31 protein-coding genes and 16 pseudogenes (2 of these 47 cut by a window edge) are annotated in these 57,671 nt (G+C 61.5%); 20 read left to right on the top strand and 27 right to left on the bottom strand.

Annotation, left to right across the window (positions count from 1 at the left end; translation table 11 throughout):
* Positions 1 to 67 carry the 3' portion of a hypothetical protein gene (locus NLM33_RS47250; RefSeq protein WP_254106397.1) on the top strand. Its footprint begins 923 nt before the window's first position, so 67 of the gene's 990 nt are visible here — the last part of the coding sequence; the start codon falls outside the window, past its left edge; its stop codon occupies positions 65 to 67.
* A 359-nt stretch (positions 68 to 426) separates the two neighbouring features.
* Here NLM33_RS47250 and NLM33_RS47245 read toward each other — a convergent pair whose 3' ends face one another.
* The 5 genes from NLM33_RS47245 to NLM33_RS47225 form a co-directional block, all read right to left on the bottom strand.
* Positions 427 to 1,269: an ABC transporter permease gene (locus NLM33_RS47245; protein WP_254106395.1), complete on the bottom strand. Its 843-nt coding sequence runs from the start codon at positions 1,267 to 1,269 to the stop codon at positions 427 to 429.
* Positions 1,270 to 1,284: 15 nt separating this feature from the next.
* Positions 1,285 to 2,211 (bottom strand): ABC transporter permease, encoded by a 927-nt coding sequence (locus NLM33_RS47240; protein WP_254106393.1) that lies wholly within the window; start codon positions 2,209 to 2,211, stop codon positions 1,285 to 1,287.
* A complete protein-coding gene (locus NLM33_RS47235; RefSeq protein ID WP_254106392.1) occupies positions 2,211 to 3,278 on the bottom strand; it encodes an ABC transporter ATP-binding protein in 1,068 nt (355 codons plus the stop codon). The genes NLM33_RS47240 and NLM33_RS47235 overlap by 1 nt, the downstream gene beginning before the upstream one ends.
* A gap of 67 nt (positions 3,279 to 3,345) precedes the next feature.
* A complete protein-coding gene (locus NLM33_RS47230; RefSeq protein WP_254106390.1) occupies positions 3,346 to 4,527 on the bottom strand; it encodes an extracellular solute-binding protein in 1,182 nt (393 codons plus the stop codon).
* Between the two features lie 70 nt (positions 4,528 to 4,597).
* Entirely contained in the window at positions 4,598 to 5,323 is a 726-nt protein-coding gene (locus NLM33_RS47225) for a GntR family transcriptional regulator (protein ID WP_254106388.1), read from the bottom strand.
* Between the two features lie 648 nt (positions 5,324 to 5,971).
* Between NLM33_RS47225 and NLM33_RS47220 the strand changes: the two genes are divergently transcribed.
* Positions 5,972 to 6,559: a ParA family protein gene (locus tag NLM33_RS47220; RefSeq protein WP_254106387.1), complete on the top strand. Its 588-nt coding sequence runs from the start codon at positions 5,972 to 5,974 to the stop codon at positions 6,557 to 6,559.
* A 97-nt stretch (positions 6,560 to 6,656) separates the two neighbouring features.
* Here NLM33_RS47220 and NLM33_RS47215 read toward each other — a convergent pair.
* The 7 genes and pseudogenes from NLM33_RS47215 to NLM33_RS47185 all read right to left on the bottom strand — a co-directional run.
* Positions 6,657 to 6,997 (bottom strand): annotated as a pseudogene (locus tag NLM33_RS47215) (transposase); the annotation flags it as partial.
* A 206-nt stretch (positions 6,998 to 7,203) separates the two neighbouring features.
* Positions 7,204 to 8,628, bottom strand: coding sequence for a UvrD-helicase domain-containing protein (locus NLM33_RS47210; protein WP_254106386.1), 1,425 nt, complete (start codon positions 8,626 to 8,628; stop codon positions 7,204 to 7,206).
* Complete coding sequence (locus NLM33_RS47205; RefSeq protein WP_254106385.1) at positions 8,618 to 10,333, bottom strand: ATP-dependent endonuclease; 1,716 nt, start codon at positions 10,331 to 10,333, stop codon at positions 8,618 to 8,620. Before NLM33_RS47205 ends, NLM33_RS47210 begins: the two co-directional genes overlap by 11 nt.
* 322 nt (positions 10,334 to 10,655) lie before the next feature.
* Complete coding sequence (locus NLM33_RS47200; RefSeq protein ID WP_254106383.1) at positions 10,656 to 12,806, bottom strand: S8 family peptidase; 2,151 nt, start codon at positions 12,804 to 12,806, stop codon at positions 10,656 to 10,658.
* A 30-nt stretch (positions 12,807 to 12,836) separates the two neighbouring features.
* Positions 12,837 to 13,832 (bottom strand): AAA family ATPase, encoded by a 996-nt coding sequence (locus NLM33_RS47195; protein ID WP_254106569.1) that lies wholly within the window; start codon positions 13,830 to 13,832, stop codon positions 12,837 to 12,839.
* A 281-nt stretch (positions 13,833 to 14,113) separates the two neighbouring features.
* The gene (locus NLM33_RS47190) at positions 14,114 to 14,794 is read right to left on the bottom strand and encodes a site-specific integrase (RefSeq protein WP_254106375.1); all 681 of its coding nucleotides are present in this window, start codon (positions 14,792 to 14,794) and stop codon (positions 14,114 to 14,116) included.
* A gap of 593 nt (positions 14,795 to 15,387) precedes the next feature.
* On the bottom strand, positions 15,388 to 15,612 hold the full coding sequence (locus NLM33_RS47185; protein WP_254106373.1) for a hypothetical protein: 225 nt from the start codon (positions 15,610 to 15,612) through the stop codon (positions 15,388 to 15,390).
* 1,011 nt (positions 15,613 to 16,623) lie between these two features.
* Here NLM33_RS47185 and NLM33_RS47180 point away from each other — a divergent pair.
* Both NLM33_RS47180 and NLM33_RS47175 read left to right on the top strand, forming a co-directional pair.
* The gene (locus tag NLM33_RS47180; RefSeq protein ID WP_254106371.1) at positions 16,624 to 17,211 is read left to right on the top strand and encodes an N-acetyltransferase; all 588 of its coding nucleotides are present in this window, start codon (positions 16,624 to 16,626) and stop codon (positions 17,209 to 17,211) included.
* Between the two features lie 128 nt (positions 17,212 to 17,339).
* A pseudogene (locus NLM33_RS47175) lies at positions 17,340 to 17,474 on the top strand (IS256 family transposase); the annotation flags it as partial.
* 354 nt (positions 17,475 to 17,828) lie between these two features.
* Here NLM33_RS47175 and NLM33_RS47170 read toward each other — a convergent pair.
* From NLM33_RS47170 to NLM33_RS50105, 4 genes and pseudogenes are all read right to left on the bottom strand, one after another.
* Positions 17,829 to 19,397, bottom strand: coding sequence for an IS66 family transposase (locus NLM33_RS47170; protein ID WP_254106368.1), 1,569 nt, complete (start codon positions 19,395 to 19,397; stop codon positions 17,829 to 17,831).
* Positions 19,398 to 19,450: 53 nt separating this feature from the next.
* Positions 19,451 to 19,804, bottom strand: coding sequence for an IS66 family insertion sequence element accessory protein TnpB (tnpB, locus tag NLM33_RS47165; RefSeq protein ID WP_254106366.1), 354 nt, complete (start codon positions 19,802 to 19,804; stop codon positions 19,451 to 19,453).
* Complete coding sequence (locus tag NLM33_RS47160) at positions 19,785 to 20,258, bottom strand: transposase (RefSeq protein ID WP_254106365.1); 474 nt, start codon at positions 20,256 to 20,258, stop codon at positions 19,785 to 19,787. Before NLM33_RS47160 ends, tnpB (NLM33_RS47165) begins: the two co-directional genes overlap by 20 nt.
* Positions 20,259 to 20,331: 73 nt before the next feature.
* Positions 20,332 to 20,434, bottom strand: a pseudogene (locus tag NLM33_RS50105) (oleate hydratase); the annotation flags it as partial.
* 50 nt (positions 20,435 to 20,484) lie between these two features.
* On the opposite strand from NLM33_RS50105, the gene NLM33_RS47155 reads away from it, so the two are divergent.
* The 6 genes and pseudogenes from NLM33_RS47155 to ltrA (NLM33_RS47130) all read left to right on the top strand — a co-directional run bounded on the left by NLM33_RS47155 (position 20,485) and on the right by ltrA (NLM33_RS47130) (position 26,959).
* Complete coding sequence (locus NLM33_RS47155) at positions 20,485 to 20,826, top strand: hypothetical protein (protein ID WP_254106364.1); 342 nt, start codon at positions 20,485 to 20,487, stop codon at positions 20,824 to 20,826.
* Positions 20,827 to 21,093: 267 nt separating this feature from the next.
* The gene (gene htpG / locus NLM33_RS47150; protein ID WP_254106363.1) at positions 21,094 to 22,968 is read left to right on the top strand and encodes a molecular chaperone HtpG; all 1,875 of its coding nucleotides are present in this window, start codon (positions 21,094 to 21,096) and stop codon (positions 22,966 to 22,968) included.
* A 311-nt stretch (positions 22,969 to 23,279) separates the two neighbouring features.
* A pseudogene (locus NLM33_RS47145) lies at positions 23,280 to 23,444 on the top strand (IS5/IS1182 family transposase); the annotation flags it as partial.
* A 73-nt stretch (positions 23,445 to 23,517) separates the two neighbouring features.
* Positions 23,518 to 23,697: pseudogene (locus NLM33_RS47140) on the top strand (IS110 family transposase); the annotation flags it as partial.
* A gap of 125 nt (positions 23,698 to 23,822) precedes the next feature.
* Positions 23,823 to 24,858, top strand: a pseudogene (locus tag NLM33_RS47135) (IS110 family transposase).
* Between the two features lie 625 nt (positions 24,859 to 25,483).
* Entirely contained in the window at positions 25,484 to 26,959 is a 1,476-nt protein-coding gene (ltrA, locus tag NLM33_RS47130) for a group II intron reverse transcriptase/maturase (RefSeq protein WP_254106362.1), read from the top strand.
* Between the two features lie 216 nt (positions 26,960 to 27,175).
* On the opposite strand, the pseudogene NLM33_RS47125 reads toward ltrA (NLM33_RS47130), so the two are convergent.
* A pseudogene (locus NLM33_RS47125) lies at positions 27,176 to 27,992 on the bottom strand (IS701 family transposase); the annotation flags it as partial.
* 98 nt (positions 27,993 to 28,090) lie between these two features.
* On the opposite strand from NLM33_RS47125, the gene NLM33_RS47120 reads away from it, so the two are divergent.
* From NLM33_RS47120 to NLM33_RS47110, 3 genes and pseudogenes are all read left to right on the top strand, one after another.
* Complete coding sequence (locus tag NLM33_RS47120; protein WP_254106361.1) at positions 28,091 to 28,447, top strand: hypothetical protein; 357 nt, start codon at positions 28,091 to 28,093, stop codon at positions 28,445 to 28,447.
* A 41-nt stretch (positions 28,448 to 28,488) separates the two neighbouring features.
* Positions 28,489 to 29,707 (top strand): annotated as a pseudogene (locus NLM33_RS47115) (IS256 family transposase); the annotation flags it as partial.
* An 836-nt stretch (positions 29,708 to 30,543) separates the two neighbouring features.
* A pseudogene (locus tag NLM33_RS47110) lies at positions 30,544 to 41,340 on the top strand (amino acid adenylation domain-containing protein); the annotation flags it as partial.
* 180 nt (positions 41,341 to 41,520) lie between these two features.
* Here NLM33_RS47110 and NLM33_RS47105 read toward each other — a convergent pair.
* The 5 genes and pseudogenes from NLM33_RS47105 to NLM33_RS47085 form a co-directional block, all read right to left on the bottom strand.
* Positions 41,521 to 41,856 (bottom strand): annotated as a pseudogene (locus NLM33_RS47105) (transposase); the annotation flags it as partial.
* Positions 41,857 to 41,932: 76 nt separating this feature from the next.
* A complete protein-coding gene (gene ltrA / locus NLM33_RS47100) occupies positions 41,933 to 43,186 on the bottom strand; it encodes a group II intron reverse transcriptase/maturase (protein ID WP_254096825.1) in 1,254 nt (417 codons plus the stop codon).
* 208 nt (positions 43,187 to 43,394) lie between these two features.
* A pseudogene (locus tag NLM33_RS47095) lies at positions 43,395 to 45,118 on the bottom strand (IS66 family transposase).
* 44 nt (positions 45,119 to 45,162) lie between these two features.
* Positions 45,163 to 45,483, bottom strand: coding sequence for an IS66 family insertion sequence element accessory protein TnpB (gene tnpB / locus NLM33_RS47090; RefSeq protein ID WP_371930196.1), 321 nt, complete (start codon positions 45,481 to 45,483; stop codon positions 45,163 to 45,165).
* Between the two features lie 29 nt (positions 45,484 to 45,512).
* Positions 45,513 to 45,914, bottom strand: a complete 402-nt coding sequence (locus NLM33_RS47085) for a transposase (RefSeq protein ID WP_254106358.1) — start codon at positions 45,912 to 45,914, stop codon at positions 45,513 to 45,515.
* A gap of 70 nt (positions 45,915 to 45,984) precedes the next feature.
* On the opposite strand from NLM33_RS47085, the pseudogene NLM33_RS47080 reads away from it, so the two are divergent.
* Together NLM33_RS47080 and ftsZ are read left to right on the top strand one after the other, a co-directional pair.
* Positions 45,985 to 46,302, top strand: a pseudogene (locus NLM33_RS47080) (ribonucleotide-diphosphate reductase subunit alpha); the annotation flags it as partial.
* Positions 46,303 to 46,954: 652 nt separating this feature from the next.
* A pseudogene (ftsZ, locus tag NLM33_RS47075) lies at positions 46,955 to 48,007 on the top strand (cell division protein FtsZ); the annotation flags it as partial.
* A gap of 205 nt (positions 48,008 to 48,212) precedes the next feature.
* On the opposite strand, the pseudogene NLM33_RS47070 reads toward ftsZ, so the two are convergent.
* Positions 48,213 to 48,864 (bottom strand): annotated as a pseudogene (locus tag NLM33_RS47070) (Tn3 family transposase); the annotation flags it as partial.
* Positions 48,865 to 49,643: 779 nt separating this feature from the next.
* On the opposite strand from NLM33_RS47070, the gene NLM33_RS47060 reads away from it, so the two are divergent.
* The 4 genes from NLM33_RS47060 to NLM33_RS47045 all read left to right on the top strand — a co-directional run bounded on the left by NLM33_RS47060 (position 49,644) and on the right by NLM33_RS47045 (position 52,973).
* Positions 49,644 to 50,132, top strand: coding sequence for a MobA/MobL family protein (locus tag NLM33_RS47060; RefSeq protein WP_254106356.1), 489 nt, complete (start codon positions 49,644 to 49,646; stop codon positions 50,130 to 50,132).
* Between the two features lie 8 nt (positions 50,133 to 50,140).
* Complete coding sequence (locus tag NLM33_RS47055; protein WP_254106355.1) at positions 50,141 to 50,380, top strand: hypothetical protein; 240 nt, start codon at positions 50,141 to 50,143, stop codon at positions 50,378 to 50,380.
* A 427-nt stretch (positions 50,381 to 50,807) separates the two neighbouring features.
* Positions 50,808 to 51,122: a hypothetical protein gene (locus NLM33_RS47050; RefSeq protein ID WP_254106353.1), complete on the top strand. Its 315-nt coding sequence runs from the start codon at positions 50,808 to 50,810 to the stop codon at positions 51,120 to 51,122.
* Between the two features lie 348 nt (positions 51,123 to 51,470).
* Positions 51,471 to 52,973, top strand: coding sequence for a DUF459 domain-containing protein (locus tag NLM33_RS47045; RefSeq protein ID WP_254106351.1), 1,503 nt, complete (start codon positions 51,471 to 51,473; stop codon positions 52,971 to 52,973).
* A 251-nt stretch (positions 52,974 to 53,224) separates the two neighbouring features.
* Here NLM33_RS47045 and NLM33_RS47040 read toward each other — a convergent pair whose 3' ends face one another.
* Both NLM33_RS47040 and NLM33_RS47035 read right to left on the bottom strand, forming a co-directional pair.
* Positions 53,225 to 53,875, bottom strand: coding sequence for a UPF0149 family protein (locus NLM33_RS47040; protein ID WP_254106348.1), 651 nt, complete (start codon positions 53,873 to 53,875; stop codon positions 53,225 to 53,227).
* Positions 53,872 to 54,120, bottom strand: a complete 249-nt coding sequence (locus NLM33_RS47035) for a transposase domain-containing protein (RefSeq protein ID WP_371930186.1) — start codon at positions 54,118 to 54,120, stop codon at positions 53,872 to 53,874. Before NLM33_RS47035 ends, NLM33_RS47040 begins: the two co-directional genes overlap by 4 nt.
* A 432-nt stretch (positions 54,121 to 54,552) precedes the next feature.
* Between NLM33_RS47035 and NLM33_RS47030 the strand changes: the two are divergent.
* Positions 54,553 to 54,915 (top strand): annotated as a pseudogene (locus NLM33_RS47030) (recombinase family protein); the annotation flags it as partial.
* Between the two features lie 15 nt (positions 54,916 to 54,930).
* Here NLM33_RS47030 and NLM33_RS47025 read toward each other — a convergent pair.
* Positions 54,931 to 55,110 (bottom strand): annotated as a pseudogene (locus NLM33_RS47025) (GntP family permease); the annotation flags it as partial.
* 1,398 nt (positions 55,111 to 56,508) lie between these two features.
* A protein-coding gene (locus NLM33_RS47020; protein WP_254106344.1) for an ATP-dependent RecD-like DNA helicase crosses the window boundary here: on the bottom strand, positions 56,509 to 57,671 show its 3' portion. Its footprint extends 1,051 nt past the window's final position; only the last 1,163 of its 2,214 coding nucleotides appear in the window; its start codon lies off the right edge, out of view — the gene reads right to left on this strand; its stop codon occupies positions 56,509 to 56,511.

Below are 57,671 nucleotides of genomic sequence, written 5' to 3'. Positions count from 1 at the left end.
TCCATTTGTCGAGCACTGCGGCGCTTACCAGCGAAAGATGCCGCCGGGAATGCCTGTCACTGAGTAAGCCTTCACCGGCCACTACCTTGGGACGATCATTACGCGCACGTTCATCTTGTCGTCTTGTCCGCTCAAATCGCTTTCTACGCCTCGAGGATTAGAAATGCGCCCCGACGGGTCGTAGACTGTGTTTCGGCGTGGGGTCTCAACCATGATCGGCGTGGGGGTCCATCATTTCAATTCAATGAAATCAATGGCCTGAAAGGGGCCCGACGACGCCGATGGGGGTCATTTTTCGATCAGCATTCACACCTCGGGATAGCGCGGGCGCTGGTGTTGCGGCCGAAACTCGCCGTCGACGAGCCAGTCTCGGCACTCGATGTATCCGCCCAATCGCTGGTGTTGGACTGCCGTGGGCACCTTGTACTACCGCGTCGCCTCCTGCTTCGCGCGGGCGACCATTTGGGTGGGATCGACGAAACGCAGCGCGATCAGGAGCCAGACCAGCGTGGTGATCATGTAGATGACGGCCATCGCGTCGATCGACTGGCCCGCCCTCACGCCCGCTGCATAGACGGCGTAGTATAGCGCGACAACCAGCGTCTGACTGTCGGGCCCGGCGGTAAAGAACGTCAGTTCGAACATTGCAATCGTGCGTACCAGCACCAGCAGCAGCGCGGCCAGGATGCCCGGCGCGAGCAGCGGAACGAGGACGTAGACGAAGAGCCGCCCGGTCCCGGCGCCGAACACACGGGCTGCGGCTTCGATTCGCGGGTCGACTTGCTCGATAAAGGGGATCATCACGAGGATGACGAAGGGCACGGTCGGCACGAGGTTGGCAATGATGACGCCCGAAAGCGTTCCGCCGGCACCGAGCTGATAGAGCACGGTCGCGAGCGGAATGCCGAACGTGATCGGCGGGATCATCAGGGGGAGCAGGAACAACAGGATGACGAGTTGCTTGCCGGGGAAGTTGCGGCGGGCCAGGGCATAGGCTGCGGGCACGCCGAACAGTCCCGATAGCAGCACGACAGCGCCGACCACCTGGAACGTCGTGACCAAGACATCAGCGAGTTGGAATTCGTCCCACGCCGAGCGATACCAGCGAGTGGTATAGCCGGCCGGCAGCCACGTTCCGAGCCACCGTGTGCCGAAGGAGTTGATCACGACGGTCGCAATCATCGCCATGAAGTTCATGATGAAGAAGAGAACGCCCGCCCAGATCGCGGCGGCCCACAGCCGTTCGGAGATGGTCTTGTCCTGGCCCATTGTCTTGTCGTTCCTCTAGCCCTTTCCGCCGCCTGCGGCACCACGGTAGAACAGGCTGCGCCCGGCGAGCGCCAGCAGGACGACGGCGAGTTGCACGAAGCCCATGATCATTGCGATCGCCGAGGCCATGGAGGTGTCGTACTGCTCGTACGCCGCCTGATAGGCCGCGATCGAGATCACCCTTGTGTCGCCGGCCGGCGCTCCAAGCAGCACCGCGGACGGAAACACTGAAAAGGTCTGAACGAAAGACAGGCAGAAGTTGACAGCGAGCCCCTGTACCAGCAGCGGCAGCACGATATAGCGGAAGCGCGCCCGCGCCGTCGCCCCGAGCGTGGCGGCGGCTTGTTCGAGCGAGGTGTCGATCCCGGTGATATAGGAGAGTGTCAACAGAAAGGTGAAGGGGAAGCCGGACAGGATCAGGGAGAGCATCACGCCGGCGTAGTTGTGCACCAGCCGCAGCGGCGTGCTGATCACACCGAACAGCATCAGCGTGCGATTGAGCCAGCCCTGCGGGCCGAGATAGTTGAGCAGGCCCTCGGCGATCAGCACCGTACCGAGCGTGATCGGGATGACGAGGATTGTCGTCAGCAGCCGGCGGCGGTGCATCTTGCGCACGCGGAGCGCGACCGGAATCGAAATCAGGACGTTGATGATTGTCGCCGGCAGCGCGAGCCGCAACGTCGCGTAGATCGTGTCGTAGAGAAACGGGTCAGAGAAGAACTTTCTGTAGTTGGCGAGGAAGTCTCCGGCGCGCGGCTTGAACGACAGCACCAGACCGTAGAGGAACGGATAGGCGAAGAGACCGAGCACAAACAGCACCGCTGGCACCACCAGGAGGGTGACACCGTCGATATCATGGAGCGCGAGCCGGACGCGCCAGGGAGTCCGGTCTTGAGCGCTCTCCTGCGGGGCGCGCGCCAGTCGATCGGCGGTGTGGGTCATCATGATGCCCCCGCGTAGATCAATACACGGGTTGGATCGGCCGCCAAAAGCACCTTCTCGCCCTTCCGTAGCGGCTGCGGCGAGCAGAAATAGAGCTCGGTGCCGTCGCTGGCGCGTCCGGAGCAGTAGAAATCGCGCCCGTGGTACTGCGCGCTCTCCACGATCGCGGCGACCGGCCCGTCGCTGGCGGGCCTGAGATCGTCAGGCCGAACGGCGACGATCGCCTGATCGGCGGGGCACTGTTCGATGGCCACGCCTTTGAGTGCCGCGCCGCCGACGGATACGTGGATGCCATCGGCGCCGCTGCCCTCGAGCACGCGCGCGGGCAGCACGTTGCGATAGCCCATGAACTCCGCGACATCGGCATGCGCCGGGCGGGCGTAGAGCTCCGGCGGCGTGCCAACCTGGCGCACCGTGCCGTCGCGCATGACCACGATGCGGTCGGCCATCGAGAGTGCCTCTTCCTGGTCATGGGTGACATAGATCGTGGCCGAGCCGATCAGGTCGTGGATGCGGCGGATCTCCGCGCGCATCTCAAGTCGAAGCTTGGCATCGAGGTTGGACAGCGGCTCGTCCATCAAAACCAGCGGCGGCTCGATCACGATGGCGCGCGCGATCGCGACGCGTTGCTGCTGGCCGCCCGAAAGCTGGCCCGGGAGCTTGTCGCCCTGCTGGCTGAGCCGAACGATGGCAAGCGCCTCCTCGACCTTGCGCGCGATCTCCTCCTTCGGCTTGCCTTGCATGGCGAGACCGAAACCAATATTGCGGCGGACCGTCATGTGCGGAAAGAGCGCATAGTTCTGGAACACCATGCCGAAGCCGCGCTCTTCCGGCTTCAGCCGGTCGATCCGGGTCTGGTCGAGCCAGATGCTGCCGCCGGTTAGCGTGAGCAGGCCGGCGAGGCAGTTGAGCGCAGTCGACTTGCCGCATCCTGAGGGGCCGAGGAGTGCGATGAACTCACCCCGTTTGATGCTCAGGCTGACGCTCTTGAGGGCGTTCAGCATGCCAAAGCTGCGATTCAGGTCCTCGAGCCGGAGCTCGCGGAAGTCACGTCCTGCAATCGACATGTATTAAGAAACTCCAGGGAGCACCGGGCTGATCTCATCGGGCGGCTGCAAGGGCAGCCACCTGGCGTCATTTCTTCTTTTGCGCACCGATCTGCTCATCCCAACGGCTGAAGGCGTAGACGAGCTTGTCGGGTGTCAGCGGCAGCTCCTGCGGGTTGCCGGTGATTGCGGCCTCGTATTCCGGACGACCGAATTCCTTGATGACGTCTTGGCTGTCCTGCGGCGCCATCGCCAGCGCGACGTCTTTCACGGCCGGTCCCGGATAGAAATAGCCGGTGTCATAGGTGGTTGCCTGCGCATCCTTGCCGAGCAGATAGTTGATGAGATCAAGCAGCACCGCGAGCTTGTCGGGGCCGACGCCCTTGGGGATGCAGAGATAGTGGGCGTCGAGAATCCAGTGGAAGCCCTTCAGGAAGAACACCTTCGCTTCTTTCGGCACAACGCCGAGCGCACGCGGGTTGATGTCCCAGCCCATCTGCGAGGGGATCATGTCGCGCGAGCCTTCGCCGAGCTCCTTCATCACCGGGCCCGTACCGGCGGGATAGTATTCGACGTATTGTCCAAGCTCTTTGAGGTATGACCACGTCTTGTCCCAGCCGTCCTTCGGATCCTTCGGGTCCTTGTCCCCGAGGATGTAGGGAAGCCCCATCATGAAGACGCGGCCGGGACCAGAATTGGCGGGACGGGCGTACATGAAGCGGTTGGGATTGGCCTTGGCCCAGGCCAGCAGTTCCTCGGCCGTCCCCGGCACCTGCTTCACCTTCTCCGGCATATATTCCATCACCGGACCTGCGGGACAGAACACGATGCATACGCCCTGGTTTGCCGCGAGCCCCTGCATGGCGCGCGCGCCCGGCAGATAGATATCGCCGAGTTTCGGCAACTTGTCGGCATAGTCGGTCACGGTCGGAATCCAGAGGTTCTGGTCGACTCCCGCCGAGAGCGCATCGATGCCGGTCAGCACGCCGTCGATGTCGACCCGACCGGCGTCCTGTTGCGCCTTGATCTTGCCGGGCAGCTCCGGAGCCGGGGCCTTGGTGAAGGTGATCTTCGAGACGAGCTTGGGATTCTTGGCGCGGTAGGCCTCGATCGCCTTCTGCGTCAGCGCCAGGTTGCCCGCAACGTCGACGATATTCAGGGAAACCGGAGAGGACGGCAGCGGCGGAGACGCCGCGAAGGCGCGGGCGTTGATGGCGAACGAGCCGGCGAGGCCCGCGACGACGCTGCGGCGAGTGGGTGCAAATGTCATGGCCGTTCTCTCTCCCTCTTGGATTGGCGCGCGACGTCTTGCGCCATGTTTATTGTACGTTGTTAGCCACCTACTGCGGCCGCTTCCGGGCCTCTTGATCGTGAGCTTCGCGCCGCGGCTGCGGATTTCCGTCTTTCTCGGCGAAATAATCGTGCTTCTCACCCCTTAGGATCTCGATGGTTTTCAGAATCCCGCGCATGTGCGTGCGCATGGCCGCCACCGCCCCGTCGCGATCACGGGCGCAGAGCCGGTCGATGATGAGAGCATGCTGGGCGACGACGGATGGCTGCTTGCGCAGGATGGTGATGGCAAGATAGCGCACGCGATCCATCTGTGCTTTGGCGCCGGCCACAAACTGCCAGGCCGTCGGATGACCGGCGATCGAAAAGATGTGGGCATGCATGGCCTCGTCAGCGCGGAAAAAACCCTCATCATCGCCGCTCCGCTGGAGGGCGCGCTGGCGATCCAGAAAGGCTTTCAGCTGGTCGGCCTGCCTGGAGTCCATTTGCGCAATCGCCTTTTCCACCGCGGCGCATTCAAGGGTTTCGCGCGCGAATTGGCTGTCCAACACCTCGGCGAGTTTGATTGGTCCGACGAACGAGCCGTATTGCGGAAAGATCTCGACCAGCCCCTCGTCGGCCAGCTTGATCATGGCCTCACGGATTGGCGTCCGCGATACGCCGAAACGATGAACCAAATCCTGCTCGCTTAGGCTGGCGCGTGGCGACAGCCGGCCGCAGACGATATCGCGGCGCAGGACGGCGTGGATTTGCTCCGAGATGGTGTTGCGCCTCAACAGAACAACGCCGGCCTCGCCGGGCGTGGGGCTGTTCGGACGGCCGTCTTGGCGGCCGCGATCGCGCGCCTTGCGTCGCTCCAGGCCTTCCTCCCCACCTTAGAATTGGAACACTAGTATATTAGGGCCGCACGTGCCGTCAACTCGCTCGCGCACGCGGCTCAATTGCGCCGGAAATTGCCGCGACCCAAGCTGGACTAAACCTTTCAGCGACTTCGTTGTCAGGACGCGCGCGCCGCAATGCCCATCTTGCGATCGGCCGGCCATATAGAACTCCTAAGCTAGTCGGTCCGCTCGTACACAAGTGTCCACTTGGGCGAGCCCCTTCGGGGACGGCTCTACTCGCGCCGCCGGGCGGCGCTCCCGGAGCCCGCAAGCGGTCTCCGCGCATTCGCGTGACGATCCTCTCGCGGCCGAGTCGACGCCACTGGTGCAGCAACGAGCACGGTCCCAGCCGCGCTTGCCGGAATTTGTTCCTTCCGTTGGCGATGTACTGACCTGACTCTTCTGGCAGGGGATTCGCCGGGTGAATTTCGGGATCGTTCCGTTGATCGGATTCGCAATCGCTGTTGGTTCAAACCAACACCTCCACGAAACGATGGACGAGGACATGAACCCAGCGCCGCCAGACCCATTCCGGATTCTGAGATGAAGACCATTGTCATCAACAATCAAAAGGGCGGGGTCGGGAAGACCACGCTTGCTGTGCATTTGGCTTTGTTCATGGCGGAGGCAAATCTCCGCGTTCTCGTGATCGACGTGGATGCGCAGAGCATTGCGTCGGATACGTTGAGGCACTATGCCGGTTCAACGTTAGCCGCGGATCTGTTCAAGCCGGGGACACGGATCGTCTCTCGTGAAGACGAAGGTCTAACGCTTGCGCCGGCGGATAGCTCGCTGACTGATCTCGATTGCAGCAATGCGGCCGCCATAACGACTCTGCAAGAGAACCTCGCTAGTGCGTCGGATCAGTTCGACGCCTGCGTCATCGATACGCCGCCATCACTTGGACTGCGCAGTGTCGGCTGTTTGGTTGCGGCGTCGCATGTGCTGGCCCCCATCTATCTGGAGGACTATTCGATCAAGGGCGTCAAAGGTCTGATGCAGACCGTGATCGGCGTGCAGAGGCGTTATGGCCGCCAGGATACGAAGTTCCTCGGGTTGCGGCCTTCGAACTTCAACACGAAATCGCCCCGTCAACGGACGCTGTGTTTCGGCGTGGGGTCTCAACCATGATCGGCGTGGGGGTCCCATCATTTCAATTCAATGAAATCAATGGCCTGAAGGGGTCCCGACGACGCCGATGAGGGTCATTTTTCAATCAGCATTTACAGATGAAGGCGATCATGGCTTGGACCGGCGGTCGAGCTCCGCCATCGCAAAATAGGCGCTCGCCTTGCGCAGGATCTCGTTGGCTTGCCGAAGCTCACGGTTCTCCCGCTCCAGGGCCTTCAGCTTCTCGGCCATCTCAGTTGGAACGCCAACCCGCTTCCCGCTGTCAACTTCGGCCCTCTTGATCCAGTCGTGCAGCGTCTGCGGTGTGCAGCCGATCTTGGCCGCAATCGATGCCACCGCCGCCCAGCGCGATGGGTGCTCGCCGGCGTGATCCAGAACCATCCGGACCGCACGATCGCGGACCTCAGGCGAAAACTTGTTCGTCGTCTTGCTTGTCATGGCTCCATCCTCTCAGGAGTTGGAGCCTCCGGCAAACCCGGGGCGGTTCAGATTGTGCTTGAGCCATTGACCATTGTTTCCACGCATAGCCTCATTTGATGCTGCCAAAGTGGCCCGTCCGTAGGTGGGACGCATCCTGCGCGGCACGGCCGGGAAGTAGCGGCCACCAGATCGGGACGTCGGACAAATGGGACGGCGAGGGTAGTCTACCAGGATGGTTTGAGCAGCGCGTTTCGGCTGCAGATGATGAGCTGTTTCGAGCCGCGCGTCATGGCGACATACAGATTTCTGGCGTTATGCGTGCCTGCATCCAATACGACTACAACATCAGCTTCCAAGCCCTTCAGGGTCAATGTGCTTCCTACAGACCGACCCTTGATCGTGCGCCCCACGACGCGTCCTTGCTCGCGGATACGAACGGCCGCATCCCCAAAGCTGATACTTCCTGGGCCGCACGCCAGTTCTAAGGCGCGGATGCATGCCCTCAGGATAGCTGGCCGGTAAACTCGAACGCCGGCATCCTTGTTGATCTCGACGAGCAGATTCAGGACATGAGCCAGGCAGGGATCGCGCACGAACGCTATGGCGGCGTTCTCAACGGTGCTTGCCTCGCGGCGAGCTTTCCCGCGCATGAGACTGTCAACTCTCTTCACGAGGTCAGCGGCACCGACATTCGTCATTAGAGATTCGGCAAATTCCGCAACGGTCGCTACGGCTTTCGACGAGGATAGATCAAGCGATTCAGCGAAGCTTACAAGGTCGCGCAAATCGACCGCCTCTACGGTGATTGCACCGGGGATCGCACTGGCGATGCGTTGTTGGCTGGGCGGGCTCTTACTTTCGCCAATGATCAGCACCGAACCTGAACCGCCCGGCGGCTTGACCCTGCCGGCCTTGATCATCCGTCCGTAGTCGTCCGCATTGCCTTCCAGCTTTACCCAGGTGACGGACGACGGAGCGGTTCGAAGGTCAACGGGTTTTCCATCGAGCAGGTTCTTGCGTGCCGCCAGCAACCACTCGCCAAGCTCGGGCGCTTCGGCGTTGAGCCAGCGCCATGGCTTTGACAATTCGCCCGCCTGCGGAAAATGAACGCAGACATGCTTCTTCCAGTCGCAAATCGGGTCGTCGGCAGAAAAATCAAATATCGCTTGGACGGGATCGCCCACGACGCAGGTCGGCAGTATTTTTGCAGCCCAGTAGATGATGGCGTGCTGCCACCCCGAGCAGTCCTGGTATTCATCCACAAGCAGCCGGGAATAGCTCGCTACGATGACGTCGCTGATATGGCCTGACTTTAGGAGCCGGGACGCGGCCGCCCGAATGGTGGGATACCGCGGTCGCTGACTCGTCACAATGCCCGGGTCGTGGCCGGACCGCTCGGGAAACGTGGAGATGAGACGGATGGCCCAGCCGTCGATTGTCGACAGGCGGTATTGCGACGCAGGAACGCCTGCTTTGTCCAGCCGCCCTCGAAGGGCCGCAACGCCCGAGTTGGTATGAGTGAGGACAAGAATTGGCTTCGCGAACGTGTGCGCGTGCAGGGCGTCGGCGATTAACTGCGTCTTGCCGCATCCCGCTGGCGAGACAACAAGGCCACGGTCGATCGCGAGGAGGTCGACCTTAGCCGTCATTTCTGATCCACGAAAACACAGCCAGAACCTTCTCGCGGAAAGGACCGGAAGCATTTGCAAAAGCCGGTCCTATGACTTCGCGCGCCGTTTTTTCCATGGCGGGAACGGATTTGAACCAGCCCTTGCCACACTTCGAGGCTTTGGCTAGCGCGGCGCGCGTTTCCTGCGAGATGACGTCAGTCAGGATCTCAAGCCGGACGTCCTCCAGGTTCTTGGCGTTCCCGGACACTGACTTGATATGGTCGTTGACCAGTGACTCTTCCTTAAATTCAACGGCTCGTTCGAGCATGCCGTCGATGCCGGTGTCCGGCAGGCTGTCAAATAACTCATCCTCTATCGATAGCCCTTCACGCCATTTGAAAGTCTTGCCACCTTTGGCACGAAACAGAGTTTCTTCCCCGGGCGTCAGCGGGGCATCGCTATCTCGCAGCACAGCAGTTCGATAGCCGAGCTGGCGAAAGACTTTTGCGCGACGATACGTATTTGTACCGCCGCCATCAACGATGGTGACGCCTTGCGCAGCGATTGCGATCTCGCCCGTACTGACTCGGTATTGGTCCATGCCGCGTATGAAGCCGACCTCGGTCGCCCCTTCGCAGACCAGGATAGAAGTCGCTAGCAGCGCATCCGGGAACAGGCGAATAGTGCCCTGGATATCATCTGACGTACCGGCCTGACGCGCAGTGTGTTCGCCATTTCTTTCGCGGACAACGAACAACTGGTTTCCAGATAGTTCGCGCACGGCAACCGGCGAGTGCGTTGTGATGAACACCTGCAGGGGCGGATCGGTTTCCTTGGCCCCAAGGGCGTCAACGAGCCTTATGATGCGATGCGGTTCAAGGCCGTACTCAAGTTCATCGACCAGGGCGATAGGAGAGGTGGCGGCCGCTTTACGTTGAAGGCACGCGATAAGGAGCCGCGCCGAGCCAAGGCCCAGCTCCTTCAGCGGCACGCCATCTTCGTTGTGCAACGAGATTGTCCCGCCGCTCACAGATACCGAATGGGAGTCCAGCAGCGCCTTGACGGTGCCAACGGGAATGCCGAGGCTTTTTGCGGCCTCGGATACAGCACCAAGGGCGTCGCTCAACTGTGCGTGGGCCTGTTCGCCGAAGGCAATGCGAACATTGCGTGCGGCTGTAACCAGCGCAGCCGATGCGTCGGGCCTTTCCTCTGACAAACGATTAAGGATCGAACCCCGGCGCCAACTGAGGTTGTGTTCCGAGAAGGCGCCCAGTCTTGTGGGTGCGAGCCGGACCCGGTCTTGCCAGTTGAGATTTCGGGTCTGTCCCTGTGCTGTCCCACGCGCGGAGACGAGGGTGCATTGGGGCTCCAGATCGGCAAGGGCCTGGAACTGCAAAGTCAATACTGTTTCGTGATTGGCTTCGGGCTCTTCAACTATGTCGCCCGTCTCCTTGTTGAAGCCGCGCAAGTAAAGACCATAGGCCTCGATGCTCTTCAGAGTATCGTCGAGCTGGCCGAGGGTGATGGCAATGGTGATCGGCTGGGCAACATCGAGGCAATGGAAGTCGGTGTCGACGAGCTGGAGATTGCGACGGGCACCCAGGCAATAGTCGATTGCATCCAGGATCGTCGATTTGCCAATGTCGCCGGGACCAATAAGGCCGTTGATTCCGGGCGCGGGAAGCCAACTGAACTTCTTCAGGCATCTGAAGTTTGCGATTTCAATTTTGCGGATAACAGGCATGGCTATTGGGCACCCATAGGCGGGCCGTTAAACTTCGATCAGGTTTTCGATGCCAATCTGGATCGCAACTGGCGTGTAGATGTCCACGTTCTCGTCGGGCGTGGAGATGGACACGATCAACGTATAGCGCGCTTTCTTGTCGACACGTTTTTCAGCAGGGCGAGTACGCCACCACCCAAGTGTGGGAAGCACAGCGATATGGTTTCGTTGTGCGAGTTCAGCGGCAGAGCCGCGCCAGATGTTGGAATGTATGGACCCGTTGGTCGGGCCACGGACGCCTAGCTCCCAGCGCCCGGTCTCGCCAGCGTGGGTTTCGTCATAGTCATCCTCGCGATCGTGCGCGTTGATGCGAAGCTTGAAATCGTCCAGCGTCTCGGTCGCGCGAATAACCCGGAAAAGGATATCCGTATTTGCGGTCCCAGCCGCGCTCTCCGGGGCTAGGCTCGACGAAGTAGGACAACGTGACGCGCATTTCGACCGGCGTGTCGAACGGCAAGGCAAGCAGTGCGTCGCGTGGCCAAGGCAACTCGTGGAATTTGATGTCCTTAGTCTTGATGGAGCCATCCCCATCCTTGAAGAAAGGTTGGAGACTATCCTCCGCAATCAATGTCAGCGCGTTGCCGGCGCTGTAGAATAAGCGCTCGGGATCAGGTGCTCCATATCCGAACGTGCGGAGCATGCGTTCCCGGTCGAGACGCCCCTGTCCGTCTACGGCGCGAGCCCGCATAGCATCGGTCCATTTGGCACTATGGACGAGCAATCCACGGATCGTTTCGGGTGAATAGTCAGGATAACGCGCCATCACCCGCGCTGCGAGATTGGCCGCCAGCGCCGCGGCGGCGCTAGTGTCGTGAAACTCCACAAATGGCGCTTCACCAGCCGCGAACTCGTTGCTCGTTGTGAGCAACTGCAACTCGGGCAGAAACAAGGGATCGCCGTCGCCTGGGGGGCGTCCCATGTTGCCGGCCTCCATGACGATGTCGGGCTTGAACGGGGTCTTTGTCGAGCGCGGCCAGGTCATAGACGTTTTGCTGGAAGGAGCAAGGTCGCCGCGCGATGCCAGCGGATTCCAGCCGAAGTTGACATTGTCATCGATGAAAATCCGATCGGTGTAGCCACCGACCGTCAAGGCGTTCCACGATTGGCCGGGGTCCTCGATCGAGGCGGCCTCGTTGTAGGCAGGATAGTCTCTCCGGGCTTCGGGCGGCGTGTTGCCAGCCGAGAGAATGATAAGCCGACGCGTGTCGTTAATGGCCCCATACGCGAGATTGTCGACAGCTGCTGACCATGAAGTGGGCCGGCCTCTCTCGCGAGCCTCTGCGGAAATAGCCATACAGAATGCCTTCCGGCGAGCGGCGTCGATTTCGAGCCGCGATATGCCCTCGATTGTTACCGCGCCGTAGAGCTCCGGCCGGTGCGGGTCGGGAGCGTGATAGAGCTTCAGCGATTGGACACCGTGGGTGATCTCTATCGGGCCGTTACCGGCAAAGAGAGGCGTGAGGTCGTCATAGATAGCGAGCCCGGCCATTTGCGTGCCATGCCCGTGCCGATGGCTGTCGTGACCGCCCCAGCCGGGCTTAAAACCGTCAACGTCAGTTTCAGCGACAATCGGCGCAAGCAGCGGGTGGGCGCGGTTGACGCCCGTATCTAGTAGCGCGACGACGGGTGAGCCACCCGGCAAGGCGCCAAGCCGCTGGATGAACGCGGCAGAAAGGGCGTGCTGGTCGACGGCCGGCTGCATGGAATAGAAGTCCGCGGTCACCTTCGCTTTGCGGACTTCGGCGATAACACCGAGGACATCGGTGGACAGCGCGAGCTGTTCGCGGGTGCCTCGTACAAGCACAACGGTACGATCGATGAACGACAGGTCGTTTGAGATGACCTCATAGCGGAAATTGGGCGCGGCCTCGCGGAGGACCGCGCTCGGCGAGTTCTCTCCCTTCATCGCTGTGCGAAGCCAGACTTCCCACGTAATAGCGGTGTTGGCTGCTGGATAAAGCTGGGGCGTATCTGTCCAAAGCTCCGAGAGCGTCGCCAGCTTGATGTTGGTGATGCTTTCGACCAACTTTCTATTATCGCGCTCATCGCCGTCTTCAGCGTCGCGGTACTCCTCGAATTTGCAAAGCAGAATTGGAATCTTATCGTCGGGGACGTGTATCGTGGCGTAGGTACGAGCCGTCTCTTCGTCGCGAGTAACCGCCAGCAACTGAATTTTGCTGCGGCGTAGGTCGAGGCTCTCGAAGGCAAGCGGAAAGCCCGGCTCGCTTTCAAAAATCAGCGTCAGCCCTGGTGATTCATAGAAGCCGTTTCCGACCTGGGTAGGAAAAGGGCCGCGCGAGTTTTGCGCGGTCTGCAACGCGTTGATGACGGTCGCTGCATGTTGGGCACGGTCACGGTCAGGCGTGTCAAATTTCGGAGATCGACCACGATCAGCGGTATAACGCTCCGTTCCCGCGGCGTCGACGAAGAGCAAATGGGGATACCGTGCCAAGCGTTGTCGCTCTTACTTGCGGTTGACGTTCCCGTGCTGCAGGGCCGCCTTGCGCTCATCGATCGCGGAGAAGAGGTCTTTCTGCGTCAATGCATGCCCTTCAATCAACGCGTGCTTGAGCGCGTCTTGCGTTGCGCGCGTCACATCCGCGTAGCTCAGACCCTTGGCAAACGTCGCGAGCTTGGCCCAATCGATTTTCCCGCTCGTCTTCGCGCCCGCAATCTTGGCTTCAAATGCAGTACGAATTTCCTTTGTGGTGGGAAGCGAATATTGAACGATGTCGTCAAAACGACGGAAGAGAGCCTTGTCCAAAATAGTGGGATGGTTCGTCGCAGCAATGATCACGCTATCGGAAGTGTCTTGCTCGACCATTTGAAGGAAACTGTTCACGACGCGGCGTATCTCGCCAACGTCGTTGCCGAGACCCCGTTCTGAACCAATGCTGTCGAACTCGTCGAATAGATAAACCGCACGCGTCTGCGCAATCGCGTCGAAGATCAACCGCAATTTGGCGGCCGTCTCGCCCATGTATCGGGTGATGAGTCGGTCGAGACGTACGACGAAGAGGGGCAGGGCGAGTTCACCCGCGATAGCCGATGCGGTCATCGTCTTCCCGGTGCCTGGCGGTCCGACCAGCAGTAACTTTTTGCGGGGAGCCAGACCGTGGGCGCGAATGTCACGAACGTTTTTGTGCTCACGGACGACGCGATGCAAAATGCTCTTGGTCTTCGCCGTAAGGACCAGGTCTCCCAAATGGACTTTGGGATAGGTGACGGTGAGTAGATCCGCGATTTCGCCGCGTGGCTTGGCGAGGGGGATCGGCGACGGCCCGGGGCTTGGGACGCGAGCGCGCGACTGGTCGATCAGTTCGCGGAGTTCTTCGGCCAGCTTGCCATGTCCGACGCGAGCCTCGCTCGCCGCAATCTGCATCGCGATGGAGTGGAATTGCGCGTCGTCGCCCGCAGCGAAGGCTTTTATGAGCGCTTTGAGCTGGTCGGCGCTAGGCATGGGGCGTACTTTGTTGGTCACTGACGAGTCTAAGCGTAGCTTTCAGATTCTGGCAATTAAAAGTGGCAGAGAGGGTATATTTGTCGTTGATAGACGGTGCGGACGGCCGGACTCGAACCGGCACGGGCAATGCCCAACGGGTTTTCGTACCAACTACGACTTTCGTCGCCGCCAACCTGGCGTTTGTGGTCTGGACTATCCCTTCACCTTGGCGTCGTCGCTTTAGGTGCTGCCCGTCTAGTCTCTACACCTTCCCCAGGATTTAGGGGCTTGGCTCGGGATTACCAGCAAAGGCTTCCCCGAATTTGAGCAGTTCTGCATCGCGGGTTTCCCCGTGAGCACTCAAGTTTTGGCTTAAGTCCGTTGCGTCTACCAATTTCGCCACGCCCGCATGCCAGGGTCTTCATAACCCGTGTCGGCCTGGTCGCCAAGGTGTAAGCGGTGCGGCGCTGTCCCTCGCGGTCGAACTTGAGATTTTCCTCCTCAAGGATGTTGTTGAACAGCACATGCTGGTCGTTAGGAAAGATGCGGTCGGTCGGCTGGGCCTTGTTGCGCTTTCGCAACCTGAAGAAGGGCATGACTGCGCTGGGCATGCTCTTGCAGTAGCCGACACCACGCTTGCCGCGCACTTCGATTTCAAGAATGCGCTCGTCGGTTTCGCGATCCTTGACCACGGTCACGTCGCGGTATTCAAGCCGCTTGGCCTCATCAGGTCGCAGGCCCGTGTTGGCCATGAAGATGATGAAGTCATAAAGTTCCTGGCCGTGATAGCGATAGCGTTCTTTCTTGGGGTCATCGGCTCGCTTCGCGGCGGCGAGGTAAAGCTGTTTGTATTCAGTCGGTGAGAACCAGGCGCGATGGGAAATCTTGCCGTTGCTGCGATAGGGCTGTGACATGTCGGGCAGGCTGGCCAGCCAGCCGTGCCGCATGGCAGTTTTCAAGGTCTGGCGCAGCGCGACCATCTCTTGGTGAACGGTGCCGCGGGCAGGCGGCTTGCCGCGTTTTTCTTTCGATTTCTCGATGCGGTCGATGCGGTATTCCGCAATCGCGCCAGATGTGACCTGCGAGAGCGGTTTGTCCCCGAAAAAAGGGGACGAGGTAGTTACGCAGGCGCCTCTGGTGGCCTGCGGTGTAGATAGGGCTGCGTTGTCCTTCGGTGAGAACCGGAAATTCGCGGAGGAATTGTTCTGCGGCGTCCTTGAAAGTCTTTTCGGCGTTGACGGGGACCAGCTTGCCCAGTTCGCCGCGAATGTGCTTGCCGCGCAATTCAAGATACCACTCCTCGGCAAATTGCTTTGCAGCGGAGAATCCTTCGAGCTTGGTGCTTGCTCTGTGATTTCTACCGGAGACATAAGCGGCAACCTGCCAGTGCTTGCTGTCGTTGCTGCGCTTGTAGATGTAGCACTTGCCGCCCATCAGTTCGTAGCGCTCAATCGTGCCGTCCTTCGCCGGTGGTTGCTGTTCTTGAGTTGCCGTCTCCATCGGGAAATCATCCCTTTTTGTGTAAATGTGTAAGCCTTGTGGAAGGGTAGTTCAAATCTCTATTTTCGTCAATCTATTTGATTTCAATGAAGAATTTTGCGTCTTGGTCTGACAAAGAAAAATTTTTTTGTCCCCCGGTCAGCGGAAGCGCAAGGTGAATCGGATTCTGGATCACGACCAAGCCCAATTGCGCCACCTTCTCGAACGCGTCGGGGCCGATGACGTCGCCATGTTCGATGCGAACGCGCTTTTCGCGCCAGGTCGCGACGGGCGCAAGTTCGGCCATCATCTTCAGCACACGGTCGGTTTTGGCATCGCCGACGACATGTAGCGTTGCGCGTCGGTGAAGTCAGACCGCCCGCGCCATCCGGGCGACCGACATAGTCTTCGCGCTGCACGGAATTGATGGCCGCCCACGCGTCTGGAATGCAGCGGGCCGTTGAGATAATCCAACTTTGTAATTCTTCATCAGACGCGACGTTTTTTGCGCAAAGAGAAAGCTCTGATTGGATGGAATGCGACAATCTTGTCTCTATGCTCGCGATCACCAATCAGCTTTTGTCGAAAGCAAGTCTCTCGCCTTTCACCAGTTTGAACTCCGGCTATTTCTTCGCCGCTAGGCGTTTCTCAAATTGTGCCGCCCCTCGAGGCTCCGCCATCAGCAGCACGACGTCGATAAAGGGCAGGATAGCTGATTCCTGATCAAGCTCCACTCATGCCGAAAACGTCCGGACTTGAACATTCAAAGGATAGCCTCACCGACGCCCGCAGTTGGCACGCGTTTTGAACGAGCGGCCTCATCCAGAACAGCTACCGGAGTCCAAGTGTTATCACATAAGGTCATTGCGCATCTGCGACCTCGACGTGCGAGTTTGCTAACTGCCCGGCAACATCGGGAACACGATTCAGGTGCAGCTGCTCCTACCGAGAGCGGGCTCGCGATTTCCTCTCATCGCAAACTCTAAAAGCTCCTGTGCGGCTCGCTACGAGGGGGGCATGCTGCCGGCGCTCTATCGGGGTGGACAAACGCCAGCCTGCTTTGGGAAGGAGTGTGATGACCTTCCTAGACCCAGGAAGCACCTGTGCCCGCCAAGAAACATTTCAGTTCAAGGATGACCCGCTGACGAGCTTCGGTCCCGCAGGGTCGCTAGTGCGACCGTCTGAGGAAAGAGAAGAGCTCGAAACGCGAAAACGAGATGCAGCCGACGAAACCTCCATTGGTGCCCTCTTCTGCGCATGTTCAGAAGCACCTGTCGTGCGTTCTAGCTTTGCAACTCTGGCGCCCAAATAGAGACCTGGAACAGACATCATGACAGCGGAGACGGACATAAAATCTGCGCCCTCAAAAATGCAGGCGACCGCCGTCTGGACCCTTGTGCTCGGCTTTGCCGCGGACCCATTGGCTCGATGGAGCTGGCCTGACCCAGACCAATATCTTACGATCATGCCTCAGTTCGTTAAGGCCTGTGGTGGACGAGCATTCGAGCATGGCACAGCATACGTGACGGGAGGGATTCGAGCCGCGGCGCTCTGGCTGCCACCCGGCGTGGAGCAAGATGAGGATGCTCTCGACGCAATTATGACTCAATCCCTACGTCCGGAGATCACCGAAGCTATGGCACAGCTACGGCTGGGAATGGTCGAACATCATCCACCTGAGCCACATTGGTATCTGCCTCTCATTGCCGCCGATCCGAACTGGGTCGGACACGGGCTTGGCACGTTGCTAATGGAATACGCTCTTAAACGATGTGATTCGGAGGGTGCCGCCGCATATCTCGAAAGCTCAAATCCGGAAAACATTCCCTTTTACCAGCGCCACGGCTTCAAGGTCATTGGTGAGATACAGCATGGTGATTCGCCCACGCTAACGCCAATGTTGCGGACAGCCCATTGAGTGGTATCCGGCGAAGCGTAGCTTCGTACGGGGATGTCCCGGGTTCTGTTGAATTTCTGAAGAGGTCGGCGTTGCCCACCTTGAGCCGGTAGGCTCGCGGTGCTGATTCCACAAAGGAGAGCAACGCCATGACGAGAGATATCACACCGGCCGGTTGGCCGGCGACCGAGGCTGTGGACGAAGCGTTTGCAGAAGTGCGGGCGAGCTTCGATCGGTTCTGCCTTGCGGCGGGGATCGAGGCGCTCGGCACGATGATGGCCGCCGCACCTTCGGTCCGGCCGCCGCGATCCAGCGCTGCCAGCCCCACAAGGCGCGCGACATCTGTGAATGCTGATCGAACATTGCCCCCCATCGGGGTCGTCGAGACCCTTTCAGGCCGTTGATTTCATTGATTTGAGATGACGGGACCCCTACGCCGATCATGGTCGAGACCTCACGCCGAAACACAAATGGGGGCGTGATGCTTCTGGCGATGGCCGAGCGGCGTCTCGGTTTGGCCGACAATTTGGCCCGGGTGTTCCCGGATCGGCGCGATCCGACGCGGGTCGTGCGTAAGCGCGGATTTCGATGCACGTCGTAGAGCGGCGTAATGCGGCGGCGGCAGTGGTGGTGGCGGCTCAGGCTGGCAACTTTTTGAAGTTGAAGGGCAGAAGATCCTGGACATCGGCTTCATCGGGGCGTGTCGGCAACTGGGCGAGGACGTGCTTCAGCCATGCGAAGGGCTCGATGCGACAGGCCCGACAGGTCAGCATCAGACTATAGATGACGGCACTGGCCCTGGCTCCCTCCACGGTAGCGCTGAAGAGCCAGTTTTTCCTGCCGCAGGCAAAAATCCTGATATCGCGTTCCAGAAGGTTGTTGTCGATCGGCATGCTGCCGTCCTTGGCGTAGCGCGTCAGATATTCCCATTGGTTGAGCGTATAGGAGACCGCATCCTCAAGCTTGGTGTCGGGCACAACCTTGGGAGCGATTGCATCGAGCCACGCCTTGAGGGCGTCCAGGACCGGGAGGCTGTGTTTCTGGCGCAAGCGGCGTATGTAATCGACCTGCGTTTCGCCGTCGCCGGGCTTTTCGTCCCGCACCTGTCTTTCAATCCGGTAGAGCTGGTCGAAGAACTTGAGGGCTTGGGCCGGTGGCCCACCCGGTTTCTTCCTGGCCTTGAGGGCGTCGACAAACTTCCGTCTGGCGTGGGCCATGCATCCGACGTGCGTGGCGCCTTTCAATGTGCGCCAGGCCGCGTAGCCATCGCTCATCAGGATGCCACGATAGTCGCCAAGGAAGGCCTGCGGGTGTTCCTGTCCGCGACCAGGCTGATAATCGAACAGCACGATCGGCTGCTCGCTATCCTCGCCGCTGCGATAAGCCCACATATACGAGGTGCTGGTGGGGTCCTTGCCCGCTTCTTTCAGCACCTGAACGGTGGTCTCGTCGCCATGGATGACGGTCTGCGACCGCAACCGTAGCTTTAGCGCGTCGTAGATACGAACGAGGTGCTTCTCGCTCGAACCGATCACCCAGTGGCCCAGAGCGCCGCGGCTGACGGGAACACCAGCGCGCTCGAAGGCCTTCGCCAGACGATAGAGCGGCGTGCCATCGACATATTTATGGACGAGTGCGAAGGCCAGCGTCGAGGCCGTAGCAATGCTGCCCGGCAAGGGTTGTGCAGGCATCGGCGCGGTCACGACCGGCGTGTTGATGTCGGTACGGTCACAATGGCGGCAAGCATATTTGAACCGCACATTCTGCAAAACCTTCGCCTTCACCTCGATATGAAGTTGCTCGCTAACGGTCTCGCCCATGCGATGCATCTGGTGACGGCAGCAAGGACAAGCCTTCTGGTCGTCGGGAAGGTCATACTCGACGCGTTCGCGCGGCAGGTTCTCTGGCAAGGCCTTGCGGCCGCGCTTCCTTCCCGTCGCCCCCTCGGTCGCCGGCAAGCCCGTGTCCGGCAGAGCAACGACATCGTCATCTTCGTTGTCGGCGGGGTCCTCATCCGCAGCCTGTTCGGCTTCATTGAAGAGGCGGTCAATGTGCTTTTCACTGCGCGGCGCAAAACGATGCAGTCGTGCAAGCGCCAGCTCTTCCTCGAGTCTGACGACGCGTTCGGTGAGTTGACGGTTCTCTGCCTGCAGCGCAGCAATGCGCGCCATCAACTCTTCAACAGCCGGTTCGCCGGGTCGATTCATCAGATTCTTGAATCGAAAGCATGCCGCCGCGTCAACCGCTCAATTCGAGGCCCTCAACCAGCAACCTGATATTGCCGCACCGGATGGCGGACCATCGCATCGATATCGATCCCGTCGAGGATCCAGTGCAATTGCTCGGTCGTAAGCGTGATCACCGCTGCCTCGCGGCCCGGCCACCGGAACTTGTCCTCGGTCAGCCGTTTCAGGATCAGCACAAAGCCGGACCGATCGAAGAACAGGAGCTTCATCCGGTCGCGACGGCGATTGCAGAACGCAAAAACCGCCGGAGCAAACGGATCGAGCGCCATCGTTTCCTGGACCAGAACCGCAAGGCTGTTGATGCCGGCCCGGAAGTCGATCGACTCACGGTGCAGATAGACTTTCAGGTCAGCGCCCAGTCTGAACATGTCCCAGTGCTCCGATGATCGCCGTCAATACATTCACATCACCGCATTCCAGCGTCAGCTTCACGCCGTTCGACAGTGACGCGCTCACCTTGGCTGGAGAGGAAAACGTCGCAGCCCTTTCCGGTGCCGATCCACGCACCCCATCACAAGTCGCCGGCAAATCCACCGCATCCATGCGGCTCTGTCCCGACAGTGCCCGATCAGCAGTCCCTTCAATCTGAACCGGGATGAACGCCGCTGGTGAGGACGGCCGGACAGACAGCGTCTCCGTGCGCTTCTTTACCCATTTCCGAAGAAGGTTCGCATTGACCCCATGTTCGAGCGCAAGTCTCGATACCGACACGCCAGGCGCAAGGCAGGCCGCGACAAGGCGGTCCTTCGATGCGGCGTCGTAACGGCGTCGACCGTTCCGACCAACAAGCCTTACCCGCAGTTTCTGATCATCGTCTGACATCACAAGGTGTCCACCTATTTTGGTGGACACCTCATGCATCAGAGTACTCAACAGCAAAAGGTGCGGGGAAATTCGCGCTTACTAACGAGTAGTTCGGATCATCCTTGTTGAGCCGATAGAACTCATCGAGCACGCTGGCGCCGTCCACTTTCCAGCGATGGGATCGACCTGAACATATAGCGCTTTTCCCGAACAGCCAGGGCGCTTAGGCCGTAGCCCGTCGATCGTGCTCCACGGCGACCTCAACGATCCGCCGAGTCCGATCAGTCGACGCGTCTACTTCCGGCCGGTGATGTACGCGCCGACGTTGGGAGATGAAATCTTTGACAACGACAGGCTCGTGGTCGACGTCATCGTGGAGGCCGTTATGCAGATGCGCGCGAATGGCGGCCCGAATGTCATTGTGGTCAGTCTCTTGCTCGGCGATCGCACGAAACCATTCGCTGGCAAGATATCGACCTGGGGCCGCGCCTTGGACTATTTGGCCTTCACCTACAGCATCCTCTTCCTCGTGAGCGCAGGCAACGTCAATGATGGAATCCCGTTGGGGCGCTCAGAGCGCGATTAGCAAGGGACGGGTACTGCGATTCTGCAGACCGAACACGCTAATAAACTCCGACCTGGGCTGCGAATAGGTAAGTTCGGCGCCGCGACTTCACGTGCAACGCAACCGCGTCTGAATCCCGAGCTCGGGCGTGCTCCAAAACACCTAGGAGACGGGGAAGTTGCGGTGGGCGGCGTCTCGAAATTGGGGCCGCCCCATCACATCCCCTTGATCCTCTGGCTCCTCGCGCTATATCCGGGTTTCTTCCTCTTCGATAAACCGGGTGAACGCATGACGACCACAGATACGGCTGTGCACACGCTGCCCTTCCAGGCCGAGGTTTCCGAGCTCCTGCACCTGATGGTGCACTCGGTCTATTCGGAAACCGATATTTTCCTGCGCGAGTTCGTCTCCAACGCCTCGGACGCCTGCGACAAGCTCCGCTACGAGGCGATCGCCAATCCGGCGCTGCTGGGTGAGGGCGACGCGCTCAAGATCCGCATCATTCCGAACAAGGCGGCCCAGACGCTCACGATCGCCGACAACGGCATCGGCATGGAGCGGCAGGAGCTGATCGACCATCTCGGCACCATTGCCCGCTCGGGCACCAAGGCTTTCGTGGCGAAGCTGAAGGAGGCCAAGGACGGGCTCGGCCTGATCGGCCAGTTCGGTGTCGGCTTCTATTCCGCCTTCATGGTTGCCGACAGGATCCTCGTCATCAGCCGCAGGGCCGGCGAGAGCGACGTCTGGACCTGGACTTCGTCGGGCGGCTCGGGTTTCGAGATTGCGCGGGCGAGCGACGAAGATGCCGCGCGCGTGAGCCGTGGCACGGAGATCGTGCTGCATCTGAAGGAGGATGCGAAGAAGTATCTGGAAGACTACGAGATCCAGCGCATCGTCTCCGCCTATTCCGACAATATCCTCTTCCCCATCGAGCTCGTGCCGGCAGAAGGCGAGCCGCGCCAGATCAATTCGGCGAGCGCGCTGTGGCAGCGCTCGAAATCGGAACTCTCGGCTGACGACTACAAGAAGGCCTATCAGCAGATCGCCACCGCCTTCGACGATCCCGCGATGACGCTGCATTATCGCGCTGAAGGCCGCTATTCCTACGCCGTGCTCCTGTTTGCGCCGTCGACGAAACCGTTCGACCTGTTCGAGCCGTCGCGCAAGGGCCGGGTCAAGCTTTATGTCCGGCGCGTCTTCATCACCGACGATGCCGATCTGTTGCCGGGCAATCTGCGCTTCATCCGCGGCGTCGTCGACAGCGAGGACCTGCCGCTCAACATTTCCCGCGAGATGCTGCAAAACAACCCGCAGCTTGCGCAGATCCGCAAAGCGGTCGCCACCCGCGTTGTCTCGGAGCTCGAAAGCCTCGCCGAGAAGGACGCGGAGAATTTTGCGAAGATCTGGGAGGCCTTCGGCGCCGTCCTCAAGGAAGGCATTTACGAGGACTTCGAGCGCCGCGAGAAGCTCTTGGCGCTGTCGTGCTTCACGACGACCTCGGGCGAGAAGCGCTCGCTGAAGGACGTCGTCGCCGACTTCAAGCCGAATCAGACCGAGATCTATTATCTCGTCGGCGACAGCATCGAGCGGCTGAAGTCCAGTCCGCGCCTGGAGGCGGCGGCTGCCCGCGGCATCGAGGTGCTGTTGCTCACCGATCCCGTCGATGCCTTCTGGACCTCGATGCCGATGTCGTTCGACGGCAAGCCGCTGAAGTCGCTGGGCCAGGGCGATCTCAATTTCGACCTGATCCCGCGGCTCGACGAGAAGGACGAGGCGAAGAAGGACGAGCCGGCCGCCGATGAGGCTTCGACCATCGCCGTGATCAAGGTCTCGCTCGGCAAGCGCGTCAGCGACGTCAAGGCCTCGACCCGCCTCACCAGCTCCGCGTCCTGCCTCGTCGCAAGCACCGAGGGCCCGAGCCGCGAGCTCGAGCGCATCCTGGCGCAGCAGAACCGCGGCATGCGCACCAAGCCGATCCTCGAGATTAACCTGCGCCATCCGATGGTGGCGGCGATCACCAGGGCCCAGGCCGGCTCAACAACGGTCGACGACCTCAGCCTGCTGCTGCTCGAACAGGCGCAGATTCTGGACGGCGAATTGCCGGAAGACCCGGCGGCGTTTGCCGCGAAGCTGAACCGGCTGGTGCTGCAAGGGCTCGGCTAACGGCCCATCGCATTGCCTCGCCTTAATTGTTACCGGATGCTGAACCGTGGCCTCACGTAAATTGCTCCCTTGGAGGCGCTACCGCCCCGGCTCCTCGAGCGCAAGGCCGGGACGTACGAACTCATCCCACCGGTCAAAAGTGGCAGACAGCACACGCGATAGAGCAGCCAACAGGCGTAGATGACATCGGCGGAGCAGCGCTGCCCCTCCGACAGCGGCCCGTGAGCCACGTCGTGGCGGAGCGTCGGACCCGGTTGGAGGTTGAAGATGCGGTTCAACTCGTCGAGCAGCGGCTCGCCCATCTCCTCGAGCAGCGCAAGATCGAGGGCCAGCCAGCACTGGAGAACGCGTTCGCTCTCCCGCTTGGCCGAGCCTTGCAGATCCGCTCGCAGCGCCAGCGCGGCTGGAAGCTCTGTTCCTTCCATGCCCCGGAGGTGGAGTGCATCGGCAAGGGCAAGGCCGCTGCACCTTACGAGTTAATGGCATGGACCACGCCCGCTCTCAGCGGCAACGTGGAGCCCCGGCGGGGCAGCAGCAGGAGCGCAAGCCATGTCGAATACGAACCTTGTCACGATCGGAATCGATCTCGGGAAGAACACATTCCATGTTGTTGGTTTCGATGCCACAGGCGCAATCACGCTACGCAAGAAGCGGTCGAGAAATCAGCTTGACCAGTCGCTGGCCAATGTTCCGCGTTGTCTGATCGGAATGGAGGCGTGTGCAGGCGCAATCATCTAGATGCCGTAATGGGCCGGCCTTCGCGAGGCTAGCCAGGTTAGGTGGCTGTCCCTCAGAATGATGATGTTGAAACGGAGTCCGAATGATCGGCTCCAGGCATCAAGTGAGGAACAGCCATGGACTATTATGCGGGGATCGACGTGTCTTTTGAAAGAGAGCAGCATCTGCGTTGTTGACGGGACTGGCAAAGGTCGTCCGCGAGGTCAAGGTCGCCAGCGAGCCTGAGGTGCTTATTGGCTATGTCGACGAGCTGGAATTACCTGTCAGCCGCATTGGGCTCGAGGCAGGGCCGTTGTCGCAGTGGCTGCATGCCGGGCTTGTGGCCGGCGGACGCGATGCGGTTTTGCTCGAGACACGGCATGTGAAAGCAGCACTCTCAGCCATGACCGTCAAGACCGACCGGAAGGATGCCCGCGGGATCGCTCAGTTGCTGCGGATGGGCTGGTACCGTCCGGTTCACGCGAAATCGGTGCCTTGCAAGAACACCCGCGCCCTTCTCATTGGGCGCAAGCTTCTGCAAGGCAAGCTTCTCGACGTCGAACTCAGCATCCGCGGGATTCTGCGTGGCTATGGGCTGAAGGTCGGCGAAGTGAGCCGTGGACGGTTTGAAGCGCGCATTCGGGAATTGACAGCGGGGCACGTGACCCTGGAAACGGTGATTGGCGCGATGCTCGCTGCGAGGATGGCATTGTGGAACGAGTTCACCAGGCTGCATCGCGAGATGCTGAAGATCGCGCGGGCCGACAAAGTTTGCCGGCGATTGATGAGCACACCTGGTGTCGGTGCTTTGGTCGCCCTGACATACCGCTCGGCGGTAGATGATCCATCGCGCGGTTCGTAAAATCCAGTACGATCGGCGCCTACTTCGGGCTCACGCCGAAAAAATATCAGTCGGGTGAGACCGACCGGGACGGCGTCATCAGCAAGGTCGGCGACGCCATGGTGCGCACCGCGCTCTTTGAAGCGGCGCATATCAAGCTGACGCGTGCGACACGCTTCTCGAGCCTGAAGCGCTGGGCACTCGAGGTTGCGCGACGGCGCGGCATGAAGCGCGCCAAAGTGGCCCTTGCTCGCAAGTTGGGCGTTGTGCTGCATCGCATGTGGGTGGACGCGACCGAGTTCCGCTGGAGCAAGACCGCTGCGGCTGCATAGGAGATAGAGAAGATTCGGAACGAGCCGGAAACGGTACGTTCTCCTGAGTGTCCCGTCGCCGGGACGAGGGCTTGGCAAGGTCGTGAGTAGTGCTGTGAATGCTGCGGCAGATCACGCGTCCTAGATTGACCTGTCGGCTCTGGATCTGATGGCATGGTGTGGCGGTCTTCGTGCCGACCACGGACAGAAGCATGATCCTGGCGATGAGATTTGTTCAGAGGGACTTGACGAACAAAGGCCCATTACAGAAGCATTACAGTTGGTGCGCCGGGAGACCGGCAAGGAGTAGGTGGTGGAAGTCCACTGCGATGAAGGAATAGCGATCCACATCGGCCCCGAGCCGTGCGCAGGCGTCCGCGAGGATGTCGGCGAAGCGTCAGCAGGGGAGCGCATAGGCCAGCCATGGAGCCGCGAAAGAATGCTTTCCCGAGAGCCGACGCTGTCAACTGAGCGGAAGGCAACACGAAAGGGTGCGATATCGCGAGCGCCCAGTCGCCTCGGCGTGGTCGCAGACCCTGGCATGTGCAGAAGCTTCTTGTACGGGAACCGGGAGGTCTCTTGGTCGGCCAGATGCTCATGGAAGCGGCCTGGTCCGCGGCGGGAAGGCGAGGAGCTGTAGCCGCCGATGAACGATCAGGAGAAGTCTGACTCCGCCATAGTAGCAATGAAGTCGCCGAACAAAGCCGGAGGTACGGTGGCGGAGGCGATGGAGCGAAGGGCGGGGACCAAGGGAAACGCGAGACAGCAAAGCACATTCCGGACACAGGGCCGGGATCGTGTGATCCAGGAGCTTGATCGCGTACGGCAAGCCGCAAGGCAGAGGAAGAAGGAGCGGTTCACAGCGCTTCTCCACCATATCAATACCGACACGCTCCGGATGGCTTTCTACGCGCTCAAGCGCAAAGCAGCCCCCGGCGTGGATGGTGTGACATGGCAGGACTTCGAGACAGATCTGGAGCCCCGGCTTGCGGATCTGCACCGACGGGTCCACACAGGAGCGTATCGTCCCCAACCGTCACGTCGGACGTATATTCCGAAGGCGGACGGCCGGGAGAGAGCGCTGGCGATCGCGGCTTTGGAGGACAAAATCGTCCAAGGCGCGACCGTCATGGTGCTCAACGCCATCTACGAAGGCGACTTCGTCGGTTTCTCCTACGGGTTTCGACCCGGTAGGGGCCCACATGATGGGTTGGACGCCCTGGCGGTAGCGATCACCACGCGGAAGGTGAACTGGATACTTGACGCCGACGTGCAAAACTTTTTCGGAAGTGTGAACCAAGACTGGCTGGTCCAGTTCTTGGAACACCGCATCGGCGACAAGCGCATCATCCGCCTGATCCGTAAATGGCTGAAGGCGGGCATTCTCGAAGACGGGGTCGTTACCGTGGACGACAGGGGCACGGGGCAAGGATCGGTGATTTCGCCGCTGCTCGCCAATGTCTACCTGCACTACACGTTCGATCTTTGGGCCGAACGCTGGCGACGGCAAGAGGCCCATGGCGACATGATCATCGTGCGCTATGCCGATGATCTCGTGGCTGGCTTCGAGCATGAGGACGACGCTCGCCGTTTCCTTGATGCAATGCGTGAACGGTTTGAAGCATTCGCGTTGACACTCCACCCAGACAAGACCCGCTTGATTGAGTTTGGTCGCCGTGCGGCGGTCAACCGCAAGGGGCGCGGCCTTGGCAAACCGGAGACCTTCATGTTTCTGGGCTTCACCCACATCTGCGGTAAATCACGCCGAGGAAACTTCCTGCTCGAAAGGAAGACCCGTCGCGACCGTCTGCGGAGGAAGCTTCAGGACATCAAGGAAAAGCTGCGGCGTCGGATGCACCAACCGATCCTCGTCCAGGGTGCATGGCTGAGACAGGTCGTCGCCGGCCACTTCGCCTACTACGCGGTTCCTACAAATGGGCGGACGCTCTCAGCGTTCCGCTACTATGTGACCGATCTCTGGCGTCGAACGCTTCGGCGGCGAAGCCAACGAGACCGCTTCACGTGGGACCGCATGACGAAGTTGGCGGATGAATGGCTCCCTCAACCCCGTATCCTCCATCCCTGGCCACAACAGCGCTTCGCCGTCACATACCCAAGGTAAGAGCCGGATGCCTTAATTGGGCTCGTCCGGATCCGCGCGGGGGGCGCTCAGCAATGAGCGTCCCTACCGCAAACCGTTTTTTCTTGAGATGGGCTTTGCGCGCGTTGGCCTGATGGGCTCTGCGCCAGGACGACCATGCGAGGATGTGGGCGTGCCGGATGCGCCGCTGGGCAAGCTTCATGGCGATGCGGCGGATTTCCTGGATCGACCAGCGGATCAAAAGCGAGGCTTCGGTCGAGGCCGCGGTCGCGTTTTTTTGAGCGATGGCCCGGTGTTGGCCCGATGACGGATGACGGCCATCATGGCGAAGGCAAGCATGACGAGTGAGACATGGCGATGCCAGCCATGCCAGGAGCGGGTTTCGTTGTGATCAAGGCCGAGCTCGTTCTTAGCAGTTTCGAAACTGTCCTCGATGGCCCAGCGATGGCCTTCCACCGACACCAGTTTCTGTATGGACGTACCCTTGGGGCACCATGTGGAGAAAAAGGCCAAGCTGCCGTCGGCGATATTGCGGCGGACCAGAAGACCCCGCGTCCATTCCCCGGCAAGCTCGTCGTTGTGTTCACTGACTTCGAGATCGGCCAATTCGAGATAGGCCCAGTCGTGCCAGCGCGGACCTTTGGTCCCTCCGCCGGACGACAGGCGGCGCCAGGCCTTCTTGGGAAGGTTTTGCGCGATCGTGGCGGCGGTGCCGGCGACAGGCTGCTGCTTACCCCAGGACCGGAACACATGATTGGAAGCAACACCCAGAACATAACCTTTGCCCGCCTTGCGCAGCAGGGTTTCGATCTCTCCGGTGCCATACACTGTCCGCCGCCACGAACGAGAACGGCACCTTTGCGACGATCGCGCGAGTGATCATTTGACGCGCGATCTTGGGCTTCGTCGCAAAGCCCACATCGCTCGGTACATGCGCTGCCTTCAGGCGAGCGGGGTCGTCCGTCCATTCCTTTGGCAGGTAGAGCGCCCGGTCGATGAAGGCATGGCCATGCCGCGACACTTAGCAGCCGAACACTCCGATCTGGCAGACCGTATGTTCGTTGTCCGAGAGGTGGCTCGTCCGCAGTATGCGATGAGCGAGGGTTGCGCCGGGTGGGCCGGGGCCGAGCCTCTCACATAGGAGGACGAGCCGTGCGGCAGGATAGCAAAATCTACGTGGGACTGGATACGTCGAAGCTGAAGATCTCGGTAGCCGTAGCCGAGGCGGGGCGCGATGGCGACGTGCGCTTCATCGAGATCGACAGTGCGCCTGATGCGGTGGAGCGATTGATAACGAAGCTCGCCAAAAGGCACCGGGACCTCGCCTTTTGCTACGAAGCCGGCCCGACCGGCTACGGTCTACGGTCTCCATCGTCAGATCACACGGCTTGGTCACGACTGCATCGTGATGAGCTATGGCCGAAACTGGGTGATGACGGGTTGAGAGAGGCGGCGTATCGAGGCGGGTGTCGAGCCTGCCAGAACCTCAAGGAGAGCGATACGCCATGAACGAGACTACTAAGATTCTCCCCTTCCGTCAGCGGTCGGCGGTTGACGATCCACTGACAGAAATCCTGCGCAATGGAGCCCGTGATCTGCTCGCCAGGGCGGTCGAAATCGAACTGCAGGCGTTTCTGGAGACGACGGCGGAGCTGAAGCTGCCGGGTGGCCGCGCCCGTGTGGTCCGGCACGGCCATGGCCCTACGCGCAAGATTGCCACGGGGATCGGCGCAATCGAGGTCGCCCGGCCCAAGGTGAGAGACCGCGGCGCCAGCTCAGCCGATCGGATCCGCTTCAGCTCGGCGATCCTGCCGCTGTGGGCGCGGCGGACGAAGAGCCTGGATGCCCTGCTGCCGATCCTTTACCTGCGCGGCATCTCGACCGGCGACTTCCAGGAGGCGCTGTCGGCGCTGCTCGGCAAGGACGCGCCGAACCTGTCGCCGTCGGTGATTGCACGCCTGACGGCCGACTGGCAGGCCGAGTACGAGCGTTGGCAGCGACGTGACCTGTCGGCGCGGCGCTACGTCTATCTGTGGGCCGATGGGGTTTATTTGCAGGCCCGGATGGAGGATCACAGCGAATGTATCCTGGTGCTGGTCGGCGCGACGCCGGAGGGCCGCAAGGAATTGGTCGGCTTCCAGGTGGGCGCCCGCGAGAGCGCCCAGAGCTGGCGTGAGCTCTTGATCGATGTGAAGCAGCGCGGCCTGCGGATCGCTCCCCAAGTGGCGGTCGGTGACGGCGCGCTGGGGTTCTGGAAGGCTCTCGACGAGGTCTTCTGGCACGCGCCACCAGCGGTGCTGGTGCCACAAAGTCAGCAACGTGCTCGACAAGGTCGCCAAATCCGTGCAGCGCGCGATGAAGAACGATCTGCGGAACGTCTATCTGGCGCCGAGCCGGGCGAAAGCCGAAACCGCGATCGACACCTTCGTCGAGAAATACCGTGCCAAATACGGACCTGCGGTCGAGTGCTTGATCAAGGATCGTGAGGTGCTGCTCGCGTTCTTCGACTTCCCTGCCGAGCATTGGGTTCATCTGCGCACCTCGAATCCGATCGAGAGCGTGTTCGCCACGGTGCGGCATCGCACGGAGCGAACGAAAGGATCGCTCTCGCCGAAAACCGCCAAGCTGATGGTGTTCAAGTTGATCGACGCTGCATCGAAGACCTGGCGCCGACTGAAAGGAACAAATCAGTTGCCGAAGGTCATCGCCGGTGTAAAGTTCACCGACGGCATCGAGGTCATTCCGACCACTGAAAGCCACGCCGCCTGATCAGGCCGCGTCACCCAGAATCAGCCATAGCTCCATCGTGACACCATCACTGATCCCGAAGCGGCCTGGAGAACGGCTCTGTCGAATGAAGCCTCGACCCTGTCTGCTGCACCGAACGGCATGCAGGCCTTCGATTCTGATAGCGTAATCTTGAAACGACACCGGCACCACACACTTGTGGATCGCAACCACAGCCTATGATGGGGCGGTATCCTGGCTCCAGAATCGCATGACAATGACCCGCTCGCCGGGGCTTGGTCATGAAGTCCCCCTCGGTACATCATCCTTGAGCAGACATTCAACTTCGGCGTTAGGGGCGATCGTCGCCATCGGTCCGTGTTGTTGTGTTGAGCTGTGTCCGGCTCAAGACGTCAATGTCCCTTGCTCGACAGTAAGGCGGCGGTATTCCGCCAGCGAGGCGAGAAGCGCATCGCTTCTTCAGGAAGAGTTTGCAGAACGTCTTTGGCACACCGATTGCTGAGACGCGGGGATCCGTCACGACCATGACGGTCTCTCAGCCCCCGCCCAAGAGTTCAGATGAAACTTGTTCGATTGATCCAAATCAGCGTCATGCTGATGCCGCCGCGTCCGTCGTGCTCCTCTTTCCGTGTTCAGACTCGGCGGCCAAACGCTCAGGCGTGTCACAGGGGACCAGATAGATCGCTAATTGTTGCAGATCCTATGGTCCTGAGCGGATTTTGCGGAGCTAGGCGGTCAATCACGGAACAGTTGAAAGCAGTGGTTTGCCACGCAAGTGGCATACGTGGAGGTTTCGTCCATGGGGCCGGACTACGAACATCGCGATACATGTGTCGAGATCGAGACCGCGCTGGCAGATCTGGGCCGAGCTTCTGGGTGTGGAGCGGGTCGGGCGCCACGACCACTTCTTCGAACTGGGCGGCCACTCGCTCCTGGCGGTGCAGCTGATGGAGCGGCTGCGGCGGCTGGCGCTGGGGGTCGAGGTGCGCACGCTGTTCGCCAAGCCGGTGCTGGCGGATCTGGCGGCGAGCCTTGGCAGCCATCAGGAGGTGGCGGTCCCGGCCAACCTGATCAGCGAGCAGAGTACGGCGATCACGCCAGAGATGCTGCCGCTGATCGAGCTGACGCAGGAAGAGATCGACCGGATCGTCGCCACGGTGCCGGGTGGGGTCGGCAACATCCAGGACATTTATGGCTTGTCGCCGCTGCAGGACGGCATCCTGTTCCATCATCTGTTGGCGGCAACGGGCGATCCGTACCTGCTGGTCAGTCAGATGGCGTTCGCCGACCGTGGGCTGTTGGAGCGCTATCTTGCCGCGGTTCAGCGGGTGGTGGACCGGCACGATATCCTGCGGACGTCGTTTGTCTGGGAGGGGCTGTCGCGCCCGGCCCAGGTGGTGTGGCGCAAGACGCCACTGGAGGTGAGCGAGGTCGCGCTGGATGGGCGTTGTGGTCCGGGCCATGCGCAGCTCAGGGAGCGGTTTGATCCGCGCCGGCAGCGCATCGCTCTTGGCCGGGCGCCGCTGTTGCGGTTTGTGATTGCGCGCGAGCCCGGCAGTGCGCGCTGGCTGCTTTTGCAACTGCAGCATCATCTGATCGGGGATCACACCACACTGGAGGTGATGCATGCCGAGGTCCGGGCCGTGCTGGAGGGACGAGAGCATGAGCTGGCAGCGCCGCAGCCGTTCCGCAACCTGGTGGCGGCGGCGCAGCTGGGCGTTGATGCCAAGGCGCACGAAGAGTTCTTCCGGACGATGCTGGCCGACATTGACGAGCCGACGACGCCGTTTGGCTTGCGCGAGGTGCGCGGCGACGGTCGCGGGGTTCATGAGGCGCAGCGGCTGCTGCCGCCGGCGCTCCACGCGCGGCTGCGGGTGCAGGCGCGGCGGCTTGGGGTGAGCCTGGCGAGCCTGTGCCATCTGGCCTGGGGCCAGGTGGTGGCGCGCAGCAGCGGCCGCGAGCAGGTGGTGTTCGGCACGGTGCTGTTCGGCCGCATGCATGGCGGCGCCGGTGGCGACCGCACCATGGGCCTGTTCATCAACACCCTGCCGCTGCGGCTTGATCTTGATGGCACCGGGGTCGAGGCGAGCGTGCGGACCACGCATGCGCGGCTGGCCGAGCTGCTGGCACATGAGCATGCCTCACTGGCGCTGGCGCAACGCTGCAGCGGCGTTGCGGCGCCGGCGCCGCTGTTCAGTTCGCTGTTGAACTACCGCCACAACATGCCGGCGGCAATCTCCGGCGCCGGAGCGGACGATGGGCTATCCGGCGTGGAATGGCTGGGCGGGGAGGAGCGCACCAACTATCCGCTGACCTTGTCGGTGGAGGACTTTGGCGAGGCGCTCGGGCTGACGGCGCAGGTGGCGGAGGGCGTCTCAGCGGATCGGGTCTGCGGCTACATGCAGCGGACGCTCGAGCAGCTGGCGGAGGCGCTGGAGCGGGCGCCGAACACGCCGGTGCGGGAGCTGGACATCCTGCCGTCTGCTGAGCGGGCGTATCTGCTGGAGGAGCTGAACCGGACGGCGGCGGCCTATCCGTCGGAGGCGTGCATCCACGAGTTGTTCGAGGCGCAGGTAGCCAAGGCGCCGGAGGCGGTGGCGGTGGTCTGTGCGGAGGAGCGCGTGAGCTATGGCGAGCTCAATGCGCGGGCCAACCGCCTGGCGCATCATCTGATCGCATTTGGGGTGAAGCCGGACCAGCCGGTGGCGATCTGCCTTGCGCGCAGTCCGGCGATGGTGGTGGGGCTGTTGGCGATCCTCAAGGCGGGGGGCGCGTATCTGCCGCTGGATCCGGCCTATCCGTCGGCGCGGCTGCGCCAGGTGCTCGAGGATGCGGCGCCGCCGCTGCTGCTGGCCGATGCTGTGGGGCGCGCCGCGCTGGGCTGCGACGCGCTGGCCGGTGTGAGCGTGGTGGATCTCGACACGGCAACAACGCCGGCCTGGGCGACCCTGCCGGCCTCCGATCCGGACCCGCGCACGCTCGGCCTGAGCGCGCGCCACCTCGCCTATGTGATCTACACCTCCGGCTCCACCGGCACGCCAAAGGGCGTCATGGTCGAGCATGCTCAAATCGTGCGCTTGTTCGAAGCCACCGAGAGCTGTTATCGTTTCACGGAACATGACGTATGGTGCCTGTTCCATTCCTTCTCGTTCGACTTCTCTGTTTGGGAGTTGTGGGGCGCGCTCCGCTATGGCGGCCGTTTAATTCTTGTGCCGAGCGATACTACTCTGTCCGCTCCTGACTTCCATGATCTCATCTGCAAGTCCGGCGTCACAGTTCTGAACCAGACCCCCTCGGCTTTTAAAGCTCTCATGGATCTGGAGCAGAGCAGCGTTCGAAACCGCCTTCGCTATGTGATTTTCGGTGGGGAGGCTCTGGAGCCATCGATACTGAAGCCGTGGTATGCAAGGCATTCAGATCGCGCCCCACAACTGATCAACATGTACGGCATCACGGAAACGACCGTGCATGTCACCTATCGGCCTCTTGATCTGTCTGACACCGCCGCCTCGGGCAGTCTGATTGGAAAGCGCATCTCCGATCTTCGAGTCTACCTACTGGATGGTCATGGCGCGCCTGTTCCGTTCGGGGCGGTGGGTGAGCTTTACATTGGCGGGGCGGGGGTTGCGCGCGGCTACCTGAACCGGCCGGAGCTGACGGCGGAGCGGTTCATCGCCAGCCCGTTTGTGGATGGCGACCGGCTGTACCGGACCGGGGATCTGGCGCGGTACCTGCCGGACGGCAATCTGGAGTTCTTGGGCCGCAACGACGAGCAGGTGAAGATCCGCGGCTTCCGGATCGAGCCGGGTGAGGTCGCGGCGCGGCTTGCCGAGCACGCCTTGGTGCGCGAGGCGGTGGTGGTGGCGCAGCCGGATGGCACCGGCGAGAAGCGGCTGGTGGCCTATGTGGTGTGTGGGCCCGAGACGGGATCGGACGAGGCAGATGGCGGCGCGCTGGCGGCCGCCTTGCGCGCGCATGTGAGTGCGCACCTGCCGGACTACATGGTGCCGGCCGCGTTTGTGCGGCTTGAGGCGCTGCCGCTGACGGTGAGCGGCAAGCTGGACCGCCAGGCGCTGCCGCCGCCTGCGGATGCGGCCTATGCGCGGCGGAGCTACGCGCCGCCGCAAGGCGAGATCGAGACGGCGCTGGCGCAGATCTGGGCCGAGCTTCTGGGTGTGGAGCGGGTCGGGCGCCACGACCACTTCTTCGAACTGGGCGGCCAGTCGCTGCTGGCGGTGCGGCTGTTGAGCCGGCTGTCGCAGGCGCTGGGTGTACAGCTGCCGCTGAGGACGTTGTTTGCCAAACCGGTGCTAGCCGATCTGGCGGCGAGCGGCGTGGAGGAGTTGAACCGCTCCGGTCCGCAACACCTGCCGGCGATGGTCGGCGGGTCGCGCGAAGCGCCGCTGGTGCTGTCGTTTGCGCAGCAGCGGCTGTGGTTTTTGGCGCAGCTGAATCAGGATAGCACGAACTATCAGGTGCCGCTGGCCTTGCGGCTGCGCGGCGTGCTCGATCGCAGCGCCTGGCAGCGCAGCCTTGACCGTGTGTTGGCGCGTCATGAGGCGCTGCGCAGCATCTTTGTCGCCTCGGAGGGCAAGCCCCGGGTTGAGATTCTGCCGCCGGATGCGGGGCTGCCGGTCGTTGAGCACGATCTGCAGGGTATGCCGGATGCAGACGAGGCGCTTTTGGATCTGTGCAGGGAAGAGGCGCGCACGCCGTTCGCTCTGGCACGCGGCCCGCTGATCCGGGGCCGGCTGATCCGGCTGTCGGACGAGGAGCACGTCTTCCTGCTGACCCAGCATCACATTGTCTCGGATGGCTGGTCGCTGGGCGTGTTGGCGCGTGAGCTCAATCAGCTGTACCGGGCGTTTGAGGCTGGAGAGGACGATCCGCTGCCGCCGCTTGCGATCCAGTATCCGGACTATGCCGCTTGGCAGCGGCGGTGGCTCTCGGGCGAACGGCTCTCGAACCAGGCGCAGTATTGGCGCAACACCCTGTCGGGCGCTCCGGCACGTCTGGCGTTGCCGACGGACCGACCGCGGCCGGCGCACCAGTCGTTTGCCGGGACCAGAGTGTCTGTCGTAATCGATGCAGAACTGACGCGGGGCTTGAGGGGGCTGAGCCGGCAGCATGGCACGACCTTGTTCATGACGGTGTTGGCGGCGTGGGCGGCGGTGCTGTCGCGTCTATCGGGGCAGGACGACATCGTGATCGGGGTGCCGAGCGCCAATCGCGGTCGCCGTGAGATCGAAGAGCTGATTGGCTTCTTCGTCAACACCCTGGCGGTTCGCCTCGACCTGTCGGGCGAGCCGAGCGTGGCGGAGCTGTTGGCGCGGACGCGGCGCACGGTCTTGGCGGTGCAGGAGTATCAGGACCTGCCGTTTGAGCAGGTGGTGGAGATCGTGCAGCCGCCCCGGCATCTTGATCACACGCCGTTGTTCCAGGTGATGCTGGCTTGGGAGAACAACGCCGGTGGATCCTTCGATCTTCCCGGGCTGATGGTGGAGATGGTGGGGAATGGTTACGATCAGGTCAAGTTTGATCTGGAGCTGAACCTTGGCGAGCATGGCGAAGTCATCGCCGGGACGCTGGGTTATGCCACGGCGTTGTTTGATCAGGCGACAATCGAGCGGCAGCGAGGGTATCTGCTGGCGCTGCTGCGGGTGATGGTTGCCGATGCGCAGCAAGAGGTCGGGCGGATTGGGCTGCTGCCGGCCGCTGAGCGGGCGTATCTGCTGGAGGAGGTGAACCGGACGGCGGCGGCGTATCCGTCGGAGAAGTGCATCCACGAGTTGTTCGAGGCGCAGGTAGCCAAGGCGCCGGAGGCGGTGGCGGTGGTCTGTGCGGAGGAGCGCGTGAGCTATGGCGAGCTCAATGCGCGGGCCAACCGCCTGGCGCATCATCTGATCGCATTTGGGGTGAAGCCGGACCAGCCGGTGGCGATCTGCCTTGCGCGCAGTCCGGCGATGGTGGTGGGGCTGTTGGCGATCCTCAAGGCGGGGGGCGCGTATCTGCCGCTGGATCCGGCCTATCCGTCGGCGCGGCTGCGCCAGGTGCTCGAGGATGCGGCGCCGCCGCTGCTGCTGGCCGATGCTGTGGGGCGCGCCGCGCTGGGCTGCGACGCGCTGGCCGGTGTGAGCGTGGTGGATCTCGACACGGCAACAACGCCGGCCTGGGCGACCCTGCCGGCCTCCGATCCGGACCCGCGCACGCTCGGCCTGAGCGCGCGCCACCTCGCCTACGTGATCTACACCTCCGGCTCCACCGGCACGCCAAAGGGCGTCATGGTCGAGCATGCGAGCACCGTGAACCTGCTGCAGTGGAGCAGTGCCGTGTTTGCGGAATCAGAGATCAGCCGCATGCTGTTCTCCACCTCGATCAGTTTTGACCTGTCGGTCTATGAGTGCTTCGTTCCGCTGTCGCAAGGCGGCACGCTGTATGTTGTCGAGAATGCGCTGGCGCTGGCGCAAACGTCATTGGATGTCACGCTGATCAACACAGTGCCTTCGGCGCTCACCGCTCTGCTCGACAAGAACGCAGTGCCGGCTTCGGCAAGCATCATCAATCTGGCGGGTGAGCGGCTGAAGGCGAGCCTCATAGAGAAGGCCTTCGGGAGCAGTCGCATCGAGAAGATATGTAATCTGTACGCGCCTTCCGAGACCACGACGTACTCGACCTGGATTTGCATGCGACGGGGAGAGGCTGTCGTTGAGACGATTGGCCGTCCGATTGCGAACACGCGGGTGTATCTTCTGGACGGTCATGGCGCGCCTGTTCCGTTCGGGGCGGTGGGTGAGCTTTACATTGGCGGGGCGGGGGTTGCGCGCGGCTACCTGAACCGGCCGGAGCTGACGGCGGAGCGGTTCATCGCCAGCCCGTTTGTGGATGGCGACCGGCTGTACCGGACCGGGGATCTGGCGCGGTACCTGCCGGACGGCAATCTGGAGTTCTTGGGCCGCAACGACGAGCAGGTGAAGATCCGCGGCTTCCGGATCGAGCCGGGTGAGGTCGCGGCGCGGCTTGCCGAGCACGCCTTGGTGCGCGAGGCGGTGGTGGTGGCGCAGCCGGATGGCACCGGCGAGAAGCGGCTGGTGGCCTATGTGGTGTGTGGGCCCGAGACGGGATCGGACGAGGCAGATGGCGGCGCGCTGGCGGCCGCCTTGCGCGCGCATGTGAGTGCGCACCTGCCGGACTACATGGTGCCGGCCGCGTTTGTGCGGCTTGAGGCGCTGCCGCTGACGGTGAGCGGCAAGCTGGACCGCCAGGCGCTGCCGCCGCCTGCGGATGCGGCCTATGCGCGGCGGAGCTATGCGCCGCCGCAAGGCGAGATCGAGACGGCGCTGGCGCAGATCTGGGCCGAGCTTCTGGGTGTGGAGCGGGTCGGGCGCCACGACCACTTCTTCGAACTGGGCGGCCACTCGCTCCTGGCGGTGCAGCTGATGGAGCGGCTGCGGCGGCTGGCGCTGGGGGTCGAGGTGCGCACGCTGTTCGCCAAGCCGGTGCTGGCGGATCTGGCGGCGAGCCTTGGCAGCCATCAGGAGGTGGCGGTCCCGGCCAACCTGATCAGCGAGCAGAGTACGGCGATCACGCCAGAGATGCTGCCGCTGATCGAGCTGACGCAGGAAGAGATCGACCGGATCGTCGCCACGGTGCCGGGTGGGGTCGGCAACATCCAGGACATTTATGGCTTGTCGCCGCTGCAGGACGGCATCCTGTTCCATCATCTGTTGGCGGCAACGGGCGATCCGTACCTGCTGGTCAGTCAGATGGCGTTCGCCGACCGTGGGCTGTTGGAGCGCTATCTTGCCGCGGTTCAGCGGGTGGTGGACCGGCACGATATCCTGCGGACGTCGTTTGTCTGGGAGGGGCTGTCGCGCCCGGCCCAGGTGGTGTGGCGCAAGACGCCACTGGAGGTGAGCGAGGTCGCGCTGGATGGGCGTTGTGGTCCGGGCCATGCGCAGCTCAGGGAGCGGTTTGATCCGCGCCGGCAGCGCATCGCTCTTGGCCGGGCGCCGCTGTTGCGGTTTGTGATTGCGCGCGAGCCCGGCAGTGCGCGCTGGCTGCTTTTGCAACTGCAGCATCATCTGATCGGGGATCACACCACACTGGAGGTGATGCATGCCGAGGTCCGGGCCGTGCTGGAGGGACGAGAGCATGAGCTGGCAGCGCCGCAGCCGTTCCGCAACCTGGTGGCGGCGGCGCAGCTGGGCGTTGATGCCAAGGCGCACGAAGAGTTCTTCCGGACGATGCTGGCCGACATTGACGAGCCGACGACGCCGTTTGGCTTGCGCGAGGTGCGCGGCGACGGTCGCGGGGTTCATGAGGCGCAGCGGCTGCTGCCGCCGGCGCTCCACGCGCGGCTGCGGGTGCAGGCGCGGCGGCTTGGGGTGAGCCTGGCGAGCCTGTGCCATCTGGCCTGGGGCCAGGTGGTGGCGCGCAGCAGCGGCCGCGAGCAGGTGGTGTTCGGCACGGTGCTGTTCGGCCGCATGCATGGCGGCGCCGGTGGCGACCGCACCATGGGCCTGTTCATCAACACCCTGCCGCTGCGGCTTGATCTTGATGGCACCGGGGTCGAGGCGAGCGTGCGGACCACGCATGCGCGGCTGGCCGAGCTGCTGGCACATGAGCATGCCTCACTGGCGCTGGCGCAACGCTGCAGCGGCGTTGCGGCGCCGGCGCCGCTGTTCAGTTCGCTGTTGAACTACCGCCACAACATGCCGGCGGCAATCTCCGGCGCCGGAGCGGACGATGGGCTATCCGGCGTGGAATGGCTGGGCGGGGAGGAGCGCACCAACTATCCGCTGACCTTGTCGGTGGAGGACTTTGGCGAGGCGCTCGGGCTGACGGCGCAGGTGGCGGAGGGCGTCTCAGCGGATCGGGTCTGCGGCTACATGCAGCGGACGCTCGAGCAGCTGGCGGAGGCGCTGGAGCGGGCGCCGAACACGCCGGTGCGGGAGCTGGACATCCTGCCGTCTGCTGAGCGGGCGTATCTGCTGGAGGAGCTGAACCGGACGGCGGCGGCCTATCCGTCGGAGGCGTGCATCCACGAGTTGTTCGAGGCGCAGGTAGCCAAGGCGCCGGAGGCGGTGGCGGTGGTCTGTGCGGAGGAGCGCGTGAGCTATGGCGAGCTCAATGCGCGGGCCAACCGCCTGGCGCATCATCTGATCGCATTTGGGGTGAAGCCGGACCAGCCGGTGGCGATCTGCCTTGCGCGCAGTCCGGCGATGGTGGTGGGGCTGTTGGCGATCCTCAAGGCGGGGGGCGCGTATCTGCCGCTGGATCCGGCCTATCCGTCGGCGCGGCTGCGCCAGGTGCTCGAGGATGCGGCGCCGCCGCTGCTGCTGGCCGATGCTGTGGGGCGCGCCGCGCTGGGCTGCGACGCGCTGGCCGGTGTGAGCGTGGTGGATCTCGACACGGCAACAACGCCGGCCTGGGCGACCCTGCCGGCCTCCGATCCGGACCCGCGCACGCTCGGCCTGAGCGCGCGCCACCTCGCCTATGTGATCTACACCTCCGGCTCCACCGGCACGCCAAAGGGCGTCATGGTCGAGCATCGGAGCCTGGTCAATCTCGGGCTGGCTCAGATCAGGCTTTTTGGCGTTTGTTCAAATAGCCGAGTAGTGCAGTTCGCCTCCTTCGGTTTTGATGCCAGCGCCTGGGAGCTCGTTATGGCATTCGGCGCAGGAGCCGCATTGCATTTGCCTGCGGATGAGCTCCGTCAAGCGAGTAACAAGCTGTCGGATTACCTGCGAAACGAAGCCATCACCCATGCCACGTTACCTCCCGCATTGCTTCAGGGAAGCCAGAATCTGGAATATTTTGCGTCGCAAGTTCTCATTCTTGCTGGAGAGCTGCCGAAGGCTGAACTCATCCGACGCCTGCCTGCAACATCTATTGTCAACGCCTATGGACCTACCGAAACAACAGTCTGCGCGACGGTTTGGAGTTGCCCGGCAGAGTTTGATGGGGCCATTGTCCCGATTGGCCGTCCGATTGCGAACACGCGGGTGTACCTTCTGGACGGTGATGGTGCGCCCGTTCCGTTTGGGGCGGTGGGTGAGCTTTACATTGGCGGGGCGGGGGTTGCGCGCGGCTATCTGAACCGGCCGGCGCTGACGGCGGAGCGGTTCATCGCCAGCCCGTTTGTGGATGGCGACCGGCTGTACCGGACCGGGGATCTGGCGCGGTACCTGCCGGACGGCAATCTGGAGTTCTTGGGCCGCAACGACGAGCAGGTGAAGATCCGCGGCTTCCGGATCGAGCCGGGTGAGGTCGCGGCGCGGCTTGCCGAGCACGCCTTGGTGCGCGAGGCGGTGGTGGTGGCGCAGCCGGATGGCACCGGCGAGAAGCGGCTGGTGGCCTATGTGGTGTGTGGGCCCGAGACGGGATCGGACGAGGCAGATGGCGGCGCGCTGGCGGCCGCCTTGCGCGCGCATGTGAGTGCGCACCTGCCGGACTACATGGTGCCGGCCGCGTTTGTGCGGCTTGAGGCGCTGCCGCTGACGGTGAGCGGCAAGCTGGACCGCCAGGCGCTGCCGCCGCCTGCGGATGCGGCCTATGCGCGGCGGAGCTATGCGCCGCCGCAAGGCGAGATCGAGACGGCGCTGGCGCAGATCTGGGCCGAGCTTCTGGGTGTGGAGCGGGTCGGGCGCCACGACCACTTCTTCGAACTGGGCGGCCAGTCGCTCCTGGCGGTGCAGTTGCTCAGTCGCGCAGTCGATCTCGGGCTAAAGTTCAGCGCCGCCGACCTCTTCCAAGCCCCCGTTCTAAAGGAACTTGCATCAAAGATTCATTTGGAACCACAGCCCAGCAGCTCGGGAGTGATTTGTGTTTCTCGAGAAACCGGATCGCAGCCGCCGCTGTTCTTTGTTCCCACAGGTTTGGGCGATTGCTCCTATGTCCTTAGTTTGGTGCAGGAGATGGACACAGGATGTCATGTCTACGCTTTGCCATGGCCGCCATTTAGTGAAGTTCAATTTCCAACTCTTAAAGAGATGGCCTCGCAACTCAATTTGGCAATCCGAAAGATCCAGCCACGAGGTCCATATCGCCTCGCTGGATACTCATCAGGAGGAATCTTGGCTTACGCAATTGCGCAACGGTTACTGGATCACGACGAAGCTGTTTCATTCATCGCCCTAATTGACGTTGTGCTATCTTCGAATCCATCAAGCGTATCGCCCACCCAAATGGTACAAGAAGTGCTCCTGGAATCTCTCGAACTAGACGACGAGAGGTTCGAACTACTTGAACGCTTCTCTGGGCGAAGTTCAATTTCTCAATTCCTTGAAAAGGCACAGAAAATTGGAGCGATCCCTTTGGATCGCAATCTGCACAATGACATCCTGACGTATGAAAGGGCCATACAGTTCCAACGGGCACTGGACTCGTATCAAGTTCCGTCCCTCCCCATCGAGGTATACCAGTTCTATGCCAATGAACCTCTTCGCCACCGGGCACGATCTCGCAAAAATTCTATAGGTCCAGAAGCACGCTCGCCTTTGCGGGGGTGGGACCGAATTTTGAGTGCGGAGGCCATTCATGCCGTTCCAATTCCAGGTGACCACATAACTATGATGAATGTCCCGGCGAACCGCCAAGTTCTGGCTCGATGCCTATCAACGGCTCTTGGCCAGTCAGCGACGGGCGCCGAATAAAGGGTTCGGCACAGACGGAAACGTATGCCCATGAAATCGCTCTGAAACTACAAAGTGATTGGAGTATATGAATCTCATCAAAGGCGTGGCTTGTGGAAACAAGGTATGCACACGAGGAGGGCCGCGTGATCGGCTGGTGCGCGCGTAAACAGTCCGCTCTATGATCGTCGCGTGTGAGGTTCAGGCCGCCCGCTGATCGGCAGTGGCCTGTTTTTTAGCTTCGAGCAGGCGCTTCCACTCCCAGGGCAGCAGTTCGTGCAGACGCGAGGCGGGCAGATCAGCGATACGGGCCAGGACGTCGGCGAGCCATGCTTTGGGATCGACGTCGTTCAAACGGCAGGTGGTGATCATCGTCAGCATGACGGCGCAACGTTGAGCGCCGCGCTCGCTGCCTGCAAAGGTCCAGTTGCGCCTGCCCACAGCCACGCCGCGCAGCGCTCTTTCTGCGGCATTGTTCGTCAGGCAGATTCTACCGTCGTCGAGGAAGCGGGCGAAGTCGTCCCAGCGGCTGAGCAGTCGAGTAGCGGAGAAGAATTTCACCTCTCCGCCCTCACGAATCCGGACATGAAACTCGCGCTTCATCCGGCTTCTATCATCCAGCCGCGGGTCGAATGCCGGCCGTCCACAGGTACATCAGCTTCGGCTCTCGTTTTGCGAGACGTCCGAGCCAGTGTACTGCTGCGGTCTTTCGGCGTTTGAACCTCTTATATTTCCGCATCACCCATCGCGTGAGCGTCTCGTTGACATGGCGAAGGACGTTGACGCACTCCGTGCGGTAGTATCGCCCGTAGTAGTTCAGCCATCCCCTCGCCACAGGATCGATCAGCTTGGCAAGGTCTTTCAGCTCCTGGTTATTCCGTGTCGATGCTATCCGCCATTCGCGGATAGTCTGCCGGATTCCCTTGGCTGCCTTGCGGCTGATGGCCGGCACGAAGCTAACAAACTTCTTACCGCTCCTGTTGCGGGCTTTTCGCGGCCGGAAGGTATACCCGAGGAAATCGAACGTGATTTGCTCATATCCTCCGCTCCGATTGTTGTCCTTGCAGTAGACGATCCGGGTTTTCTCCGGGTGGAGTTCTAGACCGCATTCGGCAAGACGTTCTCGGATCGCTTCCAATACGGCTTTGGCCTCCTCCTCACTCCTGCAATGGACGATCGCATCATCGGCGAATCTTTCGAAACACAGATGTGAGAAGGTCCGCTGCATCCATGCATCGAAACAGTAATGCATGAAGAGATTGGAGAGCACGGGCGAGACAACGGAGCCCTGAGGGGTTCCCCGTGTTCGCTCGTCACGGGCTCCGTCTTTCCGTTCCACGGGAGCTTGCAGCCACCGCTTGACGTAGAGACGAGCCCAGCCCAATTCCACATGGTGGGCTACAGCTTTTTCCATCAGGTCCCATGGAATCGTATCGAAGAATGACTTGATGTCCAGGTCTATGACCCAATCGAATTTCCAGCAGCGCTCGCGCGCCTTCCCCACTGCGTCGAGCGCAGACCGTCGGGGTCGATAGCCGTAGGAGTCGGGGTGGAAGATTGGCTCCACTTCCTTTTCTATGACCATCTTTGCGACCGTCTGGGCAACGCGGTCTCCGACGGCGGGAATGCCGAGTTTCCTGACACTCTTGCCGTCAGATTTGGGGATTTCCACGAGACGAACGGGCGGTGGAAAATACGTCCCCGACGACATGCGATTCCAGACCTTGTAGAGATTCCTCTTCAGATCCTTTTCGAACGCCGCGATAGAGACGCCATCCACGCCCGCAGCTCCTTGGTTTGCTTTGACCTGTTGCCAGGCTTGCCAAACAAGGTGTTTGGAAATGTCATACGGCTTTGCCTCGGACATCAGCTCCTCCCCTTTTCGGGTTGGCTGTCGTCGTTGGCCAGATGATCGGGTCCCTTCGCTCTACCCGCATTACCGGGCTTCATCACTACTGCGAACCCGTCCGCCCCTGCGCCGTGCATCGGTACTCTCCCCTCAGCGGTGCTGCCGCCTTCAGGTTCTCCCTTGTCATCACGACGCAGGTTCCCACGTTCCACGCAAGAGCCTGCCATCAGGATCGCGCCGCCTTTACACCGGTTGCCACCTGGCCAAAATACAGGCCCTTGCCAGATTTGGTCCCAAGGGAACTACAAGCCCTTGGTTTCGACAACATCTGATCCAATTTTCGATGCTTCATCGGCGGTTCGTTTCCACTCGCCTTCCTGAGGCTTACCTGACGGGCATGTCGCCCGCTTTTTCCAACAACGCTCACCACCTCGGCCATTGTGCCGACGCAGCTTGTGGTGGTTTGGACCCTGATCCTGTAATCCGAGTCCGGAGGGCCAACCCCCATCTCTCGCGCAGCAAGGCTACTCGAAGTTTGGGTTACATTTTCATGTTCTCCCTCGTTCCTTCGCCTTCGTGGCGCACTGTAGTTCATTGGCTTCAGGACCTCGGAAGAACGCGAGAGGGTTTCGCGCTCGCGCAGCAGCCAGGCGTGCAGTTCGTCGAACAACGGCTTGCTCCTTTCCTGGCGCACGGCACGCCGCTCGGCGGCTGTCATGCCGTTGATCCCACGTTCGATCTCGAACAAGGCGTCGAGCCGTTTGACGGCCTCCAGCGCGATCGGGGAGATCGGCTTGCCCTTTCCGCCGTCCCGGGCATTCTTCTCGATGTCGGCCAGCTCGAAGAACCCCCTGCGGGCATGGGCCATGCAGAAGGCGGGCGTGAGCGGCCGGTCCTTCCGCCGCTCGTCGAACAACGGATTGAGACCGCTGTAACAGTCAGCCTGAAGGATGCCCTGGTACCCAACCAGGTGTTTCTGGGGATGTTCACCCCGTCGGTCGCTCGAGGCGTAATAGACTGCAGCTGGCGGAGCGGTGCCCGCGAAGGGCTTGTCATCCCGAACATAAACCAGATGCGTCCAGTTGTGCACTTGCCCTTCGCCAGGATGCGGATGGTGGTGTCGTCGCCGTGAAGACGCTCGGCCGCGAAGACATGCTTCTCTATCAGCTCGGAGATCGGAGCCAGGGCGAAGGTCCCGTGGCCGACCTGGTCGGCCAGCGTGGTCACCGGCATGTCGATGCCCTCGCATTTGAACCGGGAGCTCTGGCGGTTGAGCGGGATGTGCATGCCGTACTTGTCGAACAGGATTGTCGCCAGCAGCTGCGGACCAATGAAGCCGCGCGGCGTGGCATGGAACGGCGCCGGTGCCTGGCTGACCTGCCCGCAATCGCGGCAAGTGAACTTCTCGCGGACCGTCTCGATCAACTTGAACCGGCGCGGGATCTCCTCCAGCGTCCTGTTTGCATCCTCGCCCAGCTTCGACAGCCGCGACCCGCCGCAACAGTGGCAGGCCGTTGGAGGATCGATGACGATGCGCTCGCGCTCGATGTCGTCCGGCCAGGGCTTGCGCACCGGCCGCTTGCGCGTGAAGGCGCGTACGCTCTGCGTCTTCGCCGCTGCAGCGGCCGCGGCGAGCTCGTCCTCGGTCGCCGACATAACAACATCTTCAAGCTGCAGTTCCAGCTGGTCGATCAGTCGCGCCCCGCGCTCGGAGCGCTGCCCATAAAGCTCGCGTTTCAGCGTCTCGATGCGCAGCTCAAGATGTGCAATCAGCGCTTCGTTGCCGGACAGCTTTGCCAGCGCGTTGGCTGCTTCGGCCTGCGCACTCGCAGCCTTCGTCTCGGCTTGCTGACGCGCTTCTCGTTCGGCCCGAAGAGCCTCGCGCTCAACCCGCAACGCCGCCAGGGCGCTCGCAAGGTCAGAGGGAAGATCGTCCGTTTTCGATGTCACGAAGCCATCGAATCAGATCAGCACAAATATGCAATCGCAAAATGCTATCCGACACGCGTCGGGCGCCATGTTTCCTGCGGATGACGCCAATCTATTCCGGACAGAAGATAACTCAGCTGCGCCGGCGATATTGGAACAGCGCCTCCATCAACGGTAGGCCAGATGAACTTCCCACGTTCCAATCTTTTTGTAAAAAGGCATGCGCCCTGGCCATCGTGCCAGATGCACTTCAAAAGCGAACCACTGCGACCGCGGAAGACGAAGAGATTGCCCTCCATCGGGCTCATTCGGAGCACCTCCTGTACCCGCAACGCAAGAGACGGGAATCCACACCGCATGTCGGTATAGCCCGTCGCTAGCCACACACGCACGTTCTGGCCAGAGGGAAGCGATATCACCGCAGCGTCTCCAGACCACGCATGATCCGAATCAGCACGTCAACATCGACGCCCCTATCCACAATCACCCGACAACCGTTAGAAGCCACAATCTCCATACGACTGCCGGCCGCGCTCGTCATCGGCGTCGCGGGCGCCGCCGGAACCTCCGGCACGATCACCGCTGGCACAAATCCTTCAACCGAAGTCGAACCAAAACGCCCGGCCCGGGCTGCGTTACGCCAATCAGCCAACTGCGAGCGCGTGATCCCGTATTTGCGGGCCGTGGCCGACCCTAAACGGGGCAATGAATAGCTCTCGGCGACGATTTTCAGCTTGGCCTCGTCGCTGAACCGACGTCGACCGCCCCTATCAACGATCTCAAGCCGACTGACAGAATTGACTGTATGCACGTCCATACAGGCGATTTCTCACCTGTTCGCCAAAATTCACAACGCGCAATTCAGCGGTCATGGTCGTACGCGTACCAAGGTCTCGACCTCCAACCTGTGCAGCGAGATTACGCTGCCGACCGGCATCGATCATCGCGACGAGGAGCGCACCGCAGTGTGCTGCCTGTCGTCGCTCAACCTCGAGACTTGGGACCAGTGGAATAAGGAGCCCGGCTTCATCGAGGACGTCATGCGCTTCCTCGACAACGTGCTCACCCACTTTATCACGGTGGCGCCGGACGGCATGAAGCGTGCCCGCTACGCCGCCCTGCGCGAACGCTCCGTTGGCCTCGGCGTCATGGGCTTCCACTCGTTTCTCCAGGCCAAGGGCATTCCGATGGAGAGTGTCTTGAGCGGCGCCCCTCCCGAGGTCAGTTGGTTTGACGCATCCTCGGCGCCCCGCGCTCAAACCCCGCCATCGGTCGGCAGGCGCGTTAACGCTCTCTTAACCATGGCGGCTTAGCCTTTGGCTATCAGCGCACATTGCCGGTCCGTTCCCAGGAAGACAGCCGATGCCCACTGAGAGACTGACATATGTCGCACTTGCTGCCCACCGAAACTCTGCCTGTGGCGGCTCGTTCCCCTGCCAAGCGGCGCCAATCGCCGCGCTCACTTTCGGATAATGGCTAGCTTTGATGAGCGTTGACCTCGCTGGAAACGCATATGCCACCGCGAACAGGCGGACGACAGCCAAGGAACCCTACGAGTGGAAAGTATCGTGACATTGTAGGCAGAGATCATGCGGCTCGAGGCGACCGCAGCCAGTGATCGGGCAGATTTTGAGCGCGAGCGTGCTTATCGCCTGATGGCCGAAGTGCTGCGGGCAACTGCTGAGGCTTCGGCTGCCAAGGAGAATGACGGCCGGCTTAGAAGGCTCTCTGCGAGCTGGCGTCCCACCGCGACGGACAAGCCGGAGCCCCTGGGCCATCTAGCCGCGGACAGCAGATCGCAAGGCTTGTAGGTAGCAATTCGAGTCCTCTCATACCCTACGCAATCGTGAGGCGGAAATGATCAACATCACCGATGTTCGCGAGCTGAGGACGCGCATTATCGTGTTCGGCGTCGGCGGTGCCGGCGGCAATGCCGTCAACAACATGATCGCGGACGGGCTGCAAGGGGTCGACTTCGTCGCCGCCAATACTGACGCACAGGCGCTCACCATGTCGAAGGCCAAGCGCCTCATCCAAATGGGCACCGAGGTGACTAAAGGACTGGGCGCAGGCTCGCAGCCCGATGTGGGGCGCGCCGCAGCCGAAGAGGCAATCGACACGATCCGCGATCATTTGACCGGCGCACACATGGTGTTCGTCACTGCCGGCATGGGCGGCGGCACCGGCACCGGGGCAGCGCCCGTTATCGCCAAGACGGCGCGTGAGCTTGGCATTCTCACGATCGGCGTAGTCACAAAGCCATTCCAATTCGAGGGCCAGCGCCGCATGCGCCTTGCCGAAGCCGGCATCGCGGATTTGCTGAAGACAGTGGACACCCTGCTGATCATCCCAAACCAGAACTTGTTTCGGGTGACCACCGAGAAGACTACATTCGCCGAAGCTTTCGCCCTGGCCGACCAAGTGCTCCATTCGGGAGTGGCCTGCATCAGCGACCTTATAGTCAAGGAGGGCCTGATCAACCTCGATTTTGCGGACATTCTCTCCATCATGCGCGAGAAGGGCAAGGCCATGATGGGCAAGGGCGAGGCTTCCGGCGCATCGCGCGTGCTTAAGGCCGCTGTAGCAGCGATTTCCAATCCGTTGATCGAGGACCCCTCGATCAAGCGAGCCAGTGGCCTCATCATCTCTATCACTGGCGGCAACGACCTAACACTATTCGAGGTCGATCAAGCCGCTAGCCGTATTCGCGAAGAGGCCGACCAGGATGCCAATATCATCGTCGGCGCCACGTTCGATGAGAGGCTGGAAGGTGCGGTCCGCGTCTCGGTGGTGGCGACTGGTATCGATAATCTTGACCCCTCGTGCCAAGTGCAAGCGGCGGAAGGCGCATTTTCGGATCTGGCCGGTAGACTGGGCAACGAGTTGTCGCATCGCCGACCAGATCGAGCGTAGTGCACTGCTGCCGCCGCCGATGGAGAGGCCGCCAAGGCGGCCGATAACGCGCTACCCCGCAGAGATCGGCAACTCCGATTTCGGAATATGAACGCAATGCGACCCCGCAAGTTCTCGCGGGGTGAACTGTCGTCAGAACCAAATTGGGGTCAGAACAAGAGCTGCTCAAAATCCTACGGTAAGGCCGAATGGGGCATGAACATCAAGCCGCTCGTTGGATTGGCGCTGGCAGCCGAAGCGATCTGAAGCCTTCGGGCATTTGGTGCTCAGTATCCCAGGTAGGATGCCGGCCAGGTTGATATGTTCCCAACTGAGCGGCCGTGCTTGAGCAGCGTGTCGGGAACGTTTCTGCCCTCTCGCTTCAGATGAGTGACAGCGCGGTCGAGGTAAAAGTATTCCAGTGCACGATGGCGCTGACGACGAGATTAAGACCGGAAGCGCGGAATGCCTGGCTTTCGAATGACCGGCCACGGATTTCGCCGCGCTCGTGGAAGAACACCGCACGCTTGAGTTTCTGCGCTGCCTCACCCTTGTTGAGGCCAGCTTGGCATCGCCGGCGCAAGGCCGGACTGGAATACCATTCGATCATGAACAGTGATCGTTCGATGCGGCCGACTTCCCGCAGCGCCTTCGCTTGCCCCGCTAGTGTCGGTAAAGTGCTGGATCGTGTCCTGGTCGAATAAACCATCCAGCACATAGGCCGCTTCGCTTTCCGTCGGGCTGATGGGCAGGATGCTGAAATAGCCGTACTGGTCCGATAGGTGGCTGTAAAACGTCGATCCCGGTTCGCTGCCATAGTGCAGATTGACGTCGCCGCGTTTGCCGCTCGGCGCGCTGGCGCGAAAGAACTGCCCTTAGGTCAACACGGCGATCGGCGAGTTGCTCACCAAGCTCAACGAGGAGCGGCCGATCCAGCGGCTCGGTGTGACACGGCCGTACGTCCGACTCTTCCAGTGAAGTTTGCTCGCCCTACACTGTGCGTCCGAGGGTTACTCGGACATACCGAGCCGATCCTCATCACAGCAGGACGAGCCGTGGCAGACATTTGTCGGAATCGACGTCCGCCGTCGCAATCACGAAAACAGGCCAGGAAGGAGAGGTTCGCTTCTTCGGTGAGGGCGATGCGTCGGCGACCTGTTACGAGGGCGGCCCGACTGGCTATGGTCTTTATCGCCTGCCCCGGTCGCTTGGCCATGACAGAGTTGGCGCCATCGTTGATTCCAAGGAAGCCGGGATCAGGTGAAGACGAACCGCCAGGACGTCGTTTCCCTCGCCCGGTGCTTGAACCTGACGTTACGTCACGTTGTATGGAGATTGGCCTGCCTCTGGGCTTACAATTCGGCGCTGCGCGCGTCGGTCCACACATGCAGCCAGACCAACCTTCAACAATTAAGGGGGTCAAGCGATGCTATTCTTCTTTTTGCTGTCGACCGCTTTCGCTGTCATCGGCACAATTTACGCCGTGAGCGCATGGCTCTCCCGCCGCCAGCGTAGCCGCAACTTTCTCTTCGTTCGTCCCACACAAACGCCTAAGCGGAGAGCGTTCTAAACTGACAATCAAGCAAGGTACCTCGTTGCGATACTCTCGATAAGGGAAAATGCCATTGTTGCCTCCTCTTGAACATTCCAGTTCGTGGTCGAGCAGGTGCTGTCGCGTGAGCAGGTCGCGGACTGGGTCTATCACAATAAGCCGGACAATCCGCATGTCCACTTCATGACGACGCTGCGGCCTCTCACCGCGGACGGATTCGGGCCAAAGCGGGTCGTGGTCATCAGTGAAGACGGGCAGCCGCTGCGCATGAAATCCGATAAGATCGCCTACCGGCTCGGGGCCGGCGACAAGCGGGAGTTCCTCGATCAGCAAAACGGTTGGCTCGACTTGCAGAATCAGCATCTCGCCCTGAACGGCCTCCAGATTCGTGTCGATGGACGGTCCTATGCCGAGCGCGGGATCGACGTCGTGCCGACCACCTATATCGGCGTCGCGGCCAAGGCCATCCAGCGCCGGGCGGAGCGCGAGGGGCGTGATCCCAAGCTCGAACGGCTGCGTGTCTTTGACGAGAACCGGGCCGAGACGTTGAGGCGGATCCAGCGCCGTCCGGAGATCGTGCTCGACATGTAGGCAAGCTTTTGCATCGCTATGTCGACGATGCCGAAACGTTTCCGCGCTTGATGGCGCGGGTCCTGCAAAGCCCGGATGCGCTGCGGCTGGAAGGCGAGTCGATCGACTTCGCGACGGGCATGTGGGCGCCGGCGAAATACACGGCACCCGAGCTGATCCGGCTCGAAGCGGAGATGGCGCGGCGCGCGGTCCACCTTTCAGGCAGCACGGCCTTTACGATCAAGGCACCAGTGTCATCGCGGCCGTGACCGCGCGCGGCATCGTCTTGCGCGCGCAGCTCGCGGTGATGCTCAATCACATCAAAGATCGAATCTAGTTCATTTCGCCATGGTGCATTTGCCCCAGGCGGCACCAACCAATCCTGGTAGGTGCTTGCAGCACTCCTCCGCGATACTCTTTGGTAGGGCTCCGTGGATTACGTGCCACTCCAACCCCAGCGGCCAAGGTAGTCAGTCTTGCTAGTCCAAAGGCGAAGGCTGGCCACGAAGTTTGCGGCGCGTGGTAGGGACAGCGCTTCAGGGTCGGTCCACTACGCGAGCGTCGAGTCATCGCCGCAAACGTCGCTGGCAGCGCGGGCGCGGTAGGGACAGCGCCGGGTTTTGACTCACCCACGGCGCCGAGTCACGTCCGCGCTGCCTTCAGTCCGCGCGTGCGCCGCAGAGCGGAGCAACTACGATGCCGAGATTTATTGCCTCGTACGATCTGAATGAGACCAAACCAGACGCGCACGAAAAGCTTATCAATAAAGCTATCGAGCACGGATGGCCTCCATGGGTTCTGGACCACGAGCACACCAGCCTGTTTACTCTTCCGAACGCCACCTTGCAGGGTTCGTTTGTCGATCAAACGCAAGCGGTCGCAGCTCTCAACGCAACAAGGGCGGAGACGGGAAAAGACCTTGGGACCAAGGTCATAATGGAAAAATGGATCGTCGTTCGATACGACGCCGAACCAGACTTTGACTCCAACGAAAGAGAGAAGGCTGGCTAGAGCGTTAGCCGATCAGGCCGCAGGTATCCGGCGACGGTGAAGTAGTTTGTCGATACGGCGGCGCGCCGAAAGCCATGGTACGTTCCGTGGTCGCTAGCCAGGCAGCCCATGCATCGGAGCCAAATCAGAGCACGAATGAACAATAATTCTGCCCGCGCGGCAAGCCATCATCAGGTGAAGTGAGCAAGGGCGGGCGTTCACCGAAAAAGCCGTACGTTCCGCGGCGGAAATGTGCATGCGCGACTTGAGCGGACGCTACCGAATTGACGAGACGCACTTCACGGTGATCTGAGACGCGTCACAGAGCCTTAGTGATACAATGTTGGGGTCTTAGTGCGGTTAAAGAGCATGTCCGACAAGCCCAAAAAAATGGGCGTCTTGACCGGAAGCCGTCCGCTGATCGCGTTGGCAATTGCGGCGGTGCTCAGCGTTGGCGGGCCCGCCTCGGCGCAGTTTTTCAATTTTGGCGGATTTCAGCAGCGGCCGCCGCCACAACGCGGTGGCGGCGGGATCGGTGGCGGCTGGTTTGGTAACGACACATTTGGTCCGTTTCAGCAGCCCGCTCCCCAGCCTCGGCGGAGGGCCCCGCCGCCCGTGCGCGAGGATTTTTCGAGGGCCCCGCCGCCTGAGAAGCGCGACATGGTGCCCGAACGCTACGTGCTCGTGCTCGGCGACGCCATGGCCGACTGGCTCGCTTACGGCCTTGAGGACGCTTACGCCGAGCAGCCCGCCATCGGCGTAATCCGGATGGTGAAAACGATCTCCGGCCTGATCCAGTACCAGCCCAAGGGGGCGCCTGCCGATTGGACCTCAGCTGCAAGGAACATCCTCGCCAACGAAAAACCCGACGTCATCGTGGTGATGCTAGGCCTCAACGATCGTATGGCGATCCGCGAGCCGGCCGCCGAGAAGAGCGACAAGCCAGCCGACAAGAACGACAAGAATGAGCGAAGGCCGGACAACAAGCCTGCAGATGCGAAGTCGAAGGACAATTCGGGCAACACCGCAGCCAAACCCGACGACAAGGTCGCCGTCAGCGAATTGCCGGCGGACGATGCAGAGAATACCGACGCGCCGCGGGTAGCGCTGGAGAAGAGCACGCGTTCGCCGAATGGCATCTATGAGTTTCGCGACAACCGCTGGGTCGAGCTCTACACCAAGAAGGTCGACGAGCTGATCGCGGTCGCAAAGTCGAAGGGCGTGCCGGTGGTCTGGGTGGGACTGCCCGCAATCTTCGGACAGAAGAGGACCTCGGACATGCTGTTTCTCGACGCGCTCTACCGCGATGCTGCGGGGCGCGCTGGGATCACCTATGTCGATATCTGGGACGGATTTGTCGACGAGGCGGGGGCCTTCCTGCAGAAGGGCCCGGATCTCGAAGGCCAGATCCGCCAATTGCGCACCTCTGATGGCGTTTATTTCACCAAGCCCGGCGCGCGCAAACTCGCCCACTATGTCGAGCGCGAGATCAGCCGTCTTCTCGCTGCGCGCTCGGGACCGATTGCGCTACCCACCGAGCCTGCGACTCCCGACTCCAATGTGGCCCCCGGTCAGCCCGCGCCGCGTCCGCTGGCCGGGCCGATCGTGCCGCTGGTCGCCGCCACCATTAACAGCGACCAATTGCTCGGCGGCCCGGAGGCGCCGCCGGCCCCGGTCGACGCGCTTGCCGCGCGGGTCATGATTAAAGGTGAGCCTTTGTCGCCGCCAGCTGGTCGCGCCGACGACTTTACCTGGCCGCGTCGCGAAGTCGAAACGCCAGTGGCATCGGCGTCACCCAATGGCTTGGGCGATGTCCGCGCAGAGATGACGACGCCGGCTGCGTCGTTAAAGCCAAAAAAGCATCGCCGCTGAGAAGTAGGGACCGCCCGCGCGGTCTTTTGCCTAAATTGGCGGCCTTTTGCATTCGCGAATGTCTCCTGTTCGCCCGAAGCGACAGCTTGGGATGTCTGCTTCTCTAATCCGCCGTTTGAGGTCAAGCGCTTTCAGACGGTCCGTAAGCGGCAAAGAGACTGTCTCTTTGCCGCTTACGTTGCTGCGCTTCTCAGAAGTTCAGTGGCCTACGGTAAGCGGTACGAGAGGGCCACGGACTTGGCGCGGACGGCCTACGCGCCACGCTTGAAGCGTATAGGCATCCAGAACTGCCGCAGGGCCTCGACGGTTGCTGGAATGTCGCGCCAGGCGTTTTGGACGATGGGTTGTGTTCCCAGTGTGCGCCGGGCCGGGGGCAGCAAGGGCCGACCGGCGTCATCGATGCAATGGACCAGGATCGGCCGCAGCATAAGGTGTTCGGTTCCGTTCGGGGAGAGAAGCCGCGACCAGACGAGAAGCCGAAGCTTCATGACGGCGTAGAAGCCCATGCACCAAGGCTGCGGGTCGACGTCGCCGTCCGGCGATCGCACGAACAGCGGCTCGAAGCTCTCCGGTCTCGTCGACAGCGTCTCGCTGATCGCGTTGTGGCGCATCAGCGTGGCAGCGATCGCCGAGAACTCCTCGGTGTCGTGATTGAAGGCGTCGAGATCGACGCCGAGGAGCGGGCACACCCATTCCTCGGAGGCCATCGAGACCGGCCCGGCGACGACAGCGGCCACTGCGCCGTCGAGCATGGAGAGCGACGTCGCCCGCGGATGCCGAAGCGTCGGTGACCTGGCGCGCTCGCTCATCCATTGCCCGAGCCGCTCGAATGACATGGCATAGTCCGCCATCGTCGCCTTGACCGGCTTACGCGTTACTCGCCGTTGCTTCCGCTTCGTCATGCCACGGCACGCTTTTCGGCTTCGCGCGCGGCCTTCCAGTTCCAGGCCAGAAGTTCGTGAAGCTGGTGGGTCTTCGTGGCGCCGCTCACCATGCGTTCGAGAACGTCGACGAGATAGGCCTCGGGGTCGAGGCCATTCAATTTGGCCGTGTGAAGAAGCGAAGAGAGTACCGCCCATGTCTCGCCCCCGCCTTCCGAAGGGGCTGCATAATGCAGGGATTCCGGGCAACGAAGTTCGAGTAACATATCCATTCCATCCTGACGCTGGCCGAGACTTGGTCGTGCTCGGCGAACAAATCCACGATGGCCATCGCCACTTCACGGTTCGCCGCGAGAACGGCCGCCTCCATCTTCTGCCGGCATGGATGACGGAGCTCGAAGCAGCATCGGCTAAAATTGTAGCTGATCCGTTTCTCCCGGTGGAGCGACTTCTTGAGCTTCGCACGTTCCTTGACGTCCTCGTAGCCTCGCGTTGGGAGGAATCGCCTCCCGTCGAGGGAGGAGCCCATGTCCAAGACGATGCAAAAGAGGTGGCAACCGGATCTGTTCGCGACGGCGCGAGCGGAGCATCTGCCTCAGGTGGTGCAAGCCGAGGCCGCAAAGTTGCTGTCGCTTCTGCTAACGAAGCCGTCGCAAAGGCGCCCGCCGCGCCAGCCCAGTCAGGTCAGGAGGCGGGTCATGACGAAGATCTCCGCTGATCACCTGGCGCGTAGCGCCGTGGTTTACGTTCGACAGTCATCGGTCGATCAGGTTGTACACAACCTGGAGAGCCAACGCAGGCAATACGGCCTTGAGGCTCGCGCCCGTGCACTCGGCTGGAGCGAAGTCGAGGTAATTGATGATGACCTCGGCAAGTCTGGCGGCGGCGTTGCAAGACGTGGATTTGAGCGGTTGTTGGCGTTAATCTGCGAGGGCCGTGTCGGCGCGGTGTTTTCGATCGAAGCTTCCCGCCTCGCTCGAAACGGTCGAGACTGGCACACGTTGTTGGAGTTTTGCGGCTTGGTCGGCACGCTCATTGTCGATGAAGATGGCGTCTACGATCGATCATGTTGATACCTGCGCCAGGAAGTTGGCGGCGCTCACCATGAAATTCTGGGTCCAGTTGGCAAGCAACGGCTGTGCGCCGAACGCGGCCGCCACCAGCGCCACGATCGGCGCGAGCAGCAGGACGGCCCAGCCACGAAACGCAAAGAAGATGAGCAGCGAAAGCCCAACGAGGATGCCCAGCAGTCCCATTCAGCACTCCGTGAGCAGGCTATTCAGGAGCGGGATTCCAGATCGGGCGTCGAGCGCTAGCCGATATCCGTGCCGAAAGCGTCAGTGAACTCCCTTGCTGCGAGCCGTCTTTCCGGGCACATCTCCGGATTTTGGATCAGCCCGGTGTTTTACCGCGGTTTTTCCGTCGGCGAGCAGCAGCCCACGCGCGCCTCGCTGACCGAACCGAGCTTACGGAGATAAGGACTGCACGGACCCGACAGCGCCAACGGCTCGGCGGATTAACTCGTCTGCATTCAAGTTCATTTTGCCTCGCTGTGGCGGATTCGACTGCCTTAAGCAAGTCTTCTGCTGCCACCAACTCTACAACAGCTGCTTATTCTCTCGGATGAGATTGATCTCCGCCACCTGCAAATTCTTGTAGGTTGATCAACATCGTGTTCTGCAGGACTGAATTTCAGGCCTGCACTGGCAGTCATCAGCACAATCAAGACTGAGAAAAAGCCGAAGCGATGTCGCCACTACAAGCAATCGTCAGCTGGCTGGAGCTGGTGATGATTTCGTTGTCCGATTGGCGGCAGAATCAGGGGGCGGCGCACCGATAACGCGGAGTGCGTTGTGCTGACGTCGGGTCGACCTGACCATCCTCTCCGGAATAATAATGTGAGGGAAGCCCATTGTTTTTCATTCAGCCGAAGTCTTCCACTTCACGTGCACCATCTGGAAATGATCAGCACCTCTGCCAGCAATCCACCATCAAGTCTGCCAGCATCCCAGATTCGGTGACGACATCTCGAATATTCGCTGGGGCACGCAGCTCTATTAATCGGCGAGCAGTCCTGCGGATCACAGCGGTTGCGGTCTTCGCGTGGCTCTTCGTGCGGCCAGGCCCGAGCGGTTCCCGATTAGCGAAAGCCAGCGCTCCGGCAAGCAGAGCGCTCGTCAATCCGGCCGCTCCTGATGATTTAGACACAAGTTACAGCTCCGTTAACGCTCACTCATTCCCGGCCGGACATTGTCGCGTGACGGACTTGGAGTTCAAAAGTGTCGAGTTGGGCTCGAACTATGCAGACGTTGTTTACAGGTTTGGCTGCGCAGGCACTCTCATGTCAAGCGAGATCCAGGAGGGCATCAAGTTTCAGGTGTTTACGTGGAACGACGGGCAGGTCTTGGTGCTCTTCGCCAACGGAAGTCTTCTGATCGCATCACAGTCCGGCTCCTAATGCGAGATTCTGTGACGTAGCGAGCATTGTTTTCTGCGGATTGGACGCAAAATGCGGGAGGCGGGCATCGCTAGATGCTCATGCAATAAGTGGGGGAGCCGTTTATGCTGTGATTGTTGTCGTCATCGCCGACCCATCTCGAATTCGCGCTGGCAGGTTGACGATGGTCGGCTCTGTTGCGGCTCGCGCGCCGAGATCAAATGATCGTGCCAATCGGCGCATGGTCGGATGAAGCCTCGCGCAGCCACTCGGCGAGCTTGGACCACCGTCGCCGCCCGGAAACATTCCGTACCGCGATGGCAATGGCCTTCTTCTGTCCAACCAGAACGACCAGCTTCTTGCCGCGGGTGACGCCGGTGTAGAGCAGGTTACGTTGAAGCATCGCGTAGTGCTGGGTCATGATCGGAATCACGACGGCGGGGTATTCCGATCCCTGGCTCTTGTGTATCGTCGCCGCATAGGCCGGGGCCAGAATGTCGAGTTCGCCGAATTCATAAGCAACAATGCGGCCATCGAATTCTGCGGTGAGCTCACCTTCGGCAGAATCGACGTCGACCACCGTGCCTATATCGCCGTTGTGGACCTCCTTATCGTAATCGTTCTCGATCTGCATAACCTTGTCGCCAGGGGCGAAGGTCCAGCCAAACCGTTCGACCTTGCGCTCGCCGGCAGGGTTGAGAGCGGCCTGCAATTCGACGTTCAGAGATCGGGCGCCGACACCGCCCCGGTTCATCGGACACAGGATCTGGATGTCACGAATCGGATTGAGGCCAAATCGCTTGGGGATGCGGGTTTTCACGAGCTCGATGATGCGAGCAACGACCTTCTCTGGTTCATCAGCCTGGACGAAGTAGAAGTCGCTTTCGCCTTCCGGCGGACTGAGATCGGGGATTGCGCCCTGATTGATGCGATGGGCGCTGACAATGATCCGGCTCTGAGCGGCCTGCCGGAAAACCTCGGTGAGCCGCACCACCGGCACGGCGCCGGAGAAAATGATGTCGGCCAGCACCTGGCCGGGACCGACCGAAGGCAGCTGATCGCTGTCGCCGACGATCAACATGGCGGCCCCGTCCGGAACTGCCTTCAGCAACGCCCGCATCAGCATGGTGTCGACCATCGAGGCCTCGTCGACGACCAAGAGGTCGCAGTCGAGCAGGTTGTTCTCGCCGCGTTTGAAGCCACCTGTCTTGGGGTCAACTTCGAGCAGGCGGTGAATGGTCTTGGCCTCGAAGCCGGTCGCCTCGGTCATGCGCTTGGCGGCGCGGCCGGTCGGCGCACACAGCAGCAGGTTGGTGCCCTTGGCCGCCAGGATATTCAGGATGCCTTTGACGATCGTGGTCTTGCCCACCCCGGGTCCGC

Origin of the sequence: Bradyrhizobium sp. CCGUVB1N3 (assembly GCF_024199925.1) — a bacterium.
Classification (GTDB): domain Bacteria; phylum Pseudomonadota; class Alphaproteobacteria; order Rhizobiales; family Xanthobacteraceae; genus Bradyrhizobium.
Note: the sequence above shows the minus strand (reverse complement) of the source record. Positions and strands in the feature narration are given on the sequence as shown.

Bases quoted from the DNA above. Each gene is read 5' to 3' on its own strand.
- NLM33_RS47245 (WP_254106395.1), bottom strand. From the start codon at position 1,269: ATGGGCCAGGACAAGACCATCTCCGAACGGCTGTGGGCCGCCGCGATC.
- NLM33_RS47230 (WP_254106390.1), bottom strand. From the start codon at position 4,527: ATGACATTTGCACCCACTCGCCGCAGCGTCGTCGCGGGCCTCGCCGGC.
- NLM33_RS47170 (WP_254106368.1), bottom strand. From the start codon at position 19,397: ATGAATCGACCCGGCGAACCGGCTGTTGAAGAGTTGATGGCGCGCATT.
- NLM33_RS47235 (WP_254106392.1), bottom strand. From the start codon at position 3,278: ATGTCGATTGCAGGACGTGACTTCCGCGAGCTCCGGCTCGAGGACCTG.
- NLM33_RS47220 (WP_254106387.1), top strand. From the start codon at position 5,972: ATGAAGACCATTGTCATCAACAATCAAAAGGGCGGGGTCGGGAAGACC.
- ltrA (WP_254096825.1), bottom strand. From the start codon at position 43,186: ATGTCCGAGGCAAAGCCGTATGACATTTCCAAACACCTTGTTTGGCAA.
- NLM33_RS47040 (WP_254106348.1), bottom strand. From the start codon at position 53,875: ATGACGAAGCGGAAGCAACGGCGAGTAACGCGTAAGCCGGTCAAGGCG.
- NLM33_RS47050 (WP_254106353.1), top strand. From the start codon at position 50,808: ATGCCGAGATTTATTGCCTCGTACGATCTGAATGAGACCAAACCAGAC.
- NLM33_RS47195 (WP_254106569.1), bottom strand. From the start codon at position 13,832: ATGCCTAGCGCCGACCAGCTCAAAGCGCTCATAAAAGCCTTCGCTGCG.
- NLM33_RS47180 (WP_254106371.1), top strand. From the start codon at position 16,624: ATGACAGCGGAGACGGACATAAAATCTGCGCCCTCAAAAATGCAGGCG.
- NLM33_RS47190 (WP_254106375.1), bottom strand. From the start codon at position 14,794: ATGGTCGCGCTGCGCCAGACCTTGAAAACTGCCATGCGGCACGGCTGG.
- NLM33_RS47210 (WP_254106386.1), bottom strand. From the start codon at position 8,628: ATGACGGCTAAGGTCGACCTCCTCGCGATCGACCGTGGCCTTGTTGTC.
- NLM33_RS47035 (WP_371930186.1), bottom strand. From the start codon at position 54,120: ATGTTACTCGAACTTCGTTGCCCGGAATCCCTGCATTATGCAGCCCCT.
- ltrA (WP_254106362.1), top strand. From the start codon at position 25,484: ATGAACGATCAGGAGAAGTCTGACTCCGCCATAGTAGCAATGAAGTCG.
- NLM33_RS47045 (WP_254106351.1), top strand. From the start codon at position 51,471: ATGTCCGACAAGCCCAAAAAAATGGGCGTCTTGACCGGAAGCCGTCCG.
- NLM33_RS47160 (WP_254106365.1), bottom strand. From the start codon at position 20,258: ATGTCAGACGATGATCAGAAACTGCGGGTAAGGCTTGTTGGTCGGAAC.
- NLM33_RS47085 (WP_254106358.1), bottom strand. From the start codon at position 45,914: ATGGACGTGCATACAGTCAATTCTGTCAGTCGGCTTGAGATCGTTGAT.
- NLM33_RS47205 (WP_254106385.1), bottom strand. From the start codon at position 10,333: ATGCCTGTTATCCGCAAAATTGAAATCGCAAACTTCAGATGCCTGAAG.
- NLM33_RS47240 (WP_254106393.1), bottom strand. From the start codon at position 2,211: ATGACCCACACCGCCGATCGACTGGCGCGCGCCCCGCAGGAGAGCGCT.
- htpG (WP_254106363.1), top strand. From the start codon at position 21,094: ATGACGACCACAGATACGGCTGTGCACACGCTGCCCTTCCAGGCCGAG.
- tnpB (WP_254106366.1), bottom strand. From the start codon at position 19,804: ATGTTCAGACTGGGCGCTGACCTGAAAGTCTATCTGCACCGTGAGTCG.